The 57671-nt window shown below is 47.6% G+C and carries 48 protein-coding genes (2 of these 48 only partly in view); 43 read left to right on the forward strand and 5 right to left on the reverse strand.

Translation table 11 applies throughout. From position 1 onward, the window contains the following. The 7 genes from EKN16_RS29575 to EKN16_RS29610 form a co-directional block, all read left to right on the forward strand. A protein-coding gene (locus EKN16_RS29575) for a type 2 periplasmic-binding domain-containing protein (RefSeq protein ID WP_125664939.1) crosses the window boundary here: on the forward strand, window positions 1–1403 show its 3' portion. Its footprint begins 124 nt before the window's first position; 1403 of the gene's 1527 nt are visible here — the last part of the coding sequence; its start codon lies beyond the left edge, outside the window; its stop codon occupies window positions 1401–1403. 89 nt (window positions 1404–1492) lie between these two features. Next, on the forward strand, window positions 1493–2371 hold the full coding sequence (locus tag EKN16_RS29580; RefSeq protein WP_164523049.1) for a carbohydrate ABC transporter permease: 879 nt from the start codon (window positions 1493–1495) through the stop codon (window positions 2369–2371). A 17-nt stretch (window positions 2372–2388) separates the two neighbouring features. Further along, a complete protein-coding gene (locus EKN16_RS29585) occupies window positions 2389–3222 on the forward strand; it encodes a carbohydrate ABC transporter permease (protein ID WP_125664943.1) in 834 nt (277 codons plus the stop codon). Window positions 3223–3413: 191 nt separating this feature from the next. Next, complete coding sequence (locus EKN16_RS29590) at window positions 3414–5852, forward strand: alpha-L-rhamnosidase-related protein (protein WP_125664945.1); 2439 nt, start codon at window positions 3414–3416, stop codon at window positions 5850–5852. Window positions 5853–5888: 36 nt separating this feature from the next. After that, window positions 5889–11711, forward strand: a complete 5823-nt coding sequence (locus tag EKN16_RS29595) for an S-layer homology domain-containing protein (protein WP_232016615.1) — start codon at window positions 5889–5891, stop codon at window positions 11709–11711. Window positions 11712–12182: 471 nt separating this feature from the next. Then, window positions 12183–12536, forward strand: a complete 354-nt coding sequence (locus EKN16_RS29605) for a transposase (RefSeq protein ID WP_221226788.1) — start codon at window positions 12183–12185, stop codon at window positions 12534–12536. Beyond that, a complete protein-coding gene (locus EKN16_RS29610) occupies window positions 12537–12998 on the forward strand; it encodes a DDE-type integrase/transposase/recombinase (RefSeq protein ID WP_125664949.1) in 462 nt (153 codons plus the stop codon). Between the two features lie 95 nt (window positions 12999–13093). Here the strand turns inward: EKN16_RS29610 and EKN16_RS29615 are convergent, their stop codons facing one another. Together EKN16_RS29615 and EKN16_RS29620 are read right to left on the reverse strand one after the other, a co-directional pair. Then, window positions 13094–16177 (reverse strand): hypothetical protein, encoded by a 3084-nt coding sequence (locus EKN16_RS29615; protein ID WP_125664950.1) that lies wholly within the window; start codon window positions 16175–16177, stop codon window positions 13094–13096. Between the two features lie 87 nt (window positions 16178–16264). After that, window positions 16265–21688, reverse strand: coding sequence for a DUF4838 domain-containing protein (locus EKN16_RS29620; protein ID WP_125664952.1), 5424 nt, complete (start codon window positions 21686–21688; stop codon window positions 16265–16267). A gap of 311 nt (window positions 21689–21999) precedes the next feature. Between EKN16_RS29620 and EKN16_RS29625 the strand changes: the two genes are divergently transcribed. From EKN16_RS29625 to EKN16_RS29645, 5 genes are all read left to right on the forward strand, one after another. Then, window positions 22000–23949 (forward strand): DUF4838 domain-containing protein, encoded by a 1950-nt coding sequence (locus EKN16_RS29625; protein WP_125664954.1) that lies wholly within the window; start codon window positions 22000–22002, stop codon window positions 23947–23949. A 273-nt stretch (window positions 23950–24222) separates the two neighbouring features. Further along, window positions 24223–25902 carry an extracellular solute-binding protein gene (locus EKN16_RS29630; RefSeq protein ID WP_125664956.1) on the forward strand — a complete coding sequence of 560 codons (1680 nt, stop codon included), beginning with the start codon at window positions 24223–24225 and terminating at the stop codon, window positions 25900–25902. A 147-nt stretch (window positions 25903–26049) separates the two neighbouring features. Further along, the gene (locus tag EKN16_RS29635) at window positions 26050–26907 is read left to right on the forward strand and encodes an ABC transporter permease (protein WP_125666787.1); all 858 of its coding nucleotides are present in this window, start codon (window positions 26050–26052) and stop codon (window positions 26905–26907) included. Between the two features lie 11 nt (window positions 26908–26918). Next, entirely contained in the window at window positions 26919–27803 is an 885-nt protein-coding gene (locus EKN16_RS29640) for a carbohydrate ABC transporter permease (RefSeq protein ID WP_125664958.1), read from the forward strand. A gap of 47 nt (window positions 27804–27850) precedes the next feature. Next, on the forward strand, window positions 27851–28987 hold the full coding sequence (locus EKN16_RS29645; protein WP_125664960.1) for an aminotransferase class V-fold PLP-dependent enzyme: 1137 nt from the start codon (window positions 27851–27853) through the stop codon (window positions 28985–28987). A gap of 411 nt (window positions 28988–29398) precedes the next feature. Here EKN16_RS29645 and EKN16_RS29650 read toward each other — a convergent pair whose 3' ends face one another. Then, entirely contained in the window at window positions 29399–30628 is a 1230-nt protein-coding gene (locus EKN16_RS29650) for a family 8 glycosyl hydrolase (RefSeq protein WP_125664962.1), read from the reverse strand. Window positions 30629–30656: 28 nt separating this feature from the next. Here EKN16_RS29650 and EKN16_RS32550 point away from each other — a divergent pair, with 28 nt between their 5' ends. From EKN16_RS32550 to EKN16_RS29775, 28 genes are all read left to right on the forward strand, one after another. Beyond that, on the forward strand, window positions 30657–30797 hold the full coding sequence (locus tag EKN16_RS32550; RefSeq protein WP_164523050.1) for a hypothetical protein: 141 nt from the start codon (window positions 30657–30659) through the stop codon (window positions 30795–30797). Between the two features lie 262 nt (window positions 30798–31059). Further along, window positions 31060–32265, forward strand: coding sequence for a DUF4367 domain-containing protein (locus EKN16_RS29655; protein WP_125664963.1), 1206 nt, complete (start codon window positions 31060–31062; stop codon window positions 32263–32265). A gap of 270 nt (window positions 32266–32535) precedes the next feature. Continuing rightward, window positions 32536–33732, forward strand: coding sequence for an alanine racemase (gene alr / locus EKN16_RS29660; protein ID WP_125664965.1), 1197 nt, complete (start codon window positions 32536–32538; stop codon window positions 33730–33732). 231 nt (window positions 33733–33963) lie between these two features. Next, the gene (locus tag EKN16_RS29665; protein WP_125664967.1) at window positions 33964–34245 is read left to right on the forward strand and encodes a CopG family ribbon-helix-helix protein; all 282 of its coding nucleotides are present in this window, start codon (window positions 33964–33966) and stop codon (window positions 34243–34245) included. Between the two features lie 2 nt (window positions 34246–34247). Beyond that, window positions 34248–34598 carry a type II toxin-antitoxin system PemK/MazF family toxin gene (locus EKN16_RS29670; protein ID WP_125664969.1) on the forward strand — a complete coding sequence of 117 codons (351 nt, stop codon included), beginning with the start codon at window positions 34248–34250 and terminating at the stop codon, window positions 34596–34598. Window positions 34599–34825: 227 nt separating this feature from the next. Then, complete coding sequence (gene eutL / locus EKN16_RS29675) at window positions 34826–35488, forward strand: ethanolamine utilization microcompartment protein EutL (RefSeq protein WP_125666789.1); 663 nt, start codon at window positions 34826–34828, stop codon at window positions 35486–35488. A gap of 32 nt (window positions 35489–35520) precedes the next feature. Beyond that, window positions 35521–35871 carry a BMC domain-containing protein gene (locus tag EKN16_RS29680; RefSeq protein WP_269462718.1) on the forward strand — a complete coding sequence of 117 codons (351 nt, stop codon included), beginning with the start codon at window positions 35521–35523 and terminating at the stop codon, window positions 35869–35871. Window positions 35872–35922: 51 nt separating this feature from the next. Beyond that, window positions 35923–37446 carry an acetaldehyde dehydrogenase (acetylating) gene (locus tag EKN16_RS29685; RefSeq protein WP_125664971.1) on the forward strand — a complete coding sequence of 508 codons (1524 nt, stop codon included), beginning with the start codon at window positions 35923–35925 and terminating at the stop codon, window positions 37444–37446. A 62-nt stretch (window positions 37447–37508) separates the two neighbouring features. Continuing rightward, the gene (locus EKN16_RS29690) at window positions 37509–37796 is read left to right on the forward strand and encodes a BMC domain-containing protein (protein ID WP_125664973.1); all 288 of its coding nucleotides are present in this window, start codon (window positions 37509–37511) and stop codon (window positions 37794–37796) included. An 8-nt stretch (window positions 37797–37804) separates the two neighbouring features. Then, window positions 37805–38593, forward strand: a complete 789-nt coding sequence (gene pduL, locus EKN16_RS29695) for a phosphate propanoyltransferase (protein WP_125664975.1) — start codon at window positions 37805–37807, stop codon at window positions 38591–38593. Between the two features lie 6 nt (window positions 38594–38599). Next, complete coding sequence (locus EKN16_RS29700) at window positions 38600–39436, forward strand: hypothetical protein (RefSeq protein ID WP_125664977.1); 837 nt, start codon at window positions 38600–38602, stop codon at window positions 39434–39436. 6 nt (window positions 39437–39442) lie between these two features. Continuing rightward, window positions 39443–39733: a EutN/CcmL family microcompartment protein gene (locus EKN16_RS29705; RefSeq protein WP_125664979.1), complete on the forward strand. Its 291-nt coding sequence runs from the start codon at window positions 39443–39445 to the stop codon at window positions 39731–39733. After that, a complete protein-coding gene (locus EKN16_RS29710; RefSeq protein ID WP_125664981.1) occupies window positions 39730–40071 on the forward strand; it encodes a BMC domain-containing protein in 342 nt (113 codons plus the stop codon). Before EKN16_RS29705 ends, EKN16_RS29710 begins: the two co-directional genes overlap by 4 nt. A 4-nt stretch (window positions 40072–40075) precedes the next feature. After that, window positions 40076–40513: a EutP/PduV family microcompartment system protein gene (locus tag EKN16_RS29715; protein WP_125664983.1), complete on the forward strand. Its 438-nt coding sequence runs from the start codon at window positions 40076–40078 to the stop codon at window positions 40511–40513. Window positions 40514–40624: 111 nt separating this feature from the next. Continuing rightward, window positions 40625–42085: a sensor histidine kinase gene (locus EKN16_RS29720; RefSeq protein ID WP_125664985.1), complete on the forward strand. Its 1461-nt coding sequence runs from the start codon at window positions 40625–40627 to the stop codon at window positions 42083–42085. Beyond that, window positions 42082–42663, forward strand: coding sequence for an ANTAR domain-containing response regulator (locus EKN16_RS29725; protein WP_125664987.1), 582 nt, complete (start codon window positions 42082–42084; stop codon window positions 42661–42663). Before EKN16_RS29720 ends, EKN16_RS29725 begins: the two co-directional genes overlap by 4 nt. A 5-nt stretch (window positions 42664–42668) precedes the next feature. Next, window positions 42669–44171, forward strand: coding sequence for an ethanolamine ammonia-lyase reactivating factor EutA (locus EKN16_RS29730; protein WP_331852356.1), 1503 nt, complete (start codon window positions 42669–42671; stop codon window positions 44169–44171). Further along, window positions 44168–45529 (forward strand): ethanolamine ammonia-lyase subunit EutB, encoded by a 1362-nt coding sequence (locus EKN16_RS29735; RefSeq protein ID WP_125664988.1) that lies wholly within the window; start codon window positions 44168–44170, stop codon window positions 45527–45529. Before EKN16_RS29730 ends, EKN16_RS29735 begins: the two co-directional genes overlap by 4 nt. Before the next feature lie 21 nt (window positions 45530–45550). Then, entirely contained in the window at window positions 45551–46441 is an 891-nt protein-coding gene (gene eutC, locus EKN16_RS29740; protein ID WP_375782080.1) for an ethanolamine ammonia-lyase subunit EutC, read from the forward strand. A gap of 229 nt (window positions 46442–46670) precedes the next feature. Continuing rightward, a complete protein-coding gene (locus tag EKN16_RS29745) occupies window positions 46671–47405 on the forward strand; it encodes an SAF domain-containing protein (protein WP_125664990.1) in 735 nt (244 codons plus the stop codon). A 5-nt stretch (window positions 47406–47410) separates the two neighbouring features. After that, complete coding sequence (locus EKN16_RS29750; RefSeq protein ID WP_125666797.1) at window positions 47411–48247, forward strand: CpaE/TadZ family protein; 837 nt, start codon at window positions 47411–47413, stop codon at window positions 48245–48247. Then, window positions 48247–49644: a CpaF/VirB11 family protein gene (locus EKN16_RS29755; protein ID WP_125664992.1), complete on the forward strand. Its 1398-nt coding sequence runs from the start codon at window positions 48247–48249 to the stop codon at window positions 49642–49644. The genes EKN16_RS29750 and EKN16_RS29755 overlap by 1 nt, the downstream gene beginning before the upstream one ends. 18 nt (window positions 49645–49662) lie before the next feature. Further along, on the forward strand, window positions 49663–50598 hold the full coding sequence (locus tag EKN16_RS29760; RefSeq protein ID WP_125664994.1) for a type II secretion system F family protein: 936 nt from the start codon (window positions 49663–49665) through the stop codon (window positions 50596–50598). A gap of 52 nt (window positions 50599–50650) precedes the next feature. Next, window positions 50651–51580 (forward strand): hypothetical protein, encoded by a 930-nt coding sequence (locus tag EKN16_RS29765; RefSeq protein WP_232016084.1) that lies wholly within the window; start codon window positions 50651–50653, stop codon window positions 51578–51580. 67 nt (window positions 51581–51647) lie between these two features. Beyond that, entirely contained in the window at window positions 51648–51797 is a 150-nt protein-coding gene (locus EKN16_RS32555; protein ID WP_164523051.1) for a hypothetical protein, read from the forward strand. Between the two features lie 124 nt (window positions 51798–51921). Next, complete coding sequence (locus tag EKN16_RS32560; protein WP_164523052.1) at window positions 51922–52068, forward strand: hypothetical protein; 147 nt, start codon at window positions 51922–51924, stop codon at window positions 52066–52068. Next, the gene (locus tag EKN16_RS29770) at window positions 52065–52490 is read left to right on the forward strand and encodes a hypothetical protein (protein ID WP_125664996.1); all 426 of its coding nucleotides are present in this window, start codon (window positions 52065–52067) and stop codon (window positions 52488–52490) included. The genes EKN16_RS32560 and EKN16_RS29770 overlap by 4 nt, the downstream gene beginning before the upstream one ends. A 25-nt stretch (window positions 52491–52515) precedes the next feature. Further along, window positions 52516–53001 (forward strand): hypothetical protein, encoded by a 486-nt coding sequence (locus EKN16_RS29775; RefSeq protein ID WP_125664998.1) that lies wholly within the window; start codon window positions 52516–52518, stop codon window positions 52999–53001. Window positions 53002–53276: 275 nt separating this feature from the next. Here the strand turns inward: EKN16_RS29775 and EKN16_RS29780 are convergent, their stop codons facing one another. Continuing rightward, complete coding sequence (locus EKN16_RS29780; protein WP_125665000.1) at window positions 53277–54032, reverse strand: YwaF family protein; 756 nt, start codon at window positions 54030–54032, stop codon at window positions 53277–53279. A 221-nt stretch (window positions 54033–54253) separates the two neighbouring features. Between EKN16_RS29780 and EKN16_RS29785 the strand changes: the two genes are divergently transcribed. Both EKN16_RS29785 and EKN16_RS29790 read left to right on the forward strand, forming a co-directional pair. Next, on the forward strand, window positions 54254–54481 hold the full coding sequence (locus tag EKN16_RS29785; RefSeq protein WP_125665002.1) for a hypothetical protein: 228 nt from the start codon (window positions 54254–54256) through the stop codon (window positions 54479–54481). Between the two features lie 379 nt (window positions 54482–54860). After that, entirely contained in the window at window positions 54861–56168 is a 1308-nt protein-coding gene (locus EKN16_RS29790) for a M24 family metallopeptidase (protein WP_125665004.1), read from the forward strand. Here EKN16_RS29790 and aroA read toward each other — a convergent pair. Further along, on the reverse strand, window positions 56165–57640 hold the full coding sequence (gene aroA, locus EKN16_RS29795; protein WP_331852357.1) for a 3-phosphoshikimate 1-carboxyvinyltransferase: 1476 nt from the start codon (window positions 57638–57640) through the stop codon (window positions 56165–56167). The genes EKN16_RS29790 and aroA overlap by 4 nt on opposite strands. On the opposite strand from aroA, the gene EKN16_RS29800 reads away from it, so the two are divergent. Further along, window positions 57623–57671: the beginning of a LysR family transcriptional regulator gene (locus EKN16_RS29800; RefSeq protein ID WP_311547361.1), read on the forward strand. Its footprint extends 857 nt past the window's final position; only the first 49 of its 906 coding nucleotides appear in the window; it begins with the start codon at window positions 57623–57625; its stop codon lies off the right edge, out of view. The genes aroA and EKN16_RS29800 overlap by 18 nt on opposite strands.

The raw sequence follows: 57671 nt of genomic DNA on the forward strand, positions 1-57671 counted from the left end.
AGCCGAGCGCAAGCACAAGCGAACCCGCAAAAGCGGAGGATCCGAAACAACCCGTCGAGAAAAAAGTAATCGTCGTCGATCCAGGCGGGGATTTCACCGACTATGCGCCGACGACGAGCATGGAAAAATCCGACGCCAACCCTCACCCCTACAATGAAATTCGGGTATTGGCGGACGAATGGGAGAAGCTGCATCCGGAAGCGAAAATCGAGATTTTATCGCCAACCAAATCCAAAGACCGCAAGGTAGCCATCGCGCAGCTAGCTGCCGGAACTGCCGCGGATATCATTTACCAAATCGGCGTATTCAAGGACGAGGATTATCCGAAGGGCTGGGTACTGCCTTTCGACAAATATTTGGATATGCCTAACCCTTACGCGGAAGGTAACGCGAAATGGAAGGACTTGTATAACGAAACTTGGTTGAACAAATCAGGCGACGGTAAGGTGTATTACATTCCTATTGACGCGGTGCCGATCGGCATTATTTTCAATAAAGAGCTGTTTGCGAAAGCCGGTATTGACAAGCCGCCGGTGACGTATACGGAGTTCTTCGAAGCGGAGAAAAAACTAAAGGCGATTGGCGTAGCACCGTACATGCCGATCTATCGTTGGTCCGACATTACGCTTGAGACGGCGGTATTCGCCAAGAAGATCAAAGAATGGGACGTCCTTACGCCTAACGGCATCATCGATCAGGAAGAATTCGTTCGCGCGTACAAGAAAGACTTGTATCAAGTCGATTCCCCAGAAAACCGCGAATACTACAAGCTGAAAAAAGAGAAGACGGACGGATACCCTAAAGGGTGGAACAGCACGGACGCTTATAAGGCGTTCGTTACCGGAAAAGTGGCCATGATCGAAGCGGTCGGCATTCATATGCGCAATGTCCAAGACGATAAAGAACGCAAGTTCGATTACGGAACGATGTCATTCCCGATCTTGTCGCAAGAAGAATCTCCATTCGGGGGAGCCAACACGATTCGCGGAACGGCAGGCTATGCTACGGCATGGCAGTTGACCAATTCGGCCGAGAAAAAAGGGACGGCAGATCTCGCGGCGGACTTCCTGATGTATTTAACATCTCCGAAGAACAACGCCCGTCTAGTAAACAAACTGGAAGCAGCCATTCCGGCCGCGAACGGCGCGGAAGCCGTAGAAATGTTCAAGCCCATGTACGACCAGTTCCAGCAGGATTATAAAGACGGCTATTTGACTTGGGGCGCTTTCTACGCTGCGGTGCTAGCGGGTCCCGAGTACGGCCAAGCTTATGAAAAGTTGTCCGTCGATTATTTGCTAGGTTCGATCAGTTTGGATAAATTGTTCGTCGAACTCGGGAAAGCGATGAAGAAAAGTGTGAACAGCCTCGTTCAGCAGCACAAATACGACGAGTCGAAGTGGTAATGTGACTTAACTTGGTGTCGGAGCGCCAGCTGGCAATAGGGGCGCTCCGACATCAAATCTTAATACTGTTATTGATGGGAGAAGAACGTATGGGATATGGTAGACGGCTTTACCGGGCGAAACTTTATTATTTGTTTCTATTGCCCACGTTGGCGATTTTGCTTATCTTCGGTTTTTTCCCCCCATTGTCCGCGCTTTATCATGCATTCACGAACTGGAACGGGGCGACAGCCGAGTGGGTAGGGTTGCAAAACTTCGAATATATGCTCGAGGATTCCTTCCTGCTGGATTCCATATGGAACATGCTGTTTCTGCTCGTTGTAGGCTTGATCTGCGGGAATGTCATGAGTCTTATCGGGGCGGCACTAGTCTTTAACCTGAAGCATGCCAGGCTCTCCGGGTTCTTTCGATACATGTTCATCTTGCCTATGGTCGTTCCGGGTGTTGTCGTTTTGCTGCTCTGGAAAAGCCTAATGGATCCGTTGACGGGATTATTCAATACGGTGTTGGCATCGTTTGGCTTGCCGCATGATTATGGATGGCTAGGCGACCCTTCAATGGCTTTGTCATCCATCGTGTTGATCGGTTTCCCGTGGGTTGCGGGATTAGGTTTTCTGATTTATTTGGCGGGGTTTCAAAGTATTTCCCAAGAAGTGATCGAGGCAGCCGAAGTGGAAGGCGCGGTGGGAGTACGACGCTTTTTCCGCATAGATCTACCCTTGATTACCGGGCAAATTAAGCTAATGGTCGTCCTTGGGATTATAGGGGGGCTTCAGGGGTTTGGCGTACAACTCGTGCTTACAAAGGGCGGGCCGGGTTCAGCTACTGCTGTTCCGGGCTGGCTTATGTACGAGCAGGCCTTTTCATATAGCAATTTCGGATACGCGTCGATGATCGGATTCGTTATCTTTATCGTTATTCTGGCTATCACGTTCATCAATATGAAATTTATCAAAGCGGATCAATAGATTCGGAGGAATGATATATGAAAGTTTTTTCCAGAAGGTTCTCGGCAGGGCAGTTGGTTTCCCATATCGCGTTGTGGGTTTTGCTGCTGCTAACGGTTTACCCGTTTATTTCGATGTTGTTTAAAAGTGTCAAAAACTTTGATCAGGATACCCATAATCCTTGGGGAATCACCCTTCCTTTCTACTTAGAAAATTATTCGCTCGCTTGGGAGACAGTTCGTCCTTTCATGATGAACACGGTATTCATTACCGCCGCGGCGACGTTAGGGATCGTTATATTTTCTTCGATCAGCGGGTTTATACTGGCACGATTCGTGTTTCCGCTGCGTGAGGCGATCTTCTACATCATCATTTCGCTGATGATGATTCCTGGAATTCTATCTTTGATTCCGTTATTTATCCTAATCCGCGATCTGCAACTGATCGATTCGAGTTGGGGGCTGATTGGACCTTATATTGCGGGTGGAATCCCGTTCGGAATATTCTTGATGCGCGGATTCATGGAGAAGCTCCCGGGCGAGTTGTTCGAGGCGGCTTATATCGACGGGGCATCCATCTTCCAATCGTTTATGCGGATCGCTGTACCGCTTAGCCGACCGATTATTACGACTTTGGTCATCTTGAACATTCTCAATACGTGGAACGATATTATTTTGCCCTCCATCGTATTAACGGACGATGCCAAGAAGACGGTGGCCGTCGGTCTATTGACGTTCACGTCGCAATTTAACGAGCAAGTAGGACCTTTGTTCGCCGGATACATCATAACCAGCTTGCCATTGCTTCTGTTCTTTATCATCGCTTCCAGGCAATTTATTTCCGGCATGACCAGCGGAGCGCTGAAGCTGTAACGGAAGGGGCGGGAGCTTGAAGACAGTCGTTACGGTAACTTAATGAACGGTTCGAAGTCGCGGGCCGATAAAGCGGAGCTTCAGCGGTACGCCGTTTCCGTAGGCGGCAATAACATGAAAGTATTGAAGGTCGAAGGGGAATAGGGCTATTCCCGGATTACACGATTATTCGCGAACAGCAGGAGGTCAGAATGGAGCAACACAGAACATGGCAGGCACAATGGATTTGGAAGCAAAAGACTGAAGTCGCGGCGCGGGAAGGCCAGCATGAGTTGGTCTATTTTCGAAGAAGCTTCAGTGTTCCGGAGGGGGACGTCGGCGCTCTGGTCGTCCGGGTTTCGGCGGATAGCCGTTACCGATTATATTTGAATGGCAAATCGGTTTCGGTCGGTCCATGCAAGGGGGACCGGTATACGCATCATTACGAGACGGTCGATTTGACGGAGCATTTACGTCCTGGGAAAAACGTGCTGGCGGCAAAGGTGCTTCATTTCGCCGTTTCGGAACCGTTTGTTCTCGGCGCGGGGGGGCCTGCATCCGTCTGGCGCTCCAATACAGGTGCTTTTTTCTTGGAAGGCGATCTTGTCGATGAAAATGGTTGCGTTACCACTGAGTTAAACAGCAGCGAAGAGTGGGTTTATTTGGAGGATCGGGCGCTTTCGTTTCATCCCGGCGAGCTTGAAACGCTGTATGTCGGGGGAGTAGAGCGTGTGGACGGGATGTTGTTGCCGCACGGTTGGGAAGAGATCGAGTATGAAGACCGGCATTGGGACAAAGCCTCGGTAATCGCTAGCGCATACGACCCTACGTATGGTCAGCTTACGCCTTGGCCGCTTACTCCGCGTCCAATACCGCCCTTATATGAAGAAGAACGGGGATTTCGCTCGATTATGAGAATGGAAGGCGGTCAAGGGGGGGAGCCCGGGTTCCATCTCCTTCATGAGGGGCGGATACCGGGGGAAGGCCATGGATTCGAATTGAAAGCCGGACATCGGTTTATGATCGAGCTGGATGCGGGTGAATTGACGACGGGTTACTTGTGTTTGGCGATGATCGGAGGGCGGGGGAGCAGCGTTCGTATGCTCTGCGCCGAATGCTACGAGGATCCTCAGGAATCCACGATTCGCCGCAACAAAGGGGTTCGCGACGATTCATCGAAGGGACTCCTGATCGGGGAGGAAGATGTCTATCGCGTTCAAGGATTCGGGGATCCCTCTTTGGAACGCTATGAAGTATACGAGCCGTTTTGGTTTCGTACGTTCCGCTTCGTGCGGCTCCAAGTCGAAGTTGGCAGCGAGCCGCTTATCCTTCATCGGTTGAACTATCGCGAGACTGGTTATCCGCTAGAGATTCAAGCAGATTTTCGCAGTTCGGACGAATCGCTGCGCAAGCTGTGGGATATTAGCATCAATACGTTAAAGCGTTGCATGCACGAGACTTATGAAGATTGTCCTTTCTACGAACAGCTGCAATATGCGATGGATACTAGGCTTCAGGTTTTGTTTACCTATCAGTTGAGCGCCGACGACCGGTTGGCCCGCAAAGCGATATTCGACTTCCATAGTTCACTTCTACCGAACGGGATGCTTCAAAGCCGATATCCTTCTCTATTTCCGCAAATTATTCCTGGGTTTTCGGTCTATTGGATCATGATGGTTCACGACCACTATCATTATTTCGCCGATTCTGAACTCGTCAGGATGTATTTGCCTACGATCGATGCGGTGTTGGGATGGTTCGAACGACAGCTTGACGAACGAGGACTTGTCGGGCAAATGCCTCCGCAGTATTGGTCTTTCGTGGATTGGGTCGAACATTGGCGAGATTTCGCGGGAGTGCCTATTGCCAATCAGAAGGGGCCCCTTACCGTACTCAGCATGCAATACGTTGCGGCTCTGAATGCGGCCGCGGAACTGAACGAATTTGCCGGCAGAGCTACGACCGCAGAAGAATACAGACTGCGCGCAGACAACGTCAATGAAGCGATCCGCGTAAATTGTTGGTCGGAACAGCGGCAACTCTTTCGGGATGGTCCGGATGCGGAGGAATATTCGCAGCACGCCCAAATATGGGGGGGACTATCCGGCACGGTGAGCGGTGAAGTAGCGCGTAAACTACTAGAAACGATGATGCGCGACTCTTCTTTGCCGAACGTCTCTTATGCCATGGCATTTTTCCTGTTTCGAGCTTTATCCGATACCGGACTCTATGAACTCTCTTTCCCACTATGGGAAACTTGGAGGCGGCTCGCGGATCTTAACCTGACGACTTGGGTTGAGGACCCTGTCTCGCAAAGAAGCGATTGTCACGGCTGGGGAGCGACTCCGCTCTATGAGTTTCCCGCGGAAATATTAGGCGTGAAACCCGCCGAGCCGGGATTTAAGCGGATCAAGGTTCAACCTCGGATAGGCCATCTCGCTTGGGCGGAAGGCAAAGTGGCTACGCTGCAAGGGACGGTGCATGTCAAATGGGAGTTGGATGACGATGGCCGGTTTCGCCTGTATGTTCAGGGACCCCGCCAAATTCCGGTAACCGTGGAGCTCCCGAACGGACAAACTTTTACGGTTCCGGAAGCGGATAACTATGAAGTCGTCGTTCATTTGCGTTCTGCCGATTCGATTGTTGAATAATGCACGACCCTTGAGGAGGAATGGAAAGTGAAACGCATGATCATGTCCATGGTTTGTTTTTTTCTGTTGTCTGCAAGCAGCTTCTCCCTGATAGGCGCCCCTAAAGCACATGCGAGCGGAGGCGCGGAAAGTTCCGCGGCTTTCGAGCCGGTGCGATCCGCGACCGTCGAAGATCTTAACGGTAATCCCACGCTTCACGTCAATGGCAAACCCCAGCCTCTCATAGGCTGGTTCCAGTGGGATTGGTATCCGAGAATGACGCAGACGGCTAACTATGCAGGCATTCACATCTACCAGCCTAGACATACGACCGGTTACCCGACGCTGGAAGTATGGCTCCCCGAGATGCAGAAGATCGCTGAGAAAGATCCCAAGGCTTATTTTCTCCCGATCTTATGGCTTGGCACGGACTTTTCGTTCGGTTTTGACAGCGCGAACGCCGCGGAAGTCAATGTCGACAAAGGCGCCTCATGGGGAGCGAATTCCTATGGTTCCAAGGAGTGGAAAAACCGGGCGGAGCTTTTCCTGAGGGAACAAATCCGTCGTTACGAAGCTAGTCCGATGAAGGATCGGATTCTTGGTTACATGCTCAGCGGCGGGAGCACGGGTGAATGGTTTAACGTCGACACATGGGCCAATCGCGATTTCGACCGAAGTGTCAGCAATACTGCGTCGTTCCGGGAATGGCTGAAACTCACATACGATTCGGATCTCGGCAAGCTGCGCCAGTCTTGGAACGATTCTACGGTTACTTTTGAATCCGCTTCCATTCCGGTAAAGGCTAGCGGCGACCCTTTCCTCAATCCCGCTTCGGATCGCAGTGTAATTGATTATGTGCAGTATCAGAACAAGCAATTATCCCAGTTCATTGCGGATCTGGCCGGCGTCGTGAAGGAAGAGACAGGGCGCTCTAAGCTAATGTCCGTGTATAGCGGTTATACAATGGCATTCGGCCAATATGGCCCGCTCTCCGGAGAACTGGACATAGAAACGCTGTTGAATAGTCCGGATATCGATCTGCTCTATTCACCGTTGGATTATACGCATCGCAACCTGTCGGACGGGTTTACGAGCGTACACGGGGCGATGGATTCGGCCCGGTTGCACGGCAAACTTTACGTTGGAGAAGATGATTATGCCACCCATATCGGGACGGATACGCACGGAGCCCCCCCGCTTTCCGATGGCGTTGATGGGTCCCTTGCCCTGCTGTGGCGGAATTTCGGCTTTGCGCTGACGAAGTCGTACGGCTTGCATTGGTACGACGATACGGGATACGGCGGCTTTAACAACGCCAGAATGGTCAACGAAATCCGCAAGATGAATCAATTGGCCAATGCCGCCGTGAACCTTCCCCGCAAGTCGGGCGCGGAAATCGCGCTTGTCGTTGACGAGTTCTCGCAGATGGTTCAATCCGTCTCCGGCTCGTCCGTGAACGAGAGGCTTAGGCTCATTCGGGAAGAGTTGTCCAAGGCCGGGGCGCCGTATGATATCGTGCTGCTGTCCGATGTGCTTTCGGGCAGGGCAGATCCGTACAAGCTGTATTTGTTCGCCAATGCCTACGCTTTGAGCGATGATCAGCGAACCGCGCTGAATCAGTGGGACAAGACGGGGAAAACGGTCATTTGGTTATATGCGTCGGGTTATTGGAAAAGGGACGCGAGTCAAGCCGATCGGCGCTCGGCGGATCAGATCGGCGAAATAACGGGGTTAGTGACGACGGAATCGGCGCCTCAATCGTATCGGATCGCCGCGGTCGACGACAACGCTGAACCGCTGCTCGCCGGAATCGCGCCGGGAGAAGAGCTGGGCGGATCCGATTCGCCGATCCCGATGTTCGCGGCCGAGGAATCGGACGGCGTTCATGTGCTTGGCCGCACCGGCTCCAAGGTTACCGCCGCTTATAAGCAGCATAGCGGCGGCAAAGAAGTGTGGATCGGTTCACCGTCCATCTCTTCCGTACCTTTCTACCGAAATTTGGCCGATGAAGCGGGAGTTCATTTATATTCTAGAAGCGGCCTCCAGGTAAACGCGAACGAATCGTTCGTAACCGTAACGCTTCCGGCAGCCGGTACGGATACGGTCTATTTTCCGGATGCAACGCCCAAGTACGATGTAACGAATGATCGGATGGTCCAACCAGGCCAAGACGGGAAACTGGCGATTGCAACGGCCGGTCCGCAAACGTTGGTTTATTATAACGGAAGCAAGGAAGACCTTCATTTGAACGGCGGCAATGCCTATTCGACAACGCTGGATCGGTTCGTTGTCCGTTTATCCGGCGAGACGCTGGAACATCAGCTGTTGGAGGCGACTCAACCTCGAACGTTGGAAGCAATAGTCGGATCCTTGCTTAGCTTTGACGTAACAGGCGTAACGCCCGATGGATATTACTTCTATAAAGACGAAATGACGGAAGCGCCGACATGGTCAAGCAGCGATGAAGCCGTCGCGACGATTACCCAGTCCGGCCGATTGACCGCCCTTGCCCCAGGCCAAACCGTCATCACGGCTACTGTGGGCGGAATTAGCAATTCAGTTACTTTGACGGTTAAGCAACCGTTGGGAAATTCACTTCTTCCACTTATGGCGAACGCCGCATGGAGCACCTGGTCGATGACGAATGGCTGGCATCCGTACACATTCGGGACGGGCAACGCCTTCGGGATTTCGAACGTCATGACACAGGTCATATCGGAAGACGGCAAAACATACGACGGCGCGTACCGCTACGAGCCGCTGCAGTCTGGAGAGCAGGTAAGCGGATCGTTGGATTCATTGCAGGTACCCAACAAGAAAGGGGTCAAAGCCGTCGCCACGTTCCGCTATCCATTGGGCACGCCCGAAGGAACATACAACTCGCTTATTCTCGAAGGGTATAAGGAAGGCGGTGCAGGAAGCCTGTTCGTGCTGCAGAAGGATCTGTCCGTCACGGGAGCGGGAACGACATTGGAAGCGGATCTATCCGCTTACGCAGGTCAGAAGATCAGAATTGATGTGAACGTGCGGAATAAATCCGCTACGGACGTCACCTACGGTAAAATCGATCTGACGGAGCTCAAGTTGGTCTTCGAGGACGAGCCGCCGCAGAAGAAGATTCAGAAGCTTTTGTTCGCAGATAAGAACAAGACACTGCAGGTGGATTCGACGGAATCACTGGTCGTTCAGAAAATTTATAACGATGGAAGCCGGGAGCTGTGGGCGCCGGGCGGAGACTCCGTCTTCTTTAGCAGCCGTCCCGATTTGGTTGCCGTATCGCCGCAAGGCGTCATAAGGGCTCTAGGTAAAGGGACGGCGGAAATTACATTGGTGACGGATGAATTTGTTGCCAGAAGCTATGTCCATGTCATCGGCGATGAATATGTTTATTCGGATTTGCTGCCGGTGTTTGCCGAGGAAGGGACATGGACCGTCGAACCGACTTATGCCTCTTTTCCGTTTGGAACTTCTACGGAATACGGCGGGGCTTCCAGGCCGGTATCCGTCACGATGGAAGATGGTCGTTCATACGCGAATCCGATCTTGATTACTAGCAATGCAAGCGGAACGGGAATCAACGGGCGCATTGCCATGCAGGTTCCTGATGAGCGGGACGTTCATCTGACCGGCAAGTTCGGCTTCGTTAACAATGCGGATTACGAAGGCCAAACGGTGACCTTCTACATGCGTTCATGGGATCCGAAACAGCCCTTTTACAATTCATACGCCATTGCTTACGACGGACAGCTTGGAACGTTCGATATTGACGTCTCCGCCTTCCGAGGACAAACGTTGGACAATACCGACATTTATTTGCTGAAACCGGACGGATCCGCTTTGGAGATAGGGCTGGTCGAACTCAACTTCCGCATGAAGCTGCCCGTCGAGTCAGGGGCTGCCGCCTTGATCGCTGATAAGCCCTATTCTTTGCTCGGGATCGGCGACGAGACGAGCTTATCCGTAACCGAATTAACGGATACAGGCGTTTACCGTACGCCTTTGTCGCCGGTTGCATGGAGTACCGAGCAGACGGACGTCGTCTCGGTCGCGAACGGTCGGTTAACGGCGTTAAAACCAGGCATCGCCATCGTTCAAGCGGACATGGGGTCCATACGTGTGCAGATGGTTGTTGAGGTTCGGCCGGATGGACTGATAAGGGGGCAAGCTGCGGACCCTTATCGATGGACCAGCTTGGAGAGGCTGCCGCAATTTTCCTTGGACAAAGCGGATGTGTCTTACAGGTATGTGGGCCTGCATGTAAGAGAACCAGTCATGCCGTCGCCGACCGTGACATCGCCGGAGCAAGCCGTTGAGATTAACGAATCTGAGTATACGATTAAAGGAACCTCTGCGGCGGGATCGCGGGTCCAAATTTGGAACGATCGGAACGGAAACGGTTGGCTGGACGATCAGGACACACTCGCGGGAGAGCAGCAATTGGGAATCGGCGAAACCGAATTCGCGATCAGGGTTCAATTTGCAGGGAAGGGTTCCTGGCATTACCTGGCGACCGGTTCGAACCTCATCGGAGAGCGAAGCGCAGAGGCGGCAACGCCCGTCATTTCTTACGCGGGAGCATTCGGAGGAAGTAATCCGGGCGATGTGCCATTGCCCAATCCCGCCACGGGAATCGAGACGAAGATGAACGGAATCACCGAGTCCTACGCTACAGTGACGTTAAGAACTAGCGGAAACCGTCAAGTGTCGGCAGTCGTACTTGATGCGGGCAAAATCAGGTCCCTTATCGATCGCAACGGCGGCGGCCAGCTTGGCGTCTACTTGACGACGGCAAACGATGCTGCGATTGAAGGGTTGACAGCCGAAGACTTGGCAAGAATGGCCGAAAAAGGCGCGTCTCTTGAAATCCAAACTCCTTGGTTGTCGTTTCCGGTGCATGCGGAGCAATTGGATTGGCAGGCTATCGCGAAACGTCTCGGCTCCGTATCCCTAAGCGAGATAGAGGCGAAAGTGACCATTCAGCGCTTATGGGATGACGATCTTGCTCGAACGAAACAGGCAGCAAAGACGCAAGGTTACTTATGGCTGGCCGATCCGATTGTCGTAAAGTTGACTTTTACGCATGCAGGCAACACGGTTGACGCCATTCATATTCCGGGAAGCAATATCTCGAAATCGATTGTTCTGTCAGCAGGGACGAATTCGAGCGGAACTCCGATTGGAATTGCCATCTATCCGAACGGTTCCATGTTCTCCATACCGACAACCGTTGACCATCGGGATGGCCGTACTTTTGCAGTCATACATGATCTGGCTGAGCATGATGTCTATGCCGTCATTGAAAACCCGCAGCGATTCTCCGACCTTGAAGCCCATTGGGCGAAAAACGAAGTCAATGAGATGGGAGCGCGGTTAGTCGTGTCGGGTACGGGATCCGCGAAGTTTGAGCCGAACCGCATGGTTCAACGATCGGAGTTCGCCGCTATAATCGTGAGAGGGTTCGGATGGATGCGCCCTGACGCAATTACAAGCGGATTTCCCGATGCGGGGAACGGGGCATGGGACCAAACGCCTGTAGCAATCGCCGCCGAGAAGGGGCTCGTCTCCGGATTCGGTGACGGATTGTTTCATGGGCAGGTCGCCGTGTCTCGTGAGCAGGGAATGATCATGCTTGCGAACGCGCTTCGTTCCATCCAAGGCAACTCCTATTCCCCGCTGGGTGCGGAAGAAGCAAACCGGATCTTGTCCGCTTATCGGGATGGAGATCGCGTTTCTGGGTGGGCCAGAGAGTCTGTTGCTTACCTCATCCAGCAAGGTATCGTGAAAGGCAATAACGGACGTATTCTGCCCCAGGAAAGTATGAACCGAGCTGAGGCCGCCGTTCTGGTACGGCGAGCATTGAACGATTCAGGCCTAATCTAGAAAATGATTTGTTATCCTGTTGGTATGCCTAGGCTGTTGCTGCGGTGTGGGATGTGCAAGCATCTTGCCGCCGATTAAGCGATAATGCAAACCGTTCGTTTGTAATCTTGGGTTGTGCCCGCACGTTATCCAATAATCCGATCTAGTCAACATTTTACGGAACAGCAATACCTCCAATAAGAAGAATGCGGAGGAACAGATTCGGCAGTTCTCCGAATATTACCACCTCAGATTGCCTGCCTAGAAAAACGACGATCGAAGGGATTCAAGCTCTTGTAAGCAAAGTTGCCGAAATGCCGTCGCACGTTATTCTTCGCTACGGCAAATTCTATGCTCCAGTACATGGGGACACCCTGAAGTTCATAGCTATTTAACGATCAAAAAGCCAACCGTTTAACGTTTAACGTGGTATTATCCCCTTTAAGTAGACACTCAGAAAAAACCTTATGGTACCATGAGGAATGAGTGAACTTGGAGGGGATTTTTGTATGGCTAAAAAAGGACAAACATTCAATCAGTATACGGATTAAGTTAGCGGCAATAAAGGAATACATAGAGGGTTCAGTCAGCTACAAAAGGGTAGCCGAGAAGTTGGGGATTAGACATTGCACCCAATTAAAGGTGTGGGTGAAAAAATGGTTGAGCGGAGAGGCCTTTGACGTGCGCGGAGAGATAACTAATCCACTTTCTGGACGTCCTCGTACGAACTTTAGCACCGTAGAGGAAGAACGGGATTACCTGAAAGCGCAGGTGGACTACTTAAAAAAGCGGTATCCAAATCTAATAAAGGAGAAGCCCCTAGAAAGCGAGATAACTATGAAATAGTTGAGTCGACTCATGAAAGGCCTAGCCATCCAATCGGTTATTCGTAAGAAGCGAAAACAATCCAATTACACACCTTCGGTCGTGTTTCCGAATCGCCTAAAGCGCAAATTCCATGCCACAGCGCCTCAACAAAAAATGGTCACCGATATTACCTATATTTCCGACGGTACGAACTTCCATTACCTGTCCGTCATACAAGATTTATTCAACAATGAGATTGTGGCTTGGCAGCTGTATGAACGGAATGACGTTCAGCTTGTGCTGGACACTGTCGAGCAATGGACAAGAAAAAGAGACGTTTCGGAAGCCGTGCTCCATTCGGATCAAGGCATACAGTGTAATTCAGAAACGGAAATTCGGCAAGCTGTGGAAGAGTACATCTATTATTATAACTACCACCGCTTTCAGGCTAAACTGACACAACGCGCACCGATTGAATACCGGTGCGCGCTGGCAGCATAGCTTTTTTCTAATGTCTACTTGACAGGGGTATGACCGCCATTCGGGCGGTCTTTTGCATAGTGATGCTTTAATGCTCGTATTTAATCATCTTCATTTTAATAGCTGCTAGGGAGGGCGTACAGCCTTCCTTCACCGGGTAGAAGCTGCTGAGAGATCATTCCCGTTGAAACATTATAATTCGTGCTCACTTCCAGCCCTGTAGATTTTGAAACCTCTGTCACGGTTGCAGGTTTGGGATTCACACGGAAAGTGAAATTATCAGTGTTATCTAATGACTTATTGACAACCATAATATACTTACGATTACTCGCATTCTTGAAGTAGGATATGATCACATTATCGGAGCCTTTGTCCGGCTGCCAGAACAATGACGACGGTACACTTTGCGAACCGGCTTCCACAACACCCGAATGATAAACGCCTTGCGACGTTAAGCTCATCAAAGTGTTGCCCAATTTTTTCACTTCCGTATTCAAGTTTTTAAGAGAGATGAATAAATCCGTCGGGATGCCGTTGGCGTCGATAATGCCGTTATCGAACCGTGTAGAGCCTTGACCGGTCGGAGTCCACCACGTGAACCAGTACAATGCTTTGTTTCCATAAGCGAGGCTTGTATACACATTAAATCTCATTTCATCCTCGACCGGGCGCCTGAAACTGCTGGGGATGCCGAACGATTGCAAGAAACTGGCTGTAGGCACCCCTTTTTTAAGCCCCATGGAACGGATCAATTCTTTATTCCGATAATAGCCGATATTTATTCCGGACCCGTAAACTATCGGATATTGATCGTAAGTCAAGTAGCCCAAATTCGATGAACCCGCTGCATCGACAAACTCCTCCAGATAGTCTTGATAACACGAACTAAATACCGCTCTGAAATAGAGATCCGAGCTTTGCGCAATACCGTTTACGTATGCGTTTCCATCGTTATATACATTTGCAGTAGATTGGCTTACCCATCCGACGGAATTGTCCCCGCCGCCGCTATGGGTAAGTTCAAAGTAATAGGTTGTGTTCGGCTGCAAATCGGCCCAAATATAAAATCTAGGACGGTCGCTGTTGAAGGAACGGTTTAAAGTAGATTTACCGAGAACCTGTTGCTTGGACGTATCGTTGTAGAGCGTTAACGTTAAATATTCATCCGGTGACCATTGCGTCGGCGTGGAATCGATATTTAATTCAATATATTGCATTACTCTGTCAAGTGTGGATGGCGTTTTAAAGGTCTGACCCAGTTTATTTGTTAAAGTGACGAATGAACCGGTGCCGGTAGACGTTTGATTAATGGATTTATCTTTAGATAAGCGGTCTTTGTATACCTTAAACCAAAAATCGTAGGACTTGGCTGCTCCATTCTCATATGCACTTCCTCCTGCATAAACATCGGCAGATGAGCGGGTCACCCATCCGATAGAGTTATTACCTCCGCCACTATGGGATAATTCCCAGTAATAGGAAGTATTTGGTGATACGCTTGTATTGAGAAGGAAACGCGGGAACTGGCCATTTCTGGACTCTGATAAAGTGTAGGAAGCAATTCTTGTTGTCTTGGAAGGTGAATTCCATAAAATTAAAGTCAATGCTTCGCTGCTGCTCCAACTTGTAGGGTCTAAATACAGCTCTATATAATCGATATAGGAGCAATCGGAAGGGGTGGTGAACGTTTGTCCGAGAGGGTTGGTACTGGTAACAAAGCTGCCGCTGCCTGTCTGTGATTGCGTTAACGCAACAAGAGAGTTCGCACGGACCTGTTCCCCGCTTTCATCAAACGAGGATAATAAACGCGGATACCGATTTGAATAGAGACTGAAATAAAAATCATTATTTTTTGCAACCCCGTTTTCATAAGCATCTCCGAATAAAGCATTTTGTGTTGAGGCAGTTACCCAACCAACCGAATTGTCTCCTCCTCCATTATGGGTTAATTCCCAATAATAGGAGGTGATAGGGGAAACGACAGCTTTTATTGGGAATCTGGGGTAGTTGCCATTGTTGGTTGCTGATAAAGAAGCCGAAGCAATTTGCGTAGATTTGGAAGGCGAATCCCACAAAGTTAAAGTGAGTGTTTCCCCGCTGCCCCACTGGGCGCTGTCCACATTCAGCTCAATCAAATCGATAAAGGTAAATTCAGCGGGTGTATAGAAAGTTTGCCCAAGCCGGTTTGTACTTGTAACGAAATAGCCGGATCCCGTTTCCAATTGAGCCATAAAGGAAAACGGAGCTTTCTGGGAGGTTTTATACACTTGGAAATAAAAATCGGAATTTACGGCTGTACCATTTACATAAGCGGTTCCGTTCGAATATACATTCCCTGATGAAGAGGCAACCCAACCGATGGAATTGTCTCCTCCTCCGTTATGGGTTAATTCCCAGTAATAGGAGGTGTTTGCGGTAACGGAGGCTTTTAGAGAAAATCTCGGGTACAAATTAGTACTCCCGGCGAGTGTACTTGAAGCGATAAGGGTGGTCTTAGAAGGCGAGTCCCATAGTTTCAATGTCAGCGTTTCCCCGCTCCCCCATTGATAAGGGTCCACATTTAATTCGATAGAATCTATATACGTACAGTCCGATGGTAATGTGAAAGTTTGCCCAAGAGGGCTTGTGCTTGTAACAAAATAGCCGAGCCCTGTAGAGGTTTGCGATAACGCAATAGCGGGGGATATCTCGGTTTCAACGTTAGTTGGATTGATTGGCAGCAAATTAATAAAATTCACAGCATCCGGTTTTTTGAGTAAAAATCTGCTGTTTGCATTTGCAACATACGGGATTTGGTTAGCAAAGGGCTCATCCATGACATAGTATCCACCCAAGGCAGCGTGGTTCTTATAGCTGTCAGCCATTGCATCGATTTGCGCATCAGTAGCGACATTGGTATAAATTTGATTAAATCTTGCATCGGAAGCAATGACTTTCATTCCTCTAGTCTGTGCTAAATCCAACATCGTATTGCTGATTGATTCCGTCAGTAAATCCGTACCAGGTGTATTAATGATCCAATTAATATTTGCTTCTTGCAAATAATCATATTGCGCAGCATTCGTGTAAGCTGCGACTGGCGGCCAGTAAATGCCGATTTTAAAATCTGAGTTGGTATATGCGGAGGATTTATGCGGCATGGCCATAATCAGGAAAATAATTGCGGAAACGGCTGCTAATTTTAACCTACCTCTACTCATAGTTAGCACATTCCTTCCATAATAGATTGAAAATTCAGAATTATTATGACAAGAAAGATCGGTGGGAGTCGAATCCCACCGATAAGATCAGTTCATTCTAATGATTTCTGCGTCATCGAAGAAAATGGTATCACCGTTTTGGAAATCTGATAAAAGGATCAGCAGTTGAGTGGCCGTGACCGTCTTGCCGTTGTAATCAGCAGCTGCGTCGAACTCGAATGAATGAGTCATCCATTTTCCGTTAGATGCCGATGCCTGACTTGGATCGGATACGATTCCTGCTATCGATTCAGTACCGTTCTTGGGCGTGATCACCCATTGTACTTTTCCGTTAGCTGCGGTTGTTTGATAATGGAACACTGCCATGTAATGGCCGGGCTCCAATGCCCCCATATCCTGGACAATCCCGCCAGGGTACCTGTATTGCGCGACCATGCCATATTGCCCCGTACGTTTTACCGTATCGGAACGCGTAATTCCTTCGGCGGAATACCACCATTTCTGGGGAAGACCCGTTGCGGCATCCCATAGTTCGAACGAAGGATCGTTATTGACTGTCGTGTATCCTTCCAATCGAGGGATAACAACGGCATTTGTGGATATCGTCCCGGTCGTTTTATAGGATATGGTGTAAGTTGCGCTCTGCGCCCACGGCTGCCTTGCAATGACAGGAACCGATAACTTCGCCGTACGGGAAATCGCATCCCAGGATACCAAGCTCGGAGAGATCGTAACCGCTTGATCATCGCCTATTTGCTGTATGGTAAAATCAGCTGCTGCGGGCATCTGTTCAGGCGCGTGATTGAATACAATATCGATTGAACCTTCTGCCGCATGGGCAGACGATATCGACGGTTTTTGGGACGGTTCGTCCACACGGATGATTTCCGCATCATCGATGTAAATCGTATCACCCGGTTGGAATTCAGTCAGCAAAATCAGCAACTGGGTGGACGTGACCGCTTTGCCGTTGTAATCAGCAGCTGCGTCGAACTCGAATGAATGAGTCATCCAGTTTCCGTTAGATGCCGAAGCCTGACTTGGACCGGATACGATCCCTGCTATCGATTCGGTACCGTTCTTGGGTGTGATCACCCATTGTAGTTTTCCGTTAGCTGCGGATGTTTTATAATGGAACACCGCGATGTAATGTCCAGGCTCCAGTGCCTCCATATCCTGGACGATCCCGCCAGGGTACCTGTATTGCGCGACTATGCCATATTGCCCCGTACGTTTTACCGTATCGGAACGAGTAATTCCTTCAGCCGAATACCACCATTTCTGGGGAAGGCCGCTTACGTCATTCCATAGTTCGAAAGAAGAATCGCTGCTGACAGTCGTGTATCCTTCCATTCGTGGAATCGTGACTGCATTTGTGAATATGGAGTCGGTATCCAGATAGGACACGTTGTAACTCACGCTCTGCGCCCACGGTTTGCCTTTAATACTGGGGACGGATAACCTTGCCGTGAGAGTGCTTGCATTCCATGATACCAAAGTCGCATCAACGGAGGCCGTCTCGCCACCGTTCATTTGCCGCACCTTAAAATCAGCTGCGGTCGGTACTTGTCCAGGCGCCTTATTGAATACAATGTCGATCGATCCTTCGGCAGCTTGAGCTGACGATAGTAAAGGCAATTCAAAAGCTTCATTCGCCTGGTATAGCTCGTAATCGTCAATGTACATCGTGCCGCCCTCGAAGAAGCCGTTGACAACGGCAGCCATCTGTACCTTTTTGACAGGGACGCCATTCACGCGAGCCGGGATTTTATCCATGATTTGAATGTTCTCCCACCGGCCTAGAGACAGGTAGAAAGGCTGCCGATCGCTCTTGATCGTAGACAGCTTCTGTCCGTTCTCATCAAGTAGATTCAGTTCGATCCAGATATCTCCGACCGTTCTCGTATCTTCGGTTACGTAGTATTTAAGCCGCGAAATGATCAACCCCGTCTTGGCATCGACAGTCTGGTTAATATCGCCGTAATAGAAGTTCTTCACAAAGATGCTTGCTTTACCGGAATTGACTTCGTTCGAATTGGCAGGGAATTCTTTCCGTTCGAATTTGCCGAAATTGACGATATTCGCATCCCAATACTTAGCCGTCACTTTGGTGTTGGCGGGATCGCCCGCTTCTTCAAAGGAAGAGTTCAGATTGATCGGTCCTTCATCGACAGCCCTCAGCAGCAGCTGAGCATAGTTCCGTGCCATTTCGGGCTGATCGGCGGCTGTCAGTTCATTCACTCTTTGCCTAACCGGTCCTCCGTTAGCTTCATGAGATTTGATGTAGTCGGCAAGTCTCCAGAAGGCATTGGCATTCAGACCAGACCATAGCAGCGTACTCTCGCTGCGGGGATCCCATTGATGCTTTAGCAGAATATCGTTCTTGAACTGCTCGACTAATTCCAGCCTTTTTTTGGCATAAGCCATTTTCGGCTCGAAATCGATGGATTTTGCAAGCAAGTCCAACGCGGAATTTGCATCCTTAAGCGGTCCAACGGCTTTGGGATAACTCAAGGCAGAAGCTTCGTAATATTCGAAGGCTTTAAGGAGCAGCTTGGCTCTGGCTTTTTGCTGATCCGTCTGCGCTTTCTCAACGGCCGTTTCCAGCCAACTTCTGCTCTGGGCGATCTCCTCATCCGTTACCGCCGATAAATAGGCCGCCGAGTTGTACATGAAATACACGATGTTTTTACGGCCTTGGAACCAATCTGTTTCTTTAATTCTGTTTTGCCAGAAATTTTCCCAGTGGTCGTAATAAGCTTTCAAGTAGGGGGCGGCCTCAGGCCCGACAGCTCGTTTATACCAATCGTCAAGCAAGGCGTCGACATCTTGCTTAGGATCCCATAACAGCTTGGTCATCAGCCATATTTTGGGTGCTTCTCCCCAATTCGGGAACAGTTCGCCGTAACTGGCAATGACATTATGATCGATGGCGTATCGATAATTGTCAGCCATCAAGTGATTGTAGATACGCGGCAGCACATAGGGAGTTCCATAGTTGTAATCGTAGAATCCGATATACTGTGCTTTCTTCAGCCATTTATCCACGATCGCCTGATCATGCGAGCGAACTTCGGGGTCGCTCCATGCGAGCCGATCTTTCGTCAAATAAGGCACGACGCGTTCGTTCAGCGCGAAAGAAGGCGGATCGTATACTTCTTGGTAAGCGAGAAGTCCGAACCACTTGTCCGGATATTTTTTAAGCACTTTCTCAACGACCTTGTTTACCCAACTGTAATAAATGTCGGACATATCCGGCAGTCCGAGAGAATTCAATTTATGTGGATTTTTCGGATGATTCGGCTGCGCTTCGCAGAAGCCTCCATTGTCGTTAACGCCGAGTGAAACCGATGAGGCGTCTGGATGGTCTCGGAAATAGACGTCAATCCAATCGACAGCAACCTGTACGGTTGCATCATTACTATAGCAAGGCTGCCAGCCGTAAAAATAAGCAGGAATGAGAGGATCACCGTTACTGTTATGCGGATAGTAATCGGGATGATCTTTGAGATAGACGCCAGGCAGAAACATTAACCATAAAGTATGATCGAACCCGATATTTTGAATACGCAGACGATTGCGGACTCCCCATTCATACTGTGTAGGGTTGTTGCCGCCTTCATTCACATATTGGAGAGGCCACATCATGCGTGACCAAAACGCCGGTTGTTGTTTGACATTTGTCAGCGGAACAGTCAAATCGGTAAGGTGGGGTACATCTTCTCCGAATTCCCCCGGCAGCAGCCACCGTACGCCGACATAACGCTCCAAGAATTCGTACACCCCGTATTCAGTACCTATATCTTTCCGCCCCACTATTGAAATATCGCTCTGACGGGGAAGGATGATGTAGCCGTCTTCAAGCATTCCATTCAGCATACTTGCGGCGTTCGTTTCTTGGCCGGGTGCGGCTTTACCGATATAAATCCGATTTTTACTCGTATTTCCGGCACTTTGGGAGTATTCCGTTTCAGTCATAACGGGCAGCTGCGCTCCGGTCGATTTGTATACATATTCTTTTAATGTATTTGCCGCAAGACTTACTTTCTTGGAAGCGTCGTCAGCCAGTATGATGATGGCATTGGGCTGCCCGTTCGCAATGACCGATAGAGTTCCCAGTCCGGTAGATGGATTGCTGGGTCCAGAAGGTGTTACCGATACCGGTGCCCCTGGCCCCTTGATGCTTATCGGCGCTTTTTCGAAGGAGGTTCCCTTTGCATGTTCCCCCATTGAAACGCTTTCAATCGTACCTTGACCTAACACTTTAATTAAGGCATTAACAATTAAGGACACAATGGTGGATTCGTTGCTCATGGTCAACTGCAGTCCGGTAGCCGTATCCGGAATATCCATGCGGTCAACCTTGCCCGAAAGCGTCAAGGCAATACCCGCAGCCGCGATTACCACTGTTTTAAAATTTCCATTCAATTTGACGGAAGCTCCTTTCGGGAGAGCTTCTTCCAACGTTACTTTAATGAAACCTTCATCTGTCAATTTTGATTCTTCAAGTATGGCTGATGTACGGATAAGTGCTTCTGAAATAACCGTATTCCCCTCCGCAACAATGCGGACGGTTCCATTCTTTTTATTAATCGTGATCGTAGAGAGGATGCTGTCGACAAGATGGATACTGTTTTCTCCACCGCCTTTAATTTCCGTATGTCCTTTAACGTTGACGTTTTTTAAATAAACGTCACCTTCCCCTATATTTGCCGTCAACAGCAGGTTTCCGGTAATGCGCATGTTCTGCAGCGTGACGCCGGCCGCATCGACGATATAGTCTCCTTCAATCGTTTGAACCCCTGTCGATGGGCCATAGGCTCCAGCGCTGTCTGCGGAGTGGGCAATCCTGTAATTTAAAGCCCTTGCCAAAGCGACAACGATTTCGGCGCGTGTAATTGTACTTTTGGGCCGGAAGCTGCCGTCCTTGTATCCGATCATCAATTTCTTATCAGCAACAGCAGCAATCTGTGTCTTACTCCATGCGGAGAAAGAGTCGGAGTCGGAGAAAGGATTTGCTGGTTGTTCTATGCCGCTCAATTTAAGTAACCGGGAGATCATTACCGCCGCTTCTTCGCGGGTTACTTCCCGCTGCGTTCTAATCGTCCCGTCCACATAACCTGTCACATATTCTGCTTTCACTGCTTTGGCAACTTCGGAGTACGCCCAATTGTCAGAAGCGACATCGTCGAATGAAATCGGTGCTTCTTCAACAAATCCGAAGGACCGGTTTACGAGAGTCATAAATTCACCTCTCGAGAGCACTTTATCTGGCCGGAAGGTATGGTCTTGATAGCCCTTAATAAAACCTTTATTTAACCAATCAAGCAGCTGTGTTTCCGCCCAATGGCCAGTCACATCGGACAAGCCAGAGATATCGGATTCGGTGTCCACACGATTTTCTTCTGCATTTGCATGTTTACCGCCGATCAAGGTCCCGAATGAAGAGGAGACCAGACACAGCATTAAGGTGACGATGATGAGCTTGTGCCACAATCGGTGTGCTTGCATACAATCACTCCATTCTCAAATAGTAAGCTGTGAGTTGCAATAAAACTTAAGCTGGCCCATGGTTGGGGAAGGGAAACGCTTACATTTTTGTTCCCTTTGAGCCATTTCTTAACCGATAATTGGTCGGATAGAACACCTCCTTAAATTATAGATTAAACATAATATATAATTTAAACTAATGTTAACTACATAATTTAGAATTTGTCAATACATTAGTCGTGCTCGTGAAATGCATAGTCCGCTATTGACATGCATAATACATTATATATAATCGTTTATATATCTAACTGTATGAGACGAGGGGAAATGATATGATTCGAGAATTAGACCTGCTTCAGGCTGGCTGTATTCATGTTATTGAACATAATGACCAAACGATTAATTTTGCTGCGCAAGAATTAGTTCGATATTTAGAAGCGATTACAGATTGCGGCATAGCCCTCAAAAGTGCGGAACAATACGACCAGAGAGAAAAAGGACTATGGATTGGGCTGCCATGTGACTTTCCGCATTCTCCATTTCTTGTTGACGAACAGGAAGAGTATGATGATGCTTTGTGGATCGATGTATCCGGTGGACAAGGAATCATTAGCGGTGTAAACCCACGCAGCGTACTGTTCTCGGTCTATCGCTTTCTTAATGAGCTAGGCTGCAGATGGGTAAGGCCAGGGGCGGACGGTGAATATTTACCGAAAGCGGATATCGGATCTTTCACGGTAAGAGTGTATGAGCACGCTTCTTATCGGTACAGGGGAATTTGTATTGAAGGGGCGGTCAGTCTTGAACATGTGACCGATATGATCGATTGGATGACCAAAATTGGATTTAATAGCTATTTTATCCAATTCAGAGAAGCCTATTTTTTCTTTGAACGATGGTACAACCATTTGAATAATCCGCTGAAGCTTCCGTCCGGAGATTTCAATGTGGAAGTGGCAAGAGCATACGTTGCGTTAGCGAAGCAAGAGATTCAAAAAAGAGGGATGATTTATCAAGCTGTGGGTCATGGGTGGACTTGTGCGCCTTTTGGAATTGTAGGATTAAGTTGGGAGAAATGGGGGGACGAAGTTGATCCTGAGACTTCCCAGTTTTTCGCCCTAGTGAACGGCAAACGTGAATTATGGCAAGGTATTCCTATAAATACGGATCTGTGTTATTCGAATTCAGAAGCCCGCAGTAAAATGATTGAGGAAATTGTTCTCTACGCATCCTTACATCCGGAAGTTGATCTGCTGCATGTTTGGTTGTCGGATGGTTTCAATAATCAATGCGAGTGCGAGCAGTGTGTTCTTATGTCACCTTCCGATTTGTATGTCAGGTTAATGAATGAACTGGATGAAGGCTTGACTGCTCTAGGCATTGAAACTCGTATCGTATTTCTTATCTACCATGAACTGCTGTGGCCCCCTGAATATGAAAAGTTCATCAATCCCGATCGTTTTGTGATGCAATTCGCCCCGATTACCCGCTCATACCGGCAATCATTTTCGACTATCGAAGGCGTTTCTGATGTTCCTCCTTTTTTCAGAAATAAGGTAGATTTACCGCAAACCGTGGAGGGGAATGTAAGTTTTCTTAAGGCATGGCAAAGCCGGTTTAAGGGCGATAGCTTTGATTTCGACTACCATTTCATGTGGGCTCATCAAAGGGATCCCGGTTATGTCCATATATCGAGAATGGTATACGAGGATATCCGTCATTTGCATCAGATCGGTCTGAATGGTTTTGTCAGTTGTCAGGTACAGAGAGCCTTCTTTCCAAACGGACTTGGCATGACAGTAATGGCCCGAACATTATGGAACAAAGAGTTAAGCTTCAGAGAAATGGCAGAGGATTATTATGCGAGTGCCTATGGGGAAGACGGTCCTCTTTGCTTGAAGTATGCGGAGGAGCTGTCGGAACTGTATTTCGATCTTAATCTGGAAAAGGAGACCGATCGGAATGAGGTAGACCGCAAATCTTGTTTTCAAAACATCTATTCGCTTATTCGTCAATTCGAGTGCGTAATCGAAAAGAACATTCACCATGCAAATCCGTGTCACGCCGTTTCTTGGAGACATCTTGGGATACACGCAGAAATTTGGACGGAGATGACTCGTGGTTTGGAACTGCTTGATAGAGGAGAAGTCGAACAAGCTCTATGTATATGGGAAGGCGTAAAAACAATGGTATGGAAAAATGAGGAAAATTGTCATCGAGTATTTGATGTGTACAATTTTGTCGGTGTTTTTGATGAGATTTTCTCTGTGAAAGCGTTGTAATTTTTGATTGACAAAGAATATTCGATTTGTTATTTTAAATATAATACATTATATATAATACATAAGAACGGTTTGGGAAGAATTGCGATCTGGAAATCGGAGTGTGTATTTGAAAGGGCTTACAATGGTTTGCAATGCTGAAACGGGTTAAATTCCCAAATGAAAGACGGGGATTCCATATCATCTGTTTACGTGGAGGTGTGGCAATAACAGAAGGAAAGCACGGACTCATTTAGTAAAGAAGCGGATGTACAAAAACAGGGAGGTTAAACAATGAAACGCACATTGGCACTCACATTTTCTTTCATTCTCATGGTTACCGTTGTTCTGTCAGCATGTAGTAAAAAAGAAGAGACAGGTAATACGAAACAAACACCAGCGCCATCCCAAAGCGGGGAACAAACACCACCGACAACTGACGATGGAATGAAGGATGGTAAGTACGACCCTGTAATCACGGTTACGACTGTAACGGAGAAAAAACCTACCGTAAAATATACAAACGGTGATTCTCTGGAAAACAATCCGTGGACAAGAGCCTATGAGAAGGAATTCGGAATCAAATTGAAATATTTATGGGAGGTTGACCTGGCCCAATATAAACAGAAGATGAACCTGACGATCGCATCCGGAGATCTCCCCGATTTCTTCAAAGTCGATCAGGAGCAGTTTAAACAATTGCGCGATGCAGATCTTATTGAAGATATGACCGATGTGTATAACAAATCTGCTTCCGATCGGGTGAAAGCGGTAATGGCGGACGCAGGGGATTTGGTTATGAAGTCCGCTACCTTCGACGGGAAGCTGATGGGAATCCCTTATACTTACCCTACAAGAGAAGCTGCTGATATGATTTGGATCCGCTCCGACTGGCTGAAGAAGTTAAACCTACCGGAACCGAAGACAATGCAGGATGTGCTTGCCATCGCCGAAGCATTCACGACGAAGGATCCGGACGGCAACAATAAGAATGATACGTTCGGGTTGGCATTGGACAAGGATTTCTCCGCATTTAACGGATTCCTGAACAGCTTTCATGCCTACAAGGGGATATGGCTGAAGGATGCAAATGGCCAATTGGTATACAGTACGATTCAACCACAAATGAAGCAAGCGTTAGGCGTCCTGCAAGAGATGTTCAAGAAAGGCCAGATTGATCCGGAGTTCGGCTCCAAAGCGTTTGACAAAGTGGGAGAAGACATTGCCAGCGGAAAGATCGGCATGCTGTATAATCCGTTCTGGGCGCCGATGTATCCGTTGCAAACAAGCGCGGATAAAAACAAAAACGCTGAATGGAAGTTTTATCCTCTAGCCTCCATCGATGCGGAGCCTGCTAAGTTTCAGGCGGAGCTTGGTGTAAATCCTTCTTTTGGTTATTGGGTCGTTAAGAAAGGAAGCAAGCATCCCGAGGCGATGCTGAAAATGCTCGATTATTATCTCAGCATTAACGAGAGTATTGATCCTAAAGTCATCTCAGAAATGAGCATTGGCGCAGACGGATCGGAAATTTGGCCGATGAATGCGATTCTGGCAAGCAAATCTTTCGGAAATTCCGATCAATGGCTAAGAATAGCGGATGGACTAAAAACGGGAGATACATCGAAATTAAGCGCCGGCGATAAATCGGTTCTGGAGAAAGTGCAGGGTGCGTTAAAAGGCGACCGTACTTTATGGGGATGGGATAAAGTTTACGGCGAGAACGGATCGCTCGGTCAGGCGAACGAATATCGGAAAAATGATCAGTTCCAAATCAATGCGTTCTACGGTGCGGCCGTATCGGCATCGGTAGATAAGGGGCCGACATTATCCAAGCTGGAGCTCGAGATGATTACGAAAATCATTATGGGCAAAGCTTCGATAAATGATTTCGACAAATTCGTCAGTGACTGGAAGAAATTTGGCGGAGACGAAGTTACCCAGCAAATAAACGAATGGGCGGCAAACAACAAATAGTTGTTCATTAAGGATAGGCATGGAATAACGGGAAGGGGACGCCAACAGGGATACCCTTCCCCATTCTCTCTATAATGAAGGATTGCAAATATCGCTGAAGGTGGGGTTTGATTGAAAAGCAGAACATCCAGTTTCCCCTTGCATCTCATGCTGTTGCCAGGTTTAATCATTGTCCTTATATACAGTTACGGCCCCATGTTTGGCATTGTCATTGCGTTTCAAAAGTACATTCCAGCCAAAGGTTTTTTTGACTCGAAGTGGATTGGATTGGCGAATTTTAAATACTTCTGGAGTTTGCCAGATACGTTGCAGGTATTCAAGAATACGATATTTATCGCTTTGATGAAAATCATCACGGGTCTGATCGCGCCGATAACAATCGCATTATTGCTAAATGAAGTGATGCACAGATATGTCAAACGCGGCATTCAAACGTTGATTTATTTGCCTCATTTTCTTTCTTGGGTCATTCTTGGCGGAATCATGATCGATATCCTGTCACCGTCAAGCGGCATTGTTAATTGGGCATTAGGTATTTTCGGGATAAAACCGATTTACTTTCTAGGCGATAATCAGTGGTTCCCTTTCGTTCTTATTTTTTCCCATTTATGGAAAGAATTTGGATTCAGCACGATCATTTATTTGGCTGCATTGACCAGTATCAATCCTACGTTGTATGAAGCGGCTGTGATCGATGGAGCAAACCGTATCAAACAAACATGGCATGTTACGTTACCAGGCATGAGACCAATTATCGTTTTAATGGCTACGCTCAGCTTAGGCGGTATTTTAAATGCCGGATTCGATCAGGTGTTTAATTTATATAGTCCGCAAGTGTATGATAGCGGGGATATAATCGATACGTTTGTTTATCGGATGGGGCTGATTGACGCTCAGTACGGACCGGCTACAGCAGTAGGATTGCTTAGTTCAGTAGTGGCGTGTATTTTTATTTCCTTGACCTATTACCTTGCTTACCGCTTTGCCAAATATCGCATATTTTAGGAGGGGTAGGTTTGCCTCAAAGTACATCTTTAAGCAGAAAAATATTCAATGTGCTCAACTATACCTTTCTAATTGGAATATCCTTGCTCTGCTTGCTGCCGCTCATTCATGTTCTTGCTGTGTCGCTCAGCAGCAATACTGAAGCTTCGGCAGGAATCGTCAAGCTATGGCCGGTTGGGTTTACTTTTAAATCCTATGAATTCGTATTGGCGAAAAAAGAGTTTGTGGCTTCCTTCCTGATTTCAGTCGAACGGGTTGCGCTGGGTACAGTGATCAATATGTTCTTCACCATATTAATGGCGTATCCCCTGTCCAAAGAAGTAACGTCTTTTAAATGGCGTACCGTTTATGTTTGGGGGCTGTTTGTTTCGATCCTGTTTAGCGGCGGTCTTATACCATGGTATATGACGATTCGGGCAACGGGTCTGCTTGATACGATATGGGCTTTGCTTATACCTAGCGCCGTCCCGGTATTTAACGTCATTCTGCTATTGAATTTTTTTCGCAATTTGCCCAAAGAGCTGGAAGAAGCCTCGTTCATGGACGGCGCCGGTCACTTCACCACCTTGTTCCGTATTTTTGTTCCGTTGTCTATGCCTGCACTGGCTACATTAATATTGTTCACCGTTGTAGGGCATTGGAATTCCTGGTTTGATGGGCTTATATTAATGAACTCTCCGGATCATTACCCGATGCAAAGCTACTTGCAAACGGTCGTCATCCAAAAGAACTTTACGTCTATTACAGAACAAGAGATTAAGATGTTAGCCGAAATTAACGACCGAACTTTGAAGGCTGCGCAAATCTTCATGGGATCGCTCCCCATATTATTAGTGTATCCGTTCCTGCAAAAGTATTTTATTAAGGGCATTGTCATAGGAAGTGTAAAGGAATAGTGGGTATCTAAGGTAATGCAGCGAGAGGAGAAGGAGAGAAAAAGAATATGAATGCACAAACAAACATGAATGCACTGGTAAATAAAAAATCCTTCATTGGTTTAGAGAACTGTACTTGGCTTTACAGTGGGGCAGAGGCTCCACTTCATCAAGGTTGTCAAGATGCAATAAACGAGTATATATCGTTCAGGGGGAAAGGTCCAGACGGACGGAAACGGAACGCAGAAGTTGAACAGTCCTGTAAAGAAAACGTGGCGCGCCTTTTGCAAGGCAAGCCTTCTGATATTGCCTTTGTATCCAATACATCTGAAGCGATGTCCATGATTGCCCATTCGTTGGACTTCAAGGAAGGTGATAATGTTGTAATTCATACATTAGAGTTTCCGTCGGGTATTCTTCCCTGGCTTCAATTAAAAAACAATGGCCTTAAAGTTCGCGTCGTGCAGCACCGCGATTGGGAAATTTCCATAGAAGACATAATGGATCAGGTGGATGAACGCACAAAGCTTGTTGTAACGAGTCATGTGAGTTATCTGACCGGTGCAAGGCTTGACTATAAGGAGCTTTACTCCGAGCTCAAGAAGACGGAAACATTGCTGCTCCTAGATGCTACCCAGTCGCTCGGCGCAGTGCCGGTGAATATGAACGATGCCGACTTTGTCGTTTGCAGTTCTTATAAGTGGCTTCTATCCACTCATGGCCTTGGGGTGATCGCCGTCAACCCGAGACGTGTTGCCGATTTTGCTCCGCGAGCCGTCGGCTGGAGAAGCGTAACCGATATGTTCAGTCCTACACGGTTTGAAAATTTTTCTTTCCACGAAGATGCTCGCCGTTTCGAGCTGGGGTTTCCGAGCTATCCGACTGTTTATGCAACTAATTTTTCTGCGGGATTTCTTTTGGAGCAGGGGATTGAACGTATCGAACAGCATATCCTGTCGCTTGGTAGCCGATTAATTGAGCAGCTCACCGATTTGGGCTTCGAAGTAATGACACCTGCTGCGCCGCATAATAGAGCCGGTAATATTAGCGTTGCATCCGATCGGGGGGAACAAATCGCGGAGATGCTGCGTGTTCATAATATATATGTATGGGGAGGTGACGGCAGATTCAGGGTGTCTGTTCATTTATTTAATGACACAGAGGATCTGGATAAACTGGTAGATACATTAAAGGGGTTTAAGTGAAATACTAACAACCCGTCATAGGATGACGTTTAATAAGGCTGTATTGGAGAAGCAAACTCCATGCAGTCTTTTAATTATTGTGGATAGAAAAAATAGTATTTATTTGTTATATTTTACGGCTCACAATACCAGCTTGGTAGTTTAGGAGATTTATCATCTGTTCCGTGTTTTGGTTAGTAGTATCACTTTGCAGGCTAGTAATTGAAGAGTTGTTCGTATCATTTTCTGAAGGAGAAGCCTTATCAATTTCCTGTTTAATCTCGCTTACTAAGATTTTTGTGCCATCTGATCTGCTATACGCTCCATATCGGTTTGAATTTGGGATTATTTAGCACGGGGTAAAAACCTATGGAAAAAAGGGTTGAGCAGCTAACGACGCTGCTCAACCCTTTTATCTTTGTCGATTTTCTATCAGTACGTCCACCAATTACCCGACATGACAATCATCGAGAAGAGCTTGATGCTGTCTTCATAATATTCTTTCGGGCTGCTGCTGTTTGTGACTGACCAAACGGAATTAAGCCAGCTTTGATTCGACGAGTTGATCATGGCGCTAACACCGAATGGAGCGTAGAAGGCGTCGCTGTTGGAGGAGCCGAAGGCGGTTCCATTCAGCTTGTAGCCGTCAAGTATCTTGGATGGGGTGCTTCTTGTCTTGGACTTAATCCAGTTATTCATCCTCGTCAATTGACTGATTGCTTGCGTATCCCCATTTACCAAATAATCGGTCGTAATCCGCCATGGAATGCGGCAGGAATTGTAGTTATAATTGCCGTCGTTCGCATCCTCCAGGTAGTTGGCCGGAGCCGGTTTGTAGGTGTTGCTGAAGAAGACCACGAAGTCCGGCAGCAACCCGGTGCTGGAGCTGTAATTGTTGTATAAGGAATTAATGATCGTGTACGTCTTGCCGACTACATTATCCCACTTCGCGTCGGAGGTCGCTTTCTTGAACGCCTTAAGATGATCCAGCATAAAGTCGGACGGCCTTGTTGCAGTCGCTTCGGCGCCGCTTGTTGCCCAATCTCCCATACGCAGCGTCCAGTTGGATTGATTGACGTCGTTTGCCATGATAGCGTTAATGATCATCTTCGCGGCGGACAAATAATCGATGGTGCCGGCACTGCCCCATTGCTTATGAGCAAGCAGTAAGGAGAAAGCAATGTCCATGTCGCCGTCCGTCGCGGAGTCTGCGCCTTCGATGTTAACGAAGCTGCTGTTCTGCTTCCAGGCCATTAAGGCAGAGTTGTTGCTGCTTGGATGAGCTTTATAATAGTTGTACAACCCATCGAAATAGGTTTGCGCGTTGCTATCGTATCCGGCCATGATGACCGTGAATAGCATGCCGTAGCCATGGGCTTCGGATACAGTTCCTCCGGCATTGTTGTATTTGATGTAATATTTGCCGCTGCCGGCTGTTTTCAGATAATTAGACTTCCAAGTATTCCATTTGCTCTGAACCGCGTTGTCCATGGCACTCTGCGTGACGTTCGTAGGTTTGATCGTACCGCTCGTGTAGGTCGTATGCTGGGGAAAGGCATAATGGGCTGTTGTGGCGGAGCAGACGGAATTCATAGCAGTGAACAATAACAATAAACTCGCGAGCACACTGACTCCGATCGTTAAAGACCATTTCTTTTTCATTAATGTTAACGCTCCTTTGCCTCATTTCATGATACTACAAATCGGACAAGCATTGGTGGATGGTTCTCTATATGAATGGCTGCAGACTCGTTATAAACTGCGAATTCGGCGATCCGTCGATAAGAAAAGCCCGTATTTGCTGATGAAACAGCCGCTGGAGCATCATTGAATACTCATCTGCGGTGTTCAGAGACGACTTGTCCAACTATGTGGTTGAACGCTTGAATGGATAGGAGAAACAACAGTCGTGCTCATGTCTGGCCTTAGCTTGTCAGGCTAGTCTGCATAAATGTCCAAGTCCCCTCATAAACATGGTACAAGTCGAGCGTAAACGGCCACGTCCCGTACGAGCTTGTGCGACACGAATGTAACGCACCTGCTGCAGTACAGCTCCGGATACGTTTAAAACATTGTGATGAGGGGTTGATCTGATGCGTCGTCGAATTGGTTTTATGTTAGTACTCTTACTGTGCGCTATGGCGGTGCTCGCAGGCTGCGGGACTAAGGATTCGGAATCGGTTGTCAAGGATTTGGACAAAGTGGTAACTAGCTTGGGCAGTTATCATGGGAAAGGCATAATGACTCTGCACACCGGACAGCAGCCAGTTGAGTATCAAGTTGATGTTTCTTACCAGAAGCCGCAGTATTACCGTATTGAACTGACTAACGCGAAGAAAGATATCACGCAGATCGTCCTGCGTAATGATGAAGGCGTCTTCGTCTTAACACCAAGGCTGAATAAGGTATTCCGCTTCCAAAGCGACTGGCCGGCCAATCAAGGCCAAGTGTACCTGTATCAGACACTTATCCAAAGTATTTTGCTCGATAATTCGCGTCAGTTCGCCGTCGATAAAGATTCCTATGTATTCGATGTGATGGCTAATTATCAGAACGGTTCCCTAGCACGTCAAAAGATTTGGCTGAATAAATCCGACTATTCACCAAAGCAAGTTAAAGTCAGTGATGCTAATGCTGCTGTTATGGTTGAGGTCAATTTTGATTCCTTCGAATTTGATTCCAAGCTGGATAAGAGTGTTTTCGATACCCAGAAGAATATGGGCAGCAACACAAGCAATCAACCAACAATGGCAACACCAGATAATAATTCGAATTCCTCAAGCTCCAATAATGCAGCAGATGATGAAACAACAACACCTGACTCGAACAATTCGAGCACATCGAATAATTCCACTAACTCAGAGGATACGTCTGGATCAACTAATTCTACTACGAATGAAGACTCCGAGAATTCTTTGGGTCCTGTTGATGGTCAGAAGGATCCACATGCTGCCAAACCTGCAGCTTTCACACCGATGGAGCCATCTTATCTACCGGCAGGTGTCTCTGAGAAGGATCAACAGGATATCGTCTTTGGCGGAAACCCAGGGATCATGATTCGCTATACAGGCGATTATGATTACACCCTCATCGAAACACAGCCTAGAGATGTAGCAGCATCACAAATGAAGGGAACCATGGTTGATCTGGGCTTTACGTATGGTTCGATTAGTGGAGATGAGCAGAAAACCTTAACATGGACTGACGGTGGCATTGAATATCGGCTTACGAGTGGAACGCTTCCGGAATCGGAGATGATGAAGGTAGCGCAGTCGGTACAGGGCGAGATGACGAAATAATAGACTGCTGGGCAGAAACATTTCCCAGCTAATTTGAAAGTGAAATCCCCTTCTGTTTCATTGACAGCTCGAAGCCAAAACGTTTAACATAAAGGTTACGGGTTGTAGAGATAAACGTCCACCCTCGAGGTGGGCGTTTACGTTGGGAATATCAGAAAGTATCTATTTTTCCTTTACTTTCTGATATTTTGAGGAAGAAGCTAACTAACGAACGATACCATCAAAAGATGGCGTTAGCTGGTTCTTCCTAAATGAAAAGAAGGTGGAAGCGTGAACGCATATTATCGACCAACTAGAGTGGAAATTTCGCTCGATGCGCTGCGGCGCAATATACTTTCATTTCGTTCGGTTATGCCAAAGGGCATGCGGTTGATGGCTTCGGTCAAAGCCAATGCTTATGGACATGGAGCCGCCCAAGTAGCTAGAGAAGCGGAAGCAAGCGGTGTAGACTATCTAGGCGTAGCTTTCCTCGACGAAGCCTTGCAGCTTCGTAAAGCTGGTATTGAGATTCCTATCCTAGTACTTGGTTATGTGCCTCCTGAAGGTCTTGCTTCAGCGAGGGAATCAGACATCACTATTGCCTTATTTAGTGAAGAGATAGTGATGGCTGCAGCCGCTCTGCCAGCAGCGGAGAAGCCGCTTCGCGTTCATATCAAGATTGATACAGGCATGGGTAGACTCGGTCTGCTTGCTGAGCAAGTAGAAGATGCCCTTCGTTTTATTAATCGAGCTATGAGTGAACCGGGTCTTGAGGTTGAAGGGATGTTCACACATTATGCCCAGGCAGACGAAACGGATAAGACGTATACACAGCTACAATATGAACGCTTTGCAGTGCTCGTTCAGGAGCTAAAGCGGCGCAGTATCCATATCCCGATCATTCATGCAGCTAACAGTGCAGCTGGTATTGATACGCCGGAATGGGGCGGCAGCATGCTGAGACTTGGAATCAGTATGTATGGTCTATATCCCTCCGCCGAAGTAAACAAGCAGCGGATACAGCTGGAGCCTGTACTTTCACTCAAGACAAAAGTTGTCATGGTGAAGCAAGCTCCGCCAGGCTGGGGAATCAGTTATGGAACTCGTTATGTAACTAAGGGTGAAGAGAGAATCGGTACCTTGCCGATCGGTTATGCAGATGGTTACAGCCGAATGCTGACTGGCAAAGCCGAGGCTATCGTGCGTGGACAGCGTGTTCCCGTTCTTGGGACCATTTGCATGGACCAATGTATGATTGCACTCGATCCGGCAGCAGCAGCGGATTCGGTTGATAGCATGAATCCTGTTGAAGCGGGTGAGGAAGTCGTACTTATCGGCTCTCAAGGCAAAGAGACGATTACGGTGGAAGAGATTGCAGATAAGCTTGGAACCATTAATTATGAGCTTATATGTATGATTGCAACCCGTGTACCTCGCGTTTATACCCGAGACGGCCAAGTGGTTGTGGTGCATAATCCTTTGGATTAAGATTCCAACGTGCTATAAATTACCGCATAAGGTTCTACAAGGTAAGAAGAGGATTTTATTGATTAATCTCGAATTAAGTAAGAGCATCATTTTGTGTAGATTTGGAAGCTGCTAAGAGATGTAGCATACTTGATATACATCAGGCATAGATATGAGGGTGTATATTACAGACCAAATAATGACATACTGTTAGTGCGCTTTTGCTGGAAATGTTTTGGGGGTGCGAGTTCGGTGGCCAATTTGCAAAACACCAAAAGGATAATGATCAGCCTGCCTGATCATTTGCTGGAGGAAGTCGACGGGATCGTTGCCAAAGAAAACTCAAACCGAAGTGAATTTATTCGTCAGGCGATGAAGTTGTATTTAATCGAGCGTAAAAAGCGCCAAATTCGCGAATCAATGCAGCGCGGTTATTTGGAAATGGCGAAAATCAACTTGGTGATGGCATCGGAAGCTTTTCAAGCGGAGGAAGATGCCGGCGATACGCTCGGCCGACTCGTAAGCGGGGTGTAAGCTTGATCGTTAAACGCGGCGATGTATTTTTTGCTGACTTGTCACCTGTTGTCGGTTCAGAGCAGGGTGGCGTCCGTCCAGTTCTTGTTATTCAGAATGATATCGGCAATCGCTTCAGTCCAACTGTGATTGTAGCTGCCATAACTGCACAAATTCAGAAGGCCAAACTGCCGACGCATGTCGAAATTGACGCTGCGTCACACGGGTTTGACCGAGATTCTGTGCTGCTATTGGAGCAGATCCGAACGATTGATAAACAGCGCTTGACCGATAAGATTACACACCTTGACGATGAGACGATGCGTAAGGTGGATGAGGCGCTGCAAATCAGCGTTGGCTTAATTGATTTTTAATTTTACGGAATAATAAGAGCAGGGCTCTCGAAGGGGTCCTGCTTTTTGCTGTCTCTGCTTGAGCTATAAATTAATCCCTTGCAGAATATCCAGCTTTGTTTTAAAGTGAGATTAATAATACGCAACAGCATAGTAATTTAGGCAACGATGCCTAGGTGATAAGAGCGATTAGTGCTCTTATTTCCTAGGCATTTTCTGTTTTTCTCATCTTTTTGGGCCAGGGGGTGATAGGAGTGGAACCACAACCTTTACGCGCGATTCCGCTGGCCGTTCGGATTATTTCGAACGTGGATGCTGGGCTTGCGCAGCAGTTGGGACTGAAACCAGGCATTCGCAGCTTAGGTCTGCTAACGGCAACGATTGACGACGTTGGCTACACCGCTATCGATGAGGCAACGAAAATGGCAGCTGTTGAAGTCGTATATGCCAAATCGTTTTATGCAGGGTCATCACATGCATCTGGCCCGTTGTCCGGTGAGTTTATCGGCATGATTGGCGGTGCAACTCCGGCAGAAGTGAGAAGTGGTCTGGATGCTGCAGCAGCTGTTATGGAAAGTGGTGCATGCTTTTATTCCCTCAACGGCGAGGGAACGCATGCTTACTACGCACATGTTATCTCCAGAACAGGCTCTTATCTCTCCCAGATCGCAAATATTCAAGAGGGGGAACCTCTAGCTTATTTGATCGCACCACCGCTTGAAGCCGTCTTTGGGATAGACGCGGCATTAAAGGCCGCTGATGTCCGGATGTGCCAGTTTTATGGTCCGCCTACGGAGACTAATTTCGGTGGGGGATTATTGACAGGAAGTCAGTCAGCTTGCACAGCAGCAGCGGAGGCATTTGCCCAAGCGGTAACTGAGGTGGCAAGGAATCCTTTAAAATTCGGATGAGAAAGTGCGGGTGATCGGGATTGAATTTGCAGATGCAGGCTTTAGGAATGATAGAGACCTTTGGTATTCCAGCATTGATTGCTGCGGCCGATGCTGCAGCCAAGACGGCGGATGTTAGAGTAACCTCTTATGAGAAGGTCGATGCTGGAATCGTTACGATATATATACTGGGTGATGTGGCTGCCGTAAAAGCAGCGGTTGAAGCAGGAGCAGCAGCAGCAACCGCGGTCGGAAAGCTTCTTGGATCGCATGTCATCGCAAGACCGGATATATCTTTATGGTCCTTTGTAGAGAGCTTGCTGCCGCCGGATCTGCGAGCAAGCTCGGAAGAGGCGGAGAAGGGAACCGACGAACCTCCTAGAAGACGAGGCACGAGACTCTAAGGAAGTCATGCTCCTTCGGATTGTCATGAAGGTAAGACAGGAGTGATGGAAATGAAGCTGGATTCGGATTTGCAATCGATTCAAGAGGTTCGCAATTTTCTGTATGAGGCGAAGTCGGCGCAGAAACAGCTGGAGAAAATGACACAGCTGCAAATCGACGAGATCATCTTTGCCATGGCTCAGGCAGCAGAAAAGGAAGCGGAGCGGCTTGGCGTATTGGCAGCTGAGGAAACAGGCTTTGGGAAAAGCGTGGACAAGAAAGCAAAGAACTTGTTTGTTGCGCGCAATGTGTATGGGGCAATCAAGGATATGAAGACAGTCGGCATCATACATAAGGATGAGGAGCGCAAGGTTTGGGAAGTGGCCCAGCCTGTGGGTATTGTAGCTGCCATTATTCCTTCGACCAATCCCACTTCAACGGTCATGTTCAAATGTATGATCGCATTGAAGGCTAGAAACGCTATAGTTATTTCTCCGCATCCCTCGGCACTGCGCTGTTCCCAAGAAGCAGCAAAGATAATGTGCGAGGCTGCGGAGAAGGCGGGGGCACCCGAAGGGCTGATCCACTGCCTAACAAAGCCATCTATTGAGGCTAGCAATGAGCTGATGAAGCATAAGCTTACCGATGTCATTCTGGCTACTGGCGGTACTGCGATGGTGAAAGCGGCCTATAGCTCAGGCAAGCCGGCTTATGGTGTGGGGCCGGGCAATGTTCCGGTTTATATCCACCACAGCGCGAATCTCACCAAAGCGGTGAGCGACATCTTGCAAAGCAAAACCTTCGACTACGGCACGATCTGTGCCTCCGAGCAAGCGCTTGTCGTGGACCAATCGGTCAAATCGCAGTTGGTTGAAGAGCTGAAGCGGCAGGGAGCTCATTTTCTCAATGAAGAGGAAAAGCAAAAGGTCGCAGCCATCATTATGATTGGCAAAGGGTTAAATCCCAAAATTGTAGGTAAATCACCACAAGTCATTGGTGGGATGGCAGGGATCACAGTTCCGAACCATGCGCGGGTGTTGATTGCAGAGGAAACGAATGTCGGGCTTCAATATCCATTTTCTGTGGAAAAGCTGACCTCGATTCTTGCCCTGTATACGGTTAGTGATTGGCAGGATGGCTGCCGCAGGTGTATAGAGCTTTTAGAGCTTGGAGGTTTGGGTCATACGCTTGGGATTCATTGTGAAGATCTATCCATCATTGAGGCTTTCGGTCTTGAGAAACCGGCCTCGCGGATTATCGTCAACAGTGGCACTACCTTCGGTGGTATTGGAGCTACAACCGGCATTATGCCCTCTCTTACACTTGGCTGTGGTTCGTTTGGCAACAACGTGACCTCAGACAATATAGGACCCCAGCATCTGATGAACATTAAACGGGTCGCTTTCGGAATTCGGGAAATGCCGACGGAAACGGGTACTGAAACGGGTACTGAAACGGAATCGGAAACGGAAACAACTACGCAGACCGCCCACAAGATAGCTGCCAGCATAGGCGAGCAAAGCTATCCGGGCATTTCAAGGGACGAAGTATTGGATATTGTAAAAAGCGTGCTTTCCCAAATGAAGCTTTCATAAGGTTTTACTGATTTCCCATATAAATAGCAATAATCTTAAACCATCTGAGGAGGAATTTTAAAATGGCAGGAGAACACACAGCATTAGGTATGGTTGAAACAAAAGGATTGATTGGGTCAATCGAAGCGGCAGACGCAATGGTTAAAGCAGCCAATGTAAGATTGGTAGGCAAGGTTCATGTTGGCGGCGGTCTGGTTACTGTTTTAGTACGCGGGGATGTAGGCGCTGTCAAAGCGGCAACGGATGCCGGCGCAGCTGCTGCGGAGAAGGTTGGAGAGCTCGTTGCTGTTCACGTCATTCCACGTCCACATTCGGACATCGAATTCATCTTGCCTAAACTTGAAGGTTAATTGCAGCTATGGCGCTCATAACGGAAACGTCTCTGCGCGCCCAGCTGGCAAAGGGCATCCCGAATCCGTTTCTGATTATTGAGGGGGATAAACTGACGCCGGCTGCGGCGGATTTTCTGAAATCTAGAGGAATAGCCATTCAAAAGTCATCGGCGAAAACGCCAATTGTTCTTGCTGATATCAAGTCAGATTCTAATCGACTTATTCCCGTAGGGGTATCCAACCGACATATCCATCTCTCTAAGGAGCATGTGGATGCATTGTTTGGCACCGGATACGCATTGACTGTGCTTCGCGAGCTATCACAGCCCGGACAATTTGCAGCGAAGGAAACGGTAACGCTAATTGGTCCAAAGGGAATTATTCAAAATGTCCGCATACTTGGGCCTTCCCGAGGAGCTTCACAGGTTGAAATCTCACGGACAGACAGCTATACGCTTGGGATTCAACCTGCTGTCAGGCTCTCTGGCGACATCCTGGGTACAAGTGGAATTACGGTCGCAGGACCGTCAGGAGCAGTTGTACTTAAGGAAGGGCTGATTGTAGCCAAAAACCATGTGCATATGTCCGTCGCAGAAGCAGCTCGGTATCAGGTTGCACCGGGTGATCGCATGATTTTATCAACAATGGGCGACCGTCCTCTCATCTATGCGGATGTTGTTGTTCGAGTAAACGAGAGGTTCTCCTTGGATTTCCACATCGATACGGACGAAGCTAATGCTGCCGGACTTCACACAGGAGACTCTGTTCAAGTCATTGGGAAGAACGGCATAATTACGGATTCCGTAGGGGGGTAACGGCAGTTGGAGATCAAAGAAATGATTGAGTCGATCGTCCGTGAGCTTGTCACAACGATGCAGGCAGAAGCGGTTAAGAAGCCTAAAGTCTTATATATTTTTTGCGATAGTACGGCTCATGAAGGATACACCGATCATTTTATTCTGCTGCGGAATCATGGGATTCAATACGATATCCTGTTCCTGGACGGTATAACCTCAGCGTGGCTCGGGATGAAGAAAATCGAGTCGGGCGGCCCTGGCAAATCTATTGCTGTAGATGAATTCGCACCAGCTCCTATAGAGGTGCCTATGGACTATGACGGTATTGTCATTCCGGAGATCGATCTAGATAATGCAGGACGCGCGGCACTAGGCATGAAAGGGACAGTGAAATCGGAGATCATCTTCTCGGCGCTGGTCCTGAACAAATTCGTCTTAGTGGGCGATGATAGCCCAGGGTTAAAAAGGGCGGACCGACGTACTTTGAGAACGCTGGAGCTTCCAAAGCCGTTTCAGAAGCTCTTTGATTATTACAAGCAAGAAATGCAAATGTATGGTGTTGAGTTCGCTCCTGCGAAAAGCTTGGCTGAATGGGTCGTTCGAAAATGCGCGGATACCGCAGTAAAGTCAACGGAACCTACTGCTGACTCTTCTGCCAGTCCAATCGACCAGAAACAGAAACTAGATGAAGCAGATGTAAAGTTCGAAGGAGGGCTCGTTTCTGCAGAGTGGGTGAATCAACAAATGAAGAGCAAACGCTTTTCCAAATTGATCCTCTCCAAGGGAACGATTCTGTCGCCGCTGGCCAAAGATATGCTGAAGGAAAAAGGCGTTGACGTCCAATTTGCGGATGAAAGGTGAGGCCTTATGTTGTTTGGAAAAGTAATCGGCAGCGTCTGGGCGACTCAAAAAGAAGAGGGGATGGACAATTTGAAGCTGATGGTTGTCCAGCCCATCGACTTTAAAGGACGGGAGGCTGGACAGCCGGTCATCGCCGTAGATCGCATTGGAGCCGGTGTTGGTGAACGAGTGATTGTATCTAGGGGGAGCCCGGCACGTACGCTGTTTAGCGGAAGAAATGTACCGATTGATGCGATGATTGTCGGCATTGTTGACAGCTTTGACGTCGAAGATGATAGCGGGTTGGAGGAAGAATGACCATGGAGAAGCAAAGGGTAATCCAGGAATACGTACCAGGCAAACAGCTTACACTTGCACATGTTATTGCCAATCCAGATCCGATTCTTTACACAAAGCTTGGCATCGAGGAAGCCAGCGCCATTGGTATATTAACGTTAACCCCAACGGAGACGGCCATAATTGCCGCGGATATCGCGACGAAGGCGGCTCATGTGGGAATTGGTTATTTGGACCGTTTTACAGGTTCGCTTGTCATCGTCGGAGAAGTTTCGGCAGTGTGCATGGCGCTTGAGGCGGTTACGGTGTTCCTTGAGGAAAAGCTTCAATTCTCCACTGCACCACTAACAAGGTCTTGAAGCTATGAAAAAGATAATGATAATCGGCGCCATTGGTGCGGGGAAATCAACTTTGATCAAGCGATTGTTCGGTGAAAATGAGCCAGCAGCCAAAACGCAATCACTTATATACAGGGATTGGTTAATTGATACGCCAGGTGAATACAGTGAAAATCCGATGTTCTACCGATCATTAATGGCGACATCCCATGAAGCGGCAGCGCTGGTGCTCCTCCATGATGCAACGAGGGAGAGAAATTACTTCCCTCCTGATTTTTCCGGAGGGTTTCCAATCCCTGCACTTGGCGTTATAACCAAGCTCGACCATCCGCAAGCTGATACCGATCGGGCGGTCAGGCTGCTTCGGCAATCTCTTCGGAAGGGAGATATTTATTTTACCTCCTCGGAATCTTTACAAGGGATCGATGAACTGCGAAGTAAGCTGCAATCTTATGTTTTATAGGATAAGGTACGAACCCATTTTTAAAGACTATCGTAAATACCTTCGTTTATGTGACAATGGGATCAAAAAGGATCAAAACTATTCTATCCATGTGCAGGCGAGGCGATATTTATGATAGTGGTCGAAGAAATGAGCTTCCAGAACACGACATTAACGAAGCAAGAAGCGGAAAGCATCATGGGTTTGGCAGGGCAGCTTCAATGGATAGCGGATGTATCCCAATCCGATATGTTTATTGATTGCCCACTCGATGACGAGAGCTCCGCACTGGTGATCGCTCAAGCCCACCCTTCCACTGCCGTTTCTTTATATAAAACATCGGTTGTTGGTCAATATGCCTATGTGCAGAATGAGCCTGCTGTTATGTTTTGTCTGCTTTCCGGCAAGCCTGTGATCGGTTCCCGCGGTACTTCGCAAGAAGGAATCGCAATGCAGCAAAATGTAATTCCCATTCATTCCAAACAAGGTAAAGTAATTGGTGCACTCATCATGGAGAAGGATATTTCCGAGAAATTGGAGCAGGAGAAAAATGTTGAACGACTGATTGAGACGACCGAGCAATTAAGTGAAACGCTGCTAAGTCTGGCTCTATCTGAAGGCGGCATGCAATCGCTCATGCAAGAAGGCATCGTGTTATTCGATGAGAATGAATGGATCACATACACCAACCCTCAGGCCCGAAAGTTACTAATGGAGATCGGATACTCGGACATGATTGAAGGCAGTTCATTAGGCGACTTGTTTTACGGAAAGCTGAACCGAGCTAGTCTGCTGAATCAAGCTGGTGTATTTCATGAGGAGTTTCAGATTGGGAACGTCACCTTTGAGTTGAAGGCTCTATCGATCTATCGGGATCAAATGACAGTAGGCGGATTTATGCTTATTCGTGATTTATCCGAGCTGAAGGAAAAGGAAAAGCAGTTGATTATTAAATCGGCAGTTATTAAAGAAATTCACCATCGTGTGAAAAACAACCTGCAAACCGTGTCCGGCCTGCTGCGGCTCCAAATGCGAAGGACACAGCATGAGGAAGTGCAGAACGTATACCGCGACAGTATCAATAGGATTAATAGTATTGCCATCATTCATGAAATGCTCGCTTTTGAGGGGATCGAGATGATTCCATTTAAAGAAGTAGCAGAACGAATCGCTAAGAACATTATTTCATCCTCGGTCAAACCGGATCAGTCCATACGTGCCTGGCTGAGCGGCGACGAACTGATTTTACCCTCTGAGCAAGCAACTACATTGGCTCTGGTCATTAACGAGCTGGTGCAAAATTGTGTCATTCATGCTTTTCAGGATCGTAATGAAGGAGAGATCGAAATCTCCCTCCAAGTTACCGAAGATTCTGCAAGGCTCCGCGTCTCAGATAATGGCTGCGGCATAAACAATAAAGTACAGCCTGATGGCGCTAATACAAAAGGACATATCGGTTTGAAAATATCGGAGACTCTGGTTCAAGAAAATCTCGCCGGACAGATGAGTCTTACTTCAGATAAGCAAGGAACAAAGGTGGAAATCCTATTTCCGCTTCCCACTAAGGTGTCCGATCAGGAGGATGGTCTGTGAAAAACACAATCGTCGTTGTCGATGATGATCCCATAATTCGTATGGACATCCGGGAAATGCTGGAAGAGGAAGCGTACACTGTCGTAGGCGAAGCGAAAAACGGACAGGAAGCGATAGAGCTTGTTGCCAAGCTGAAGCCGGATCTTGTCATCATGGATGTCAAGATGCCTGTGATGAATGGAATCAAAGCTTCGCAAATTATTCGTAAGATGCAGGATACAGCTGTACTTCTGCTGACGGCTTACAGTCAGAAGGAATTGGTTCAGGATGCCCGTCAGGCGGGGGTTACTGCTTATCTAGTCAAACCTGTTTCAGAGGCTGATTTAATCCCGGCCGTTGAAATTGCGCTCAGTCAGAAGGCAAAAATGGATGAGCTCAAAAAAGATATTGAGCAGCTTAAGCAAACCCTGGAGGAACGCAAGCTGATTGAGCGAGCTAAAGGCATGATCATGAAGGCATTCGATCTGGACGAAGATGAAGCCTACCAAAAGCTGAGGAAACTGAGCATGACAGAACGTGTGTCATTGCCCCAGCTTGCAGTTAGACTGTTGGAAGAAGGTCTGGGTGCTATTACATAAAAGCTATGAAATGGGTGAACCGCATGGAAGAGCAATGGATTACCAGTGTGGGGATCGATATTGGAACGAGCACGACCAAAATGATTGTAAGTCGATTAAAACTTATTCGTACTTCAAGTGCTGTCTCCATTCCGAGGTATGAGATTGTTGAGCGCGAGCTTGTCTACGCAAGTCCGATTTACAGCACGCCTTTGTTAAGTGATGACGAGATAGACGCGGAGAGAATCTGGGACATCTTGCTGCGGGAGTACGAACTTGCCGCAATTAGTCCTTCCTCGCTAAAGTCGGGCGCAGTCATTATTACCGGTGAGACAGCTATTAAGCGAAATGCGCGTCACATTCTCCATTTGCTTGCAGAGCGCTCCGGCGATTTCGTTGTGGCAACGGCAGGTGCAGATCTTGAGGGTTTACTGGCTGGCAAAGGCGCCGGGGCAGAAAATCGCTCAAGGGAAGCTCGAGGAGCTGTCGCCAACATCGATGTGGGCGGTGGGACAGCCAATGCTGCGGTATTCCTTCGGGGAAGACCCGTAGGGACGGTCACGTTTCATGTGGGCGGTAGGCTTATTCAGGTTGATAGCAACGGTATTATTGCAGCGATATCACCTTCTATAAGGCCATGGCTTGACGCTTGCGGATTTCGAATAAGGGTTGGGCAGCAGGTCAGTTTTACTTTACTCAAAGAAATTTGCGCCGAGATGTGCCGTGATATGTTGGACTTTATGACGGGATTCAAGCATCCGCGAAATGATAAAGCTTTGTCCGAGCTCATTCTCGGAGACTACGGCCTTGCAGTCCCGCCTATTGAGGAGTGGATGATCTCCGGAGGGGTAGGACTTTTAATGGAGAAGGCAGCTCCCGCCAATATGGCTGAAATGGCCGTTCATGGCGATATCGGTCCACTCCTTGCTCATTCGTTGAAGGAGACTTTGGCTCGTTATCCGATCAAGCTTACCCAGCCGGATCAGACTGTGCGAGCAACTGTGATTGGCGCAGGGATGCAGAGCACGGAAATAAGCGGGGCTACCGTCCACTTAGATGCTTCGGAACTGCCAATCCGTAATCTTCCTGTCTATAAGCTGCCAATAACAAACGCGACACTTGAGCACGCAGCAGTGCTTGTCGAAGCGCTTCATGAAGCCATGAAGACCTGTGCCGCACTTTATGGACAGGAATCCTCTCCGCCGTTCGCGCTGGCACTTACTGGTTCCTTGCAGCCCACTTATAAATCAGTGCAAGAGTTAGCTGTGAAGCTTGCAGAAAGCTACCGAATTTATTTTCCGACTAGCGGAGTATTGGTCATCATTTGTGAGAATGACATGGCACTGGCGCTCGGACAATCGCTGCAAAAGCAAGTAGGCAATAGCTTAAAGCTGATTTGCATCGATCAAATTAAAGTCGAGCATGGTGATTATATTGATTTGGGAGAGCCGATCTCAGGAACCATGATTCCCGTTGTGATCAAAACACTAGCTTTTAACGACAAAACCGGAGGAGCGATACAAGCTTGAAGCTGAAAACGACATTGTTCGGGACCACATTTCAATTCCGTGATTTGAAAGAAGTTATGGCGAAAGCAAACGAAGAAAAATCGGGCGATCAGCTGGCGGGTATCGCCGCCGAAGATGCCAAAGAAAGAATGGCCGCTAAGCTGGTGCTCTCCGATATCACGCTGGCGGATATCCGCAATCATCCGCTGCTTCCACCTGAAATCGATGAAGTTTCCAGAGTAATCGACGAGGCAGTAAGCGAGAAGATGTTTGCCGAAGTTAGAAACTGGACCGTTGCAGAGCTTAGGGAATTCCTGCTCCAACAGGACACAGACAGCAGCCGGATCCGCAGGGTTTCTCGCGGTTTAACGAGTGAAATGATTGCTGCTGCAGCTAAATTAATGAGCAATTTGGATTTGGTGCAGGCTGCTTCCAAGATGGAAGTGATCACAACCTGCAATACCTCGATGGGCCAAAGGGGTGTCCTTGCTGGACGCGCACAGCCGAATCATCCAACGGACAGTATTCAAGGGATGAAGGCGTCTTTATTTGAAGCATTAAGCTATGGGATTGGGGATGCCGTTCTTGGTATTAATCCCGTGATCGATTCCGCAGACAGCGTCAAAAATTTGCTGAACGCAACCAAAGAAGTGATGGCCAAGTGGAATATCCCAACGCAGAACTGCGTGCTCGCGCATGTCAAAACGCAAATGCGAGCCATCCGTAATGGTGCGCCAGCGGATATGATGTTCCAAAGTCTTGCCGGCTCTGAGGCAGGTAATAAAGCATTTGGCATTAGCTTGGGGCTGTTGGATGAAGCACATGAGCTTATTCACAAAGAGGGTACCGGTACAGGTCCGAACCTATGGTATTTTGAAACGGGGCAAGGCTCTGAGCTATCCAGCGAAGCACACTTTGGCATTGATCAGCTCACGCTCGAATCGCGCTGTTATGCGCTAGCTAGAAAGTATCAACCTTTTATGGTAAATACGGTAGTCGGCTTTATTGGTCCAGAGTACTTGTATGATAGCAGGCAGGTTATCCGCGCGGGCCTTGAAGATCATTTCATGGGTAAGCTGCATGGCTTGCCGATGGGTGTAGATGTCTGTTACACGAACCATATGAAAGCCGACCAGAATGATATGGATAATTTATCCGTACTGCTTACGGCTGCAGGTGTAAACTTTATTATTGGCGTGGCGATGGCGGATGATTGCATGCTGAACTATCAGTCGACAAGCTACCATGATATTGCTACCTTGCGAGAGACAATGGGCCGAAGGCCTGCTCCGGAATTTGAACAATGGCTTGTCAAAATGGGGATTATGGAGAATGGTAAATTGACTCCGCTCGCCGGTGACCCTAGCTTATTTATGTAGGATGCAATGGGAGGTTAAAGCATGAATCTGAACGTTTCTGTGGAACAGCTAGTTGATCGAGTGATGGCTGAATTGAATAAAAGGATCTCGTCAACCGCTGTGGATAGCCCAGCTAGCCCAGCTCTTGCTGCAGATCCGTCTCCCCCTAAAGAGGACATCGTCATAGAGGATATCGGCTTTGAAACGCCTTCCTCCAAAGTACCCTTTCCCAAGTGGGAAGAAGGGATGCAGGAGCTTCTCGCAAGTACTCCTGCCCGTATCGGCGTATGGCGTGCAGGAACACGCCCCTTAACGAAGGAAATGCTCAAATTCAGATGCGACCACGCAGCAGCTGTAGATTCGATCTACGGTGAAGTTAGTCCATTACTGCTGGATGAATTCGGCATGTTTACCGTAGAGACCCGTTATGAGAACATAGAAAATTATTTGAAACGTCCGGATATGGGCCGCATCATTACGGAAGATGGCATGCGTGCAATCCAATTAAACTGTAAAGCCAAGCCGCAGGTACAAATCGTCGTTTCTGATGGGCTAAGTGCAAATGCAGTAGATGCCAACCTGCGCGATGTGTATCCTTCTCTGCTTGATTCACTCAGTGCCAATGGACTAACGGTGGGCACAACCTTTTTCGTTCGCGGTGGGCGGGTTGCTGTTATGGATCCTATCGGTGAATTGCTTCAGCCGGAGGTGCTTGTGCTGTTAATCGGTGAACGACCAGGTCTTCTTTCTTCGAAGTCGTTAAGTGCCTACATGTGCTATCGTCCGCGAAAAGGCACCGTTGAAAGTGAGAGAACCGTTATATCTAACATTCATCAAAGAGGCACGCCTCCGGTTGAAGCGGGTGCGCATATCGGCAGTATATTGAAAAAAATGCTTGAACAGAAAACGAGCGGTGTGAATTTAGACATCTGATGAATTGTAAATTATACGGGTCGGAAGTTTTGGGAAATAGAAGCTTCGATTGGATGATATTTGGCAAATTAACATTTTTGTATAGACAGTACAAAAGTTGTCTGCTATTATGATGTCATCATATAGAACAGTTTAATAGCGACGAGCTATGCGAAGAACGCATGCTGGGCATAATGCCCCGGCTGCGTTCTTTTTTTGTTGTCGTAAGGGCTGTAGAAAGGACAAAGTGATGAACAGAAAGCGGAATCTGTTTGTAAGTTTGGCAGCTGCGTTATTATCTGGACTTCTCGTTTACGGAGTCTATATGCTGCAGCTAAGACAGGTCAAGTTTCAGGAAACGGTTTCGGTAGTGGTACCTAAGCAATTCGTACAGGCCGGAGAGCGATTGACCACGGATATGCTGACGGTAAAGCAAATATCGAAGGCATCTTATGTATCCGATATGATCTTTTCTGTGGAGGAAGCAAACGGAATGGAAGCAGTGGTGCCGCTCGGGTCCGATGAACCGCTGCTGAAATGGAAGATGGATCGGTTTAGGCTGCTTCCAAGTCGCACCCAGTCTACTTTTCAAATCCCAAGGGATTATGTGTTGTCAGTTTCTAACGGTATTCGCGCAGGAGACAAAGTGATCGTATATCTTTCGGGAGAACTAGCCGCATCTACACGGCTATTCGCAGAAACGGTTACCGTTGCTTCTGTGAAATCATCCGGTAATGTCGAAATAGACGATACAACGAATCCGAATCTAATGTCCCTTGCAAATGGTGATAAAGAGAAAATGTACGCTTCAAGGCGAGATGCGAATGGCATGATCGATTATATTAATTTGAATTTATCAGAAGCCCAGTGGCTTCAGCTCGATTCGTTATGCAAGTCTGGAAAAAGCAAAGTCGTTATCGCTTACTCCTCTGAATCCTTAGACATACAAACAGGTGTTAATGATGATGCAAGGGTGGTGAAGTGAGCACTATGAAGGCACCGCTTATTGCATTTATCGGAACGACACCTAATATCGGGACGACGGTCGCGGCTATCGCTGCTGCCTGCCGGATGGCGCAAGAAGGTGCTCTCTCTGTTGGCTACCTATGCTTGAATTTGAAGAGCTCCAAGCTTCATCGTTATGTAGGGGTGGATTCCCCTTCGATAACACTTGATTCGCTTAGACCGGAGCTTCGAACAAACTCTTTATATTCGGATAAGCTGCTTCGCTCGATGCATCAAGCACGCGGCAATAACAATTGTCACCTTTTATTCGGGAATATCATGCGTGATCAGGCTGAGTTTTTTACGGTAGAGGAGATGGATCACCTGCTCGATGTCGCGCAGCAATCATTTGATGTCGTGATTGCAGATGTTAGCGCCTATTGGGATAACGCTGCAACCTTATGCACCCTGCGACGAGCAAACTCTCGAATCCTTGTGACAACAAGTGCGCTGTCTCATTTTCAAGAGGATGCTCAGCGTTGGATTAAGCAGCTTTCACCCGTATTCGGTATTGCCAGTGACGATTATGAAGCGGTTATTGTACATCCACCATGGAGAAATGGAGGTTTTCATGTGAAAGAGATTTGCAAAGAGCTTGGTGTACCCTTTATCGGTGAATGGAGATTGTCTGAGGATCTGCTTTCCCAGCTGGATAGCGGGATGTTAGATGAGTGGCTGGTACAGAACGAACAAGGGAAGCGGCTCATGGCAGAGCCTGCGAAACAAATCATTCGAAAACACGGACTTCATCGGCAAGTGCAAATTGCGATACAGCCTTGGTATAAGAAGCTACTGACGCATCGTGGAGAAGTGGGGTCCTAATGGGGGGTCAAGAGAGGTTTTCACCAGCAGCTTATTCAACCAAGCTGTGGGCGGAAGAAGCAGGGCAGCCTGACCAGCTTGATGAGAGTGAAAGGGAAGCAGAGGTTCTGCGGGATTTTGGACGGCTTGCAGAGGATATTCGCACCTATCTAGTGCTGCCGCGCGGAGACACGGAAGAGGAGAAAAGGCAATACAACGAGAGTCTGAATCGCGCTGTGCTTGGTTATGCAGAGGAGCGGGAGCAGTTATTGGCTGTTATTGCGGATCGTCTCCTTCGTCAGCGTATCCATGAGCTGCCGGATTATAAGCATCCCTACGCATCGCTCGCTGAAGCATTATTCGCAGAAGTAATTGGACTGAATGTGCTGGAGCTTGTGCTGCAGCATAGAGAAGGGCTTGAAGAAATACAGGTTGTAGGAACGCGGATATTTGAAGTGCGGGATGGCTGTAGTCGGCCCTCGGAGTATTCCTTTGAATCCTTACGTGAAGTGGAACGGATTCAACAGAATCTAGTGCTCTACAACAATGACCGCATTAATCCACGGAAGAAATGGGCAGAGGTTATGCTCCGTGATGGAACTCGGGTGACGATGACGGGGTTTGGGTTTACGGCACAGCCGACATTGACTCTGCGTTTCTATACGGTTCGGCGGTTCCATCTCCATGCGCTTAGTGAACCGGAGTATGGAACAATGAGTGAGCGGCTTAGGGAGATGCTGCTTGCTGTACTGCAAGCGAGGTTCAATATAGTCGTTATCGGACCGACGAATTCAGGTAAGACGCACCTGATCAAGGCGCTAATCGGTGAACTGCCAGACGAGGAACGGATCGTAACGATAGAGAGCCGACATGAGTTGATGCTTTGTCGTGACTTCCCTAATAAGAACATTATTGAATATGAGACCGATGAAGAAGACCCGCTCCATCGATCTGTGCAGGCATTCAAGCTCGCTCTTCGACAATCACCCCAGAGAATTATCCATGCCGAAATTCGTGACGAGGATGCCAATATCTATGTGCGTGCTTGCACGCGGGGTCACTCCGGCAGTATGACGACGCTGCATGCGAATACACTTGAGGATGTGCCTGAAGCGATATCGGATATGTGTATGCTGGATGGCCGTGGGATGAATCCGGTGAGGCTGACCAAGAGAATCGCAGAACAGGTGACACAGATTGGAATTGAAATGCGATCTGATGCAGGCAGGAGACGAGTGGTTAGGCTAGCGGAGATCGGCTGGTCTGGAGGTGAGGTTACAGTGGTGGATTGGGCTGTTTATGACGTAAAGACGGAGGAGTGGATTTACCCTTCAGAGCCATCTAAAGCTGCCGCTGTCAAATTAAACCTCGCAGGTATCGATCTAACTAGCTGTTCGTTAAGTGGCACTTTGATGTGAGAAAAGGGGGGACGAATCGTGGTGAAGCTTGCGTTAGTCGCTGTTGGCATCACGTTATTCATTACGTTGTTCATTGCCTTCAGGCAGCTCCTACAGATTGGGATAGTCAGACAGCAGTATGTCAGCCGACTTCATTCCTGGCAGAATGACCGTTTGCAGCATCGATTCACCAGGTTCCTCATGCGGTTTGATCGATTGTACCGGCATTTATCCGAGCTGCTCGAAGCGCTGCGTGTGCCCTTTGGTCCAGGTGTTATTGTTAGTTCAAGCTTATTGTTATTCCTTTCAGGTATATCACTAGGTGCATTATTATTTCAGAGTGTAAAAGGGACACTATTGCTTGGTGGAGTACTCGGAGCACTTCCCTATACGCTGCTAAGAGTAGTGCTGGTACAAGGTCAAATGAGGACGCGTATTGATTTTTTGCCAGCTGTTGAGCTGTTCTATCAATGCTGCTTAGTTAGCGGAGGGAAGCAAATACGAACAGCTCTTCAGAGAACGGTTGAAGAGAAGCGCCTGCTCGGCCCGATGCAGGCTGTATTCGAACAGCTGTATCGTAATATTTCCGTTCGTGCTGATGATGAGGCAAGCTTACGAATATTTTCGGCATCGCTCGGACATGTATGGGCAGATTATTTTGTCAATATTGTTCGCGCTGGCTTGGCTGAGGGGCATCCGATTGCAGCTAATTTGAAGGACTTGATTACCGATATGCGTAAATCTCGCAGAGCGAATCAACAGGAGCGTAACAAGCTGCTTGAAATTAGACTAGCTAACTTCTCGCCGATACTCTTTCTCGCGCTTTTTGTAGGCATCAATTTTCACTATAACCCTCAGAATTCTTATTTGTATTATATTATCGACCCAGGTGGTCGTGATTTACTGCTTAATGCCGTTGTACTGATCTTTTGTTCCTTTGTGATGGGGTTATGGCTGTCTCGTAAGAAGATGTAAATGTAATTGAAGGCATGATTGAGGAATCAGTAATTACATTCTTAATAAGTGTGTGAAGCCGCAGGCGGCACATCTGAAAGCGAGTGGGAATATGACGCAGTCGGTTGGGGTTGTTGTAATGTGGGCAGCTCTTGTGGGTCAGTATGTACTAGGTTTCTTGTTTGTTGGTTCTCTACTGCGCATGCTGTCTGTGAAACGACCGCGGTTTGCTCATCTAGCCGCCTTCCGTTGGCAGCATAAGCATGTGCCGGATAAATGGCTGAGCTTTGTTCGAATTAGCCGAATAGATCCGGGCTTTAAGGAACGTGAGCGTCTGCTAGCTGGTTGTGGGTATATCGGCGATGCAGCCATTTATGTGCTTGCTAGACGACTATTTTTAGCTGGAGTTCCGCTCTGGGTCATTCTTATTTACAGTCTATCTCAGCTGCCGCTCCGTTTGTTTCCCAGCTATGCACCACCACTACTGCTTGCAGTAGTCATACTGCTGCTGCTGTGGGATCAGCCTTGGCTGGAGGCTTTCCGTAGAACTCGTTCAGAGCGGATGACCAAAGAAATTTTCATCGTTAGTAATCAACTGCTTTATTTAGCGGGTTCTTCTCTTCATGTTCATACGAAGCTTATGCGCTGTTTACCTTTTACCCGAACCATGCGCAGTGATTTTCAAATGCTGCTGGGTGAATGGTATCACGATGCAGAAGGTGCACTGCGGCGCTTCAAGCTTCGGCTCGGTACGGAAGAAGGGCTTAGTTTTGTGGAAACGATCGATTCGCTTCGACTGCATGAGAGCGAGCATTACTATGATCTTCTTCGAGAGAGAATTAATGATTACAAAGAGAAGCTGGAGCTGGCTAAGGATAGCCGTAAAGAATCAACCTCTTATGTGTTATTCGTGCTTGCGGGTATTCCGATTCTGTATACGTTCCAAATCTTCATTTACCCTTGGGTGCGAGAAGGACAGAAGCTGTTCAGTTCTTTGAATTGATTTTGAATTGATTTTGGATGGAGGACTAGAAGGATAGCGCCTATAAATATTTGGAGGAGGTGAGAGAATGCGAAATATCTTAATTACTGTCATGATGCTGGTTGTGGTTGTAGTGTTGTTTAATGCCATCATCTCAAAGGATACAACAGGAACAAAAGCACAGATCGAAACACAGGGTAATTCTGCAAACACGAAAATCAGTATATTGACTCCATAGCTTGTAAGAAGGATATTGGTAAGCTTCACTAATAAACGGCGTTTGCTTCCAGGTGAGTCTCTAGCTCGCAATAAGAATAGGTACATGTAAGTTCAACTAATAACTCTTTAAAAGGTGGGAGCGGATGCGGGCTTTGTTAATGTCATTACTGCTTATCATTATGGTCGTACTTATCTACACGAATGTGACCGGTGGTGAGCAAGGAACGAAGGCGCAGCTTAAGCAATCTGGCCAGCATATGAGTGATAACATCCGGAGGATGAGCCCGTGAAGAGTATTCTCGTCTTTATTTTGTTTGCGGCGATGATGTGCTGGTTCATGTTCTCTCCAATCTATAAGCATGTGCTTATCGTTCGACAGGCGGTTCTTCAGCAGGAGGTGGATTATTTGCTGGAGGTCGGAGCCAATGGTGATCATGGTTATATCGATAGCGCCATGATCGAGCAGTCCAAATTAAGACTGGCCCAAATTGGTCTACAGCCGGGGTCCATTAACTATGAGGTACAGGCTGCGAATGGGATGAGTGCCATTAGCTCTGTTGTGCCACTCCCTCGGGGAGTTGGCCTGTCACTTACGGTTAGTTATCCCGTTGATGGCTTGTATGCAATCGACCAATTAATCGGGATTGCGCCTCCTCCACCTAATGCTCGCCTTCGGGCAACGGGAATGAAAATGAGTGAATACGTTCCTTAAAGAGTCGGAAAGAGGGGGGGAGGCCGTGTATAAGCTGGTTCTGATCTTGTTAATGATGGTGATCTGGATGTTTATGCATGCGCTGCAGACGGATGAGGAAATGGCGGTTACCGCTTTGTTCCAAGGAAAGCATGCGGTTAACCGTGCAGCTCATGCTGCTGCGCAGCAGGTAGATCGAACTGCATTGGCAGATGGCAGATTTCATATTAATGAAACTGCGGCCTTCTTAGAAGCTAATCGATATTTGCAAGCCAATCTTCAGCTTGATGAGAACGGGAAACAGCTGCCAGGTGCCTATTTGCGGGAGAAGGTGGAGGTTCTCGTCTTTGAAGTTATCAATGATGACCGTTCTTTCCCGTTTACATACCGCAATAGCGTTTATGATTACGAAGTGACCTTGAAGCGACCTGGCGTTATTGTAATCGCGCATGTCATATATCCACGTGTCTTTACCGTGATTGATCCTATTGAATGGATGATTAAAGGAACAGCTGAGCTCGTAGTAAGTTGACGAGCATGCTGTTCTTTTGTTGTTATGGGAGCATAGGTGCTAAAGCTAGGAGCGGAGCTAACCAAGATACAAGGTTTATAGTAGCCATGCTTCCACTCTTCTTCAACCTTGAATGTCGGGATATAATTGTAGGAGAAATGTGTTCTCTGCCGAATATTAAATAGCTTAATATATATATTCTCAAATAATAAAGATCCGCATGCTGCGTAACAAGAAAGCCGCAATATTGTAGAAGTCGTGCTAGTCTTGCCTTTATTTCATTTATGTTACAACCGTCACGAATGATCCACGTCGGGCTCTGCCACGTTCTTATTCGCCACAGTCTTGGCTGCGAACAACGGTGAAAAAGGAAGATACAACAGGAGGAACATTATAAGCGCGACGGCCTCCAGCGAAAGAATATAGAACGGATATGGTCCAAGCAAGTCCAGCAGCGAGGCTGTATCGGGCTTGCGTGCAAGGAACATGTAATTACCACCGGTAACCGTATTAATGTACACCACCGGAACAGCGATCGCATTCAGCCATGCAAAGGCAGTGAAGGCGGAACGGAACGTCGGTTTGAATCCTTCCACCCAGACCATATAGAGCACACTTATAATAATAACTCCGTGAGCGATGAAAAATTCAAGAAAGCGGTAATGGGGGAATCCAAACCCAAGCACTGGAGTGGCTAGTGCCTGAAGGGCGCCGCCCAGTCCTGTAAAATAAACGATTCGAAATAAAAAGCGGCTGCGGAATAATAGCATGAATACGGAGAGATATAAAGAAATGCTGCACAGCTCTAAAGGAAGTGTTGTCGCTGAGTGGAATACGCCCTGCTGGATATACCAAAGGTTCAGTGAAAGCTCACACAATACGAGTACAGCAGCAAGACCGTAACGCATGGCTTTACTGCCTGTAGTTCTAAATGATTTTCGAAACAGGTAGAGTAAAACCATTAGCAGGAGAAGGAATACTAAAACACCTATATGTGCCTCAGAATAGGCAATAAATGGTTTTGCATGACGTGCATCAAACCAGCCTGACATAGAAAGCCCCCCTGAGATCTATTATTTGTGAGTTTAACATACTTTCCCATAGGTCTACATCTTCAAGTAATGGTATCATTTCGGGCTAGTCAATTTTATCAAAGGAATGAAGCCGCTGCTCCATTCCTGAAGCCACCAAAATATAATAGAATAAGGAGATTACTACACAATATTATTACAAACAATTACTGTAAAAAGAGTATAAGAAGAGGGGGATAGCGATGTCGAAAATAAAGGTTTGGCAAAAAGAATTGTTGTGCCATGTATGCGGAGGAAGCGATTGGTCTCATACAATGGTAAGAATTGAAGTGGGCAATATACGTATTGGCGAAGAAGTAAGAGGACAATCCCGATATCTCTTTAGTTGTAATTATTGTGGACTCGAACAACTATTTGGTAAGATTTACGATTGGGACATAGAAGAGCAAAATATTGAAATAATTGATTAGTATATTAGATTTGACCACATGTGAGTAATACTCCATGTGGTTTTTTTCAATAGATCCGAAATTCTAAAGTTACTTCTCCTACGCAGCTTAAAAGCTCAAGAACCTATTCCTGGTACCTATTCCTGGTATACTGCTTTTTGGAGAGATGATTCTTAGTTTTGATCTAGATTTGATTCAATATGTTCTCGACATGGAAAAAGTTAACCTAAAACCACTTTTCTCGTTCCGGAGTCTTACTAATATTCTCTTTATATTGGGCATGATTGACCCTATTGAATGGATGATTAAAGGAACAGCTGAGCTCGTAGTAAGTTGACGAGCATGCTGTTCTTTTGTTGTAATGGGAGCATAGATGCTAAAGCTAGGAGCGAAGCTAACCATGATACAAAGTTTATTGCAGCCAGATGAAATAAAGGCAAGAGTAGAACGACTTCAGAAATTCATGCTTCAGGAAGATATTGCGGCTTTTCTTGTAACGCAGCATGTGGATCTTTATTATTTGACAGGTTCCATGCAGGCAGGATTTGCATTTGTTCCTGCTGTAGGTGACTCGACCTTTTACGTTCGTCGCAGCCTGGCACGTGCAAGGCAGGAATCTTGTTTAAAGGTAGAGCCGATGCCATCGCTTCGTGTGTTCCGATCTCAGCTTGAGAAGGATTATCCGGGTTTATTTGCTTCGGAGACTCCAATACGAATCGCTACAGAGATGGATGTGCTGCCGGCACAGACCTATTGGAAGCTGGCAGAGGTCATCGCAGACAATGGCCATGAAAACAACAACATCACTACCAACAGCAGTACCATTAATAACATCAAGACTAGTGGCACTATTGCTGGTAACACCAGCTCCCCTGCAAGCTGCTCACTAGTAGATGGTTCCTCCCTTATTCGCCGTGTGCGAATGATCAAATCCGCATGGGAGATCGGACGAATTGAAGCGGCTGCCGCTGTAGTAGCAGAAGCACTTGAAGCCGCAGCGCACGTCCTGAAGGAAGGCATCACGGAGCTTGAGCTCATGGCCCGTATTGAATATGAGATTCGAATTCGAGGCCATATCGGAGTGATGCGAACACGCAGCTATAATATGGAAGTTCTCACGGGTATGTTAGGATCGGGTGAAGCGGCTGCTATACCAAGTGCATTCGATGGGCCAGCTGGTGGCCGTGGACTTGGTCCGGCGGCACCGCAGAGCGTCAGCCGAAAGCCCATTCTTAGAGGAGAACCGATCCTTATCGATATTGGCTGCTGTATCGATGGCTATGTCATTGATCAGACACGCACAGCAGTCATCGGTAGTTTACCGGATGATCTTGCTTCTGCTTATGCCTATACCGAAGCCATCATTCGGGAGTCCGAGCAACTTATGCGTCCTGGTACAGCATGCGACGCATTATATGCAGCAGCACTGAAGCATGTGGACAAGGTTGGTTTAGCAGAGCATTTTATGGGATTCGGTACGGATCAGGTTAAATTTCTTGGTCATGGTATTGGATTGGAGGTAGATGAGTGGCCTGTACTAGCGAGAAGCTTCAAGGATCCCCTTGAACCTGGAATGGTTCTGGCTATAGAGCCCAAATTCACCTTCCCAGGTAGGGGAGTCGTCGGCATAGAGAATACTTATCTTATTACAGATAAGGGATTTCGAGCACTTACTCAATCGCCTGAAGGACTCATTATCATCCCTTAAAGCCAACTAACTTTCAAGCCAAGCGCTTCCATTCTTTCATAATAATCCGGGCAGGTTTTCGATACGCAGCCGGGGTTGGCGATGCGAATATGGGGAACCTTCACTCCAATAAGAGAAAGTGCCATTGCCATACGATGATCATCATGGGGATCGAGGAGAGCAGACTGAGGAATGCCCGGGTAGACGGTCAAACCGTCAGGATGCTCTTCTACTTGAATACCCATCTTAATCAGCTCCGTACAGATCGCGCTTATTCGGTCGCACTCATGATGACGAATATGAGCGGCATCCGTAAAGGTAATCGGACCATCAGCAAAGATAGCTAACACAGCCATCGTCAATGTTTGATCAGACCACCGTTTCATGCTAAGTGTAAAACCGCCCTTCAATTGATTAGTCCCCGTTACCTCGACGTAATTCTCTCCATGCACCATAGAGCAGCCCATTTTCTCCAGAACATGGACCATCTCCATATCGGGCTGAAGTGTCCGCAGTGAGATCCCTTCCACGCGTATTCGGCCATTCGTCAGCGCGGCAAGTGCCCAGAAATAGCAGCAGGTCGAAACGTCAGGCTCTAATACGATAGCGGCTGATGGCGCTTGATACCCATTAGGCAGTATCGTAATCACCTGTCCTTCGTCTTCTACATTCGAATCAGCGCCGAACTTTCGCATCATTTCAAGGGTCATCTCCACATATTCCCGCTGCACAATTGGACCATCAATACTAAGCCTCAGAGTTTGCTCTGCATAAGGAGCAGCCATCAATAAGCCGCTAATAAACTGACTGGAAATGGATCCGGCTAATACCGGCTCACCGCCTTGTAACCCTTTTGCCTCAAGCGTATAGGGCAATTGACCTTCAATCCTCTCGTAAGTGAACACACCTCCCATTGCAGCAAGCTGATAAAGTAAGGGGGCCAAAGGCCGTTCACTCATTCGATGACTTCCGGTCATCCTCCACAAGCCTTGCCCAGCAGCGAGTAATCCAGGTAAGAATCGAGCGACAGTGCCAGCGGCCCCGACATATAACTCACCTGTTCGATTAGGCCACTCTCCGTTAATGCCTTCAACGGTAGCGCTCTCCCCTTGAATCTCAACATGAACACCCAGCTGTTTCAGAATGTTGATACACCAGTAAGAGTCATCACCTTTCAAGAGTCCTTCTATCTGCGTTGTGCCTTTCGCCATGGCAGCGAGGAGAAGCGCCCGATTCGTTAAGCTTTTGCTCCCTGGAATGGTTATGCTGGCATTCACAGCGGTTGTTGGCGGAGAGAGTATTACTTCTTGCTTATCCTTATAGCTGGACCATGGTGAACGTGCTTCGAGATCTGCTTCCACAATCGATTTTTTTGTCATTTCTTTCATCCTCTCTGGTTGAATGACTCCTGCAGCTTGATTATAATAAGAATCATGGAATAGATGAAATTCGAATAAACATACATAGACATAGAGGTGTTCTATATCATTCAAAATCTAGAGTGGTACCGTATCTTCCACCAAA

This window comes from Paenibacillus baekrokdamisoli, from assembly GCF_003945345.1.
GTDB lineage: Bacteria > Bacillota > Bacilli > Paenibacillales > Paenibacillaceae > Paenibacillus_Z > Paenibacillus_Z baekrokdamisoli.

Excerpts from the sequence above, each read along its gene's own strand:
- EKN16_RS29580 (WP_164523049.1), top strand. The coding sequence starts at position 1,493 with ATGGGATATGGTAGACGGCTTTACCGGGCGAAACTTTATTATTTGTTT.
- EKN16_RS29585 (WP_125664943.1), top strand. The coding sequence starts at position 2,389 with ATGAAAGTTTTTTCCAGAAGGTTCTCGGCAGGGCAGTTGGTTTCCCAT.
- EKN16_RS29590 (WP_125664945.1), top strand. The coding sequence starts at position 3,414 with ATGGAGCAACACAGAACATGGCAGGCACAATGGATTTGGAAGCAAAAG.
- EKN16_RS29595 (WP_232016615.1), top strand. The coding sequence starts at position 5,889 with ATGATCATGTCCATGGTTTGTTTTTTTCTGTTGTCTGCAAGCAGCTTC.
- EKN16_RS29615 (WP_125664950.1), bottom strand. The coding sequence starts at position 16,177 with ATGAGTAGAGGTAGGTTAAAATTAGCAGCCGTTTCCGCAATTATTTTC.
- EKN16_RS29620 (WP_125664952.1), bottom strand. The coding sequence starts at position 21,688 with ATGCAAGCACACCGATTGTGGCACAAGCTCATCATCGTCACCTTAATG.
- EKN16_RS29625 (WP_125664954.1), top strand. The coding sequence starts at position 22,000 with ATGATTCGAGAATTAGACCTGCTTCAGGCTGGCTGTATTCATGTTATT.
- EKN16_RS29630 (WP_125664956.1), top strand. The coding sequence starts at position 24,223 with ATGAAACGCACATTGGCACTCACATTTTCTTTCATTCTCATGGTTACC.
- EKN16_RS29635 (WP_125666787.1), top strand. The coding sequence starts at position 26,050 with ATGCTGTTGCCAGGTTTAATCATTGTCCTTATATACAGTTACGGCCCC.
- EKN16_RS29645 (WP_125664960.1), top strand. The coding sequence starts at position 27,851 with ATGAATGCACAAACAAACATGAATGCACTGGTAAATAAAAAATCCTTC.
- EKN16_RS29650 (WP_125664962.1), bottom strand. The coding sequence starts at position 30,628 with ATGAAAAAGAAATGGTCTTTAACGATCGGAGTCAGTGTGCTCGCGAGT.
- EKN16_RS32550 (WP_164523050.1), top strand. The coding sequence starts at position 30,657 with ATGATACTACAAATCGGACAAGCATTGGTGGATGGTTCTCTATATGAA.
- EKN16_RS29655 (WP_125664963.1), top strand. The coding sequence starts at position 31,060 with ATGCGTCGTCGAATTGGTTTTATGTTAGTACTCTTACTGTGCGCTATG.
- EKN16_RS29680 (WP_269462718.1), top strand. The coding sequence starts at position 35,521 with ATGCAGGCTTTAGGAATGATAGAGACCTTTGGTATTCCAGCATTGATT.
- EKN16_RS29685 (WP_125664971.1), top strand. The coding sequence starts at position 35,923 with ATGAAGCTGGATTCGGATTTGCAATCGATTCAAGAGGTTCGCAATTTT.
- EKN16_RS29690 (WP_125664973.1), top strand. The coding sequence starts at position 37,509 with ATGGCAGGAGAACACACAGCATTAGGTATGGTTGAAACAAAAGGATTG.
- pduL (WP_125664975.1), top strand. The coding sequence starts at position 37,805 with ATGGCGCTCATAACGGAAACGTCTCTGCGCGCCCAGCTGGCAAAGGGC.
- EKN16_RS29705 (WP_125664979.1), top strand. The coding sequence starts at position 39,443 with ATGTTGTTTGGAAAAGTAATCGGCAGCGTCTGGGCGACTCAAAAAGAA.
- EKN16_RS29710 (WP_125664981.1), top strand. The coding sequence starts at position 39,730 with ATGACCATGGAGAAGCAAAGGGTAATCCAGGAATACGTACCAGGCAAA.
- EKN16_RS29715 (WP_125664983.1), top strand. The coding sequence starts at position 40,076 with ATGAAAAAGATAATGATAATCGGCGCCATTGGTGCGGGGAAATCAACT.
- EKN16_RS29720 (WP_125664985.1), top strand. The coding sequence starts at position 40,625 with ATGATAGTGGTCGAAGAAATGAGCTTCCAGAACACGACATTAACGAAG.
- EKN16_RS29730 (WP_331852356.1), top strand. The coding sequence starts at position 42,669 with ATGAAATGGGTGAACCGCATGGAAGAGCAATGGATTACCAGTGTGGGG.
- eutC (WP_375782080.1), top strand. The coding sequence starts at position 45,551 with ATGAATCTGAACGTTTCTGTGGAACAGCTAGTTGATCGAGTGATGGCT.
- EKN16_RS29745 (WP_125664990.1), top strand. The coding sequence starts at position 46,671 with ATGAACAGAAAGCGGAATCTGTTTGTAAGTTTGGCAGCTGCGTTATTA.
- EKN16_RS29750 (WP_125666797.1), top strand. The coding sequence starts at position 47,411 with ATGAAGGCACCGCTTATTGCATTTATCGGAACGACACCTAATATCGGG.
- EKN16_RS29755 (WP_125664992.1), top strand. The coding sequence starts at position 48,247 with ATGGGGGGTCAAGAGAGGTTTTCACCAGCAGCTTATTCAACCAAGCTG.
- EKN16_RS32555 (WP_164523051.1), top strand. The coding sequence starts at position 51,648 with ATGCGAAATATCTTAATTACTGTCATGATGCTGGTTGTGGTTGTAGTG.
- EKN16_RS32560 (WP_164523052.1), top strand. The coding sequence starts at position 51,922 with ATGCGGGCTTTGTTAATGTCATTACTGCTTATCATTATGGTCGTACTT.
- EKN16_RS29780 (WP_125665000.1), bottom strand. The coding sequence starts at position 54,032 with ATGTCAGGCTGGTTTGATGCACGTCATGCAAAACCATTTATTGCCTAT.
- EKN16_RS29785 (WP_125665002.1), top strand. The coding sequence starts at position 54,254 with ATGTCGAAAATAAAGGTTTGGCAAAAAGAATTGTTGTGCCATGTATGC.
- EKN16_RS29790 (WP_125665004.1), top strand. The coding sequence starts at position 54,861 with ATGATACAAAGTTTATTGCAGCCAGATGAAATAAAGGCAAGAGTAGAA.